Annotated in this window: 62 protein-coding genes, 6 tRNA genes and 3 rRNA genes (2 of these 71 cut by a window edge); 16 read left to right on the forward strand and 55 right to left on the reverse strand. The window is 39.4% G+C overall.

The genetic code is table 11. The annotated features are described in order from the left end of the window. The 27 genes from secY to ftsY form a co-directional block, all read right to left on the reverse strand. Positions 1 to 919: the 5' portion of a preprotein translocase subunit SecY gene (gene secY / locus INP93_RS01985; RefSeq protein WP_005695101.1), read on the reverse strand. The gene continues 407 nt to the left of window position 1, outside the view; 919 of the gene's 1326 nt are visible here — the first part of the coding sequence; it begins with the start codon at positions 917 to 919; its stop codon lies off the left edge, out of view. A 7-nt stretch (positions 920 to 926) separates the two neighbouring features. Further along, positions 927 to 1361, reverse strand: a complete 435-nt coding sequence (gene rplO, locus INP93_RS01990) for a 50S ribosomal protein L15 (RefSeq protein WP_005695100.1) — start codon at positions 1359 to 1361, stop codon at positions 927 to 929. 3 nt (positions 1362 to 1364) lie between these two features. Then, the gene (rpmD, locus tag INP93_RS01995; RefSeq protein ID WP_005543631.1) at positions 1365 to 1544 is read right to left on the reverse strand and encodes a 50S ribosomal protein L30; all 180 of its coding nucleotides are present in this window, start codon (positions 1542 to 1544) and stop codon (positions 1365 to 1367) included. 6 nt (positions 1545 to 1550) lie between these two features. After that, positions 1551 to 2051 carry a 30S ribosomal protein S5 gene (gene rpsE, locus INP93_RS02000; RefSeq protein ID WP_005695098.1) on the reverse strand — a complete coding sequence of 167 codons (501 nt, stop codon included), beginning with the start codon at positions 2049 to 2051 and terminating at the stop codon, positions 1551 to 1553. 14 nt (positions 2052 to 2065) lie between these two features. Next, positions 2066 to 2419, reverse strand: a complete 354-nt coding sequence (gene rplR / locus INP93_RS02005) for a 50S ribosomal protein L18 (protein WP_005695097.1) — start codon at positions 2417 to 2419, stop codon at positions 2066 to 2068. A gap of 13 nt (positions 2420 to 2432) precedes the next feature. After that, entirely contained in the window at positions 2433 to 2966 is a 534-nt protein-coding gene (gene rplF, locus INP93_RS02010; RefSeq protein ID WP_197545001.1) for a 50S ribosomal protein L6, read from the reverse strand. 15 nt (positions 2967 to 2981) lie between these two features. Then, positions 2982 to 3374: a 30S ribosomal protein S8 gene (gene rpsH, locus INP93_RS02015; RefSeq protein ID WP_005625877.1), complete on the reverse strand. Its 393-nt coding sequence runs from the start codon at positions 3372 to 3374 to the stop codon at positions 2982 to 2984. A gap of 36 nt (positions 3375 to 3410) precedes the next feature. Then, positions 3411 to 3716: a 30S ribosomal protein S14 gene (gene rpsN, locus INP93_RS02020; protein WP_197545002.1), complete on the reverse strand. Its 306-nt coding sequence runs from the start codon at positions 3714 to 3716 to the stop codon at positions 3411 to 3413. Positions 3717 to 3727: 11 nt separating this feature from the next. Next, positions 3728 to 4267 (reverse strand): 50S ribosomal protein L5, encoded by a 540-nt coding sequence (gene rplE / locus INP93_RS02025; RefSeq protein ID WP_005695093.1) that lies wholly within the window; start codon positions 4265 to 4267, stop codon positions 3728 to 3730. Between the two features lie 17 nt (positions 4268 to 4284). After that, positions 4285 to 4596, reverse strand: a complete 312-nt coding sequence (gene rplX, locus INP93_RS02030; RefSeq protein WP_005695092.1) for a 50S ribosomal protein L24 — start codon at positions 4594 to 4596, stop codon at positions 4285 to 4287. A gap of 13 nt (positions 4597 to 4609) precedes the next feature. Further along, the gene (gene rplN, locus INP93_RS02035) at positions 4610 to 4981 is read right to left on the reverse strand and encodes a 50S ribosomal protein L14 (RefSeq protein ID WP_005619403.1); all 372 of its coding nucleotides are present in this window, start codon (positions 4979 to 4981) and stop codon (positions 4610 to 4612) included. 457 nt (positions 4982 to 5438) lie between these two features. Next, a complete protein-coding gene (gene dag1 / locus INP93_RS02040; RefSeq protein WP_197545003.1) occupies positions 5439 to 6026 on the reverse strand; it encodes a Dag1 family anti-phage DNA glycosylase in 588 nt (195 codons plus the stop codon). Further along, positions 6026 to 6574, reverse strand: coding sequence for a hypothetical protein (locus tag INP93_RS02045; protein WP_197545004.1), 549 nt, complete (start codon positions 6572 to 6574; stop codon positions 6026 to 6028). The genes dag1 and INP93_RS02045 overlap by 1 nt, the downstream gene beginning before the upstream one ends. Positions 6575 to 6964: 390 nt before the next feature. Next, positions 6965 to 7222: a 30S ribosomal protein S17 gene (gene rpsQ / locus INP93_RS02050; RefSeq protein ID WP_005695091.1), complete on the reverse strand. Its 258-nt coding sequence runs from the start codon at positions 7220 to 7222 to the stop codon at positions 6965 to 6967. Further along, a complete protein-coding gene (gene rpmC, locus INP93_RS02055) occupies positions 7222 to 7413 on the reverse strand; it encodes a 50S ribosomal protein L29 (protein ID WP_005695090.1) in 192 nt (63 codons plus the stop codon). The genes rpsQ and rpmC overlap by 1 nt, the downstream gene beginning before the upstream one ends. Beyond that, positions 7413 to 7823, reverse strand: coding sequence for a 50S ribosomal protein L16 (gene rplP / locus INP93_RS02060; RefSeq protein ID WP_005695088.1), 411 nt, complete (start codon positions 7821 to 7823; stop codon positions 7413 to 7415). The genes rpmC and rplP overlap by 1 nt, the downstream gene beginning before the upstream one ends. Positions 7824 to 7836: 13 nt before the next feature. Beyond that, the gene (rpsC, locus tag INP93_RS02065) at positions 7837 to 8544 is read right to left on the reverse strand and encodes a 30S ribosomal protein S3 (RefSeq protein ID WP_005640982.1); all 708 of its coding nucleotides are present in this window, start codon (positions 8542 to 8544) and stop codon (positions 7837 to 7839) included. 17 nt (positions 8545 to 8561) lie between these two features. After that, a complete protein-coding gene (gene rplV / locus INP93_RS02070; RefSeq protein WP_005625897.1) occupies positions 8562 to 8894 on the reverse strand; it encodes a 50S ribosomal protein L22 in 333 nt (110 codons plus the stop codon). An 11-nt stretch (positions 8895 to 8905) separates the two neighbouring features. After that, positions 8906 to 9181 carry a 30S ribosomal protein S19 gene (gene rpsS, locus INP93_RS02075; protein WP_005539416.1) on the reverse strand — a complete coding sequence of 92 codons (276 nt, stop codon included), beginning with the start codon at positions 9179 to 9181 and terminating at the stop codon, positions 8906 to 8908. A gap of 24 nt (positions 9182 to 9205) precedes the next feature. Next, on the reverse strand, positions 9206 to 10027 hold the full coding sequence (gene rplB, locus INP93_RS02080) for a 50S ribosomal protein L2 (RefSeq protein ID WP_005640979.1): 822 nt from the start codon (positions 10025 to 10027) through the stop codon (positions 9206 to 9208). 17 nt (positions 10028 to 10044) lie between these two features. Continuing rightward, on the reverse strand, positions 10045 to 10344 hold the full coding sequence (gene rplW, locus INP93_RS02085; protein WP_005632756.1) for a 50S ribosomal protein L23: 300 nt from the start codon (positions 10342 to 10344) through the stop codon (positions 10045 to 10047). Then, positions 10341 to 10943 (reverse strand): 50S ribosomal protein L4, encoded by a 603-nt coding sequence (gene rplD / locus INP93_RS02090; RefSeq protein WP_005695085.1) that lies wholly within the window; start codon positions 10941 to 10943, stop codon positions 10341 to 10343. The genes rplW and rplD overlap by 4 nt, the downstream gene beginning before the upstream one ends. A 15-nt stretch (positions 10944 to 10958) precedes the next feature. After that, complete coding sequence (gene rplC / locus INP93_RS02095) at positions 10959 to 11585, reverse strand: 50S ribosomal protein L3 (protein ID WP_005632753.1); 627 nt, start codon at positions 11583 to 11585, stop codon at positions 10959 to 10961. Between the two features lie 16 nt (positions 11586 to 11601). Continuing rightward, the gene (gene rpsJ / locus INP93_RS02100) at positions 11602 to 11913 is read right to left on the reverse strand and encodes a 30S ribosomal protein S10 (RefSeq protein ID WP_001181005.1); all 312 of its coding nucleotides are present in this window, start codon (positions 11911 to 11913) and stop codon (positions 11602 to 11604) included. 319 nt (positions 11914 to 12232) lie between these two features. Continuing rightward, entirely contained in the window at positions 12233 to 13165 is a 933-nt protein-coding gene (ftsX, locus tag INP93_RS02105) for a permease-like cell division protein FtsX (protein WP_197545005.1), read from the reverse strand. Between the two features lie 9 nt (positions 13166 to 13174). Further along, the gene (ftsE, locus tag INP93_RS02110) at positions 13175 to 13831 is read right to left on the reverse strand and encodes a cell division ATP-binding protein FtsE (protein ID WP_049364690.1); all 657 of its coding nucleotides are present in this window, start codon (positions 13829 to 13831) and stop codon (positions 13175 to 13177) included. A 14-nt stretch (positions 13832 to 13845) separates the two neighbouring features. Then, on the reverse strand, positions 13846 to 15303 hold the full coding sequence (gene ftsY / locus INP93_RS02115) for a signal recognition particle-docking protein FtsY (RefSeq protein ID WP_197545006.1): 1458 nt from the start codon (positions 15301 to 15303) through the stop codon (positions 13846 to 13848). 98 nt (positions 15304 to 15401) lie between these two features. Between ftsY and rsmD the strand changes: the two genes are divergently transcribed. Then, on the forward strand, positions 15402 to 15986 hold the full coding sequence (gene rsmD / locus INP93_RS02120) for a 16S rRNA (guanine(966)-N(2))-methyltransferase RsmD (protein WP_197545007.1): 585 nt from the start codon (positions 15402 to 15404) through the stop codon (positions 15984 to 15986). Between the two features lie 9 nt (positions 15987 to 15995). Continuing rightward, positions 15996 to 16472: a tRNA (uridine(34)/cytosine(34)/5-carboxymethylaminomethyluridine(34)-2'-O)-methyltransferase TrmL gene (gene trmL / locus INP93_RS02125; RefSeq protein ID WP_005695079.1), complete on the forward strand. Its 477-nt coding sequence runs from the start codon at positions 15996 to 15998 to the stop codon at positions 16470 to 16472. Positions 16473 to 16896: 424 nt separating this feature from the next. Here trmL and INP93_RS02130 read toward each other — a convergent pair whose 3' ends face one another. Together INP93_RS02130 and INP93_RS02135 are read right to left on the reverse strand one after the other, a co-directional pair. Beyond that, positions 16897 to 17652, reverse strand: coding sequence for a DeoR/GlpR family transcriptional regulator (locus tag INP93_RS02130; RefSeq protein WP_049373094.1), 756 nt, complete (start codon positions 17650 to 17652; stop codon positions 16897 to 16899). Between the two features lie 21 nt (positions 17653 to 17673). Beyond that, positions 17674 to 18300, reverse strand: coding sequence for a rhomboid family intramembrane serine protease (locus INP93_RS02135; RefSeq protein ID WP_374042004.1), 627 nt, complete (start codon positions 18298 to 18300; stop codon positions 17674 to 17676). A 49-nt stretch (positions 18301 to 18349) separates the two neighbouring features. Between INP93_RS02135 and INP93_RS02140 the strand changes: the two genes are divergently transcribed. From INP93_RS02140 to galT, 5 genes are all read left to right on the forward strand, one after another. Beyond that, complete coding sequence (locus INP93_RS02140) at positions 18350 to 18667, forward strand: DUF5389 domain-containing protein (protein ID WP_197545008.1); 318 nt, start codon at positions 18350 to 18352, stop codon at positions 18665 to 18667. Between the two features lie 313 nt (positions 18668 to 18980). Further along, on the forward strand, positions 18981 to 19802 hold the full coding sequence (locus INP93_RS02145; protein ID WP_005695075.1) for an MBL fold metallo-hydrolase: 822 nt from the start codon (positions 18981 to 18983) through the stop codon (positions 19800 to 19802). Positions 19803 to 19818: 16 nt separating this feature from the next. Then, complete coding sequence (locus INP93_RS02150) at positions 19819 to 21021, forward strand: MFS transporter (RefSeq protein ID WP_070712534.1); 1203 nt, start codon at positions 19819 to 19821, stop codon at positions 21019 to 21021. 42 nt (positions 21022 to 21063) lie between these two features. Further along, the gene (locus INP93_RS02155) at positions 21064 to 21783 is read left to right on the forward strand and encodes an MgtC/SapB family protein (RefSeq protein ID WP_070712536.1); all 720 of its coding nucleotides are present in this window, start codon (positions 21064 to 21066) and stop codon (positions 21781 to 21783) included. 43 nt (positions 21784 to 21826) lie between these two features. Further along, a complete protein-coding gene (galT, locus tag INP93_RS02160; protein ID WP_232087613.1) occupies positions 21827 to 22876 on the forward strand; it encodes a galactose-1-phosphate uridylyltransferase in 1050 nt (349 codons plus the stop codon). 2 nt (positions 22877 to 22878) lie between these two features. On the opposite strand, the gene INP93_RS02165 is transcribed toward galT, so the two are convergent. Beyond that, positions 22879 to 24939, reverse strand: coding sequence for a LacI family DNA-binding transcriptional regulator (locus tag INP93_RS02165; protein WP_197545009.1), 2061 nt, complete (start codon positions 24937 to 24939; stop codon positions 22879 to 22881). A 373-nt stretch (positions 24940 to 25312) separates the two neighbouring features. Then, positions 25313 to 26038, reverse strand: a complete 726-nt coding sequence (gene pgdx / locus INP93_RS02170; RefSeq protein ID WP_049364685.1) for a hybrid peroxiredoxin PGdx — start codon at positions 26036 to 26038, stop codon at positions 25313 to 25315. A 131-nt stretch (positions 26039 to 26169) separates the two neighbouring features. Here pgdx and oxyR point away from each other — a divergent pair, with 131 nt between their 5' ends. Beyond that, on the forward strand, positions 26170 to 27075 hold the full coding sequence (gene oxyR, locus INP93_RS02175; RefSeq protein ID WP_197545010.1) for a DNA-binding transcriptional regulator OxyR: 906 nt from the start codon (positions 26170 to 26172) through the stop codon (positions 27073 to 27075). 25 nt (positions 27076 to 27100) lie between these two features. Beyond that, positions 27101 to 27724, forward strand: a complete 624-nt coding sequence (gene fabR / locus INP93_RS02180) for an HTH-type transcriptional repressor FabR (RefSeq protein ID WP_014064558.1) — start codon at positions 27101 to 27103, stop codon at positions 27722 to 27724. Positions 27725 to 27791: 67 nt separating this feature from the next. On the opposite strand, the gene INP93_RS02185 is transcribed toward fabR, so the two are convergent. After that, positions 27792 to 28610: a 5'-nucleotidase, lipoprotein e(P4) family gene (locus INP93_RS02185; protein WP_197545011.1), complete on the reverse strand. Its 819-nt coding sequence runs from the start codon at positions 28608 to 28610 to the stop codon at positions 27792 to 27794. Between the two features lie 250 nt (positions 28611 to 28860). Here INP93_RS02185 and ftsB point away from each other — a divergent pair, with 250 nt between their 5' ends. Genes ftsB through ispF form a run of 3 tightly spaced genes read left to right on the forward strand, consistent with a single transcriptional unit; the run spans position 28861 to position 30295 of the window. Next, positions 28861 to 29139 carry a cell division protein FtsB gene (gene ftsB / locus INP93_RS02190; RefSeq protein ID WP_014064556.1) on the forward strand — a complete coding sequence of 93 codons (279 nt, stop codon included), beginning with the start codon at positions 28861 to 28863 and terminating at the stop codon, positions 29137 to 29139. Next, positions 29139 to 29822, forward strand: coding sequence for a 2-C-methyl-D-erythritol 4-phosphate cytidylyltransferase (gene ispD / locus INP93_RS02195; protein WP_197545012.1), 684 nt, complete (start codon positions 29139 to 29141; stop codon positions 29820 to 29822). The genes ftsB and ispD overlap by 1 nt, the downstream gene beginning before the upstream one ends. Beyond that, the gene (gene ispF / locus INP93_RS02200) at positions 29819 to 30295 is read left to right on the forward strand and encodes a 2-C-methyl-D-erythritol 2,4-cyclodiphosphate synthase (RefSeq protein ID WP_070776266.1); all 477 of its coding nucleotides are present in this window, start codon (positions 29819 to 29821) and stop codon (positions 30293 to 30295) included. Before ispD ends, ispF begins: the two co-directional genes overlap by 4 nt. Before the next feature lie 58 nt (positions 30296 to 30353). Here ispF and mscL read toward each other — a convergent pair whose 3' ends face one another. The 12 genes from mscL to INP93_RS02260 form a co-directional block, all read right to left on the reverse strand. Continuing rightward, a complete protein-coding gene (mscL, locus tag INP93_RS02205; RefSeq protein WP_049364681.1) occupies positions 30354 to 30740 on the reverse strand; it encodes a large-conductance mechanosensitive channel protein MscL in 387 nt (128 codons plus the stop codon). Positions 30741 to 30818: 78 nt separating this feature from the next. Next, positions 30819 to 32195, reverse strand: a complete 1377-nt coding sequence (gene trkA / locus INP93_RS02210) for a Trk system potassium transporter TrkA (protein WP_197545013.1) — start codon at positions 32193 to 32195, stop codon at positions 30819 to 30821. Further along, positions 32192 to 33007, reverse strand: coding sequence for a glycosyltransferase family A protein (locus INP93_RS02215; RefSeq protein WP_193451542.1), 816 nt, complete (start codon positions 33005 to 33007; stop codon positions 32192 to 32194). The genes trkA and INP93_RS02215 overlap by 4 nt, the downstream gene beginning before the upstream one ends. Next, positions 33008 to 34345 (reverse strand): 16S rRNA (cytosine(967)-C(5))-methyltransferase RsmB, encoded by a 1338-nt coding sequence (rsmB, locus tag INP93_RS02220; protein WP_197545014.1) that lies wholly within the window; start codon positions 34343 to 34345, stop codon positions 33008 to 33010. Beyond that, positions 34345 to 35301, reverse strand: a complete 957-nt coding sequence (gene fmt, locus INP93_RS02225) for a methionyl-tRNA formyltransferase (protein ID WP_197545015.1) — start codon at positions 35299 to 35301, stop codon at positions 34345 to 34347. The genes rsmB and fmt overlap by 1 nt, the downstream gene beginning before the upstream one ends. Positions 35302 to 35360: 59 nt before the next feature. Beyond that, complete coding sequence (gene def, locus INP93_RS02230; protein ID WP_197545016.1) at positions 35361 to 35870, reverse strand: peptide deformylase; 510 nt, start codon at positions 35868 to 35870, stop codon at positions 35361 to 35363. A gap of 123 nt (positions 35871 to 35993) precedes the next feature. Then, a 5S ribosomal RNA gene (gene rrf, locus INP93_RS02235) occupies positions 35994 to 36109 on the reverse strand. A 143-nt stretch (positions 36110 to 36252) separates the two neighbouring features. Then, positions 36253 to 39150: ribosomal RNA gene (locus tag INP93_RS02240) — 23S ribosomal RNA — on the reverse strand. A gap of 231 nt (positions 39151 to 39381) precedes the next feature. After that, a tRNA-Ala gene (locus tag INP93_RS02245) sits at positions 39382 to 39457 on the reverse strand. A 53-nt stretch (positions 39458 to 39510) separates the two neighbouring features. Then, a tRNA-Ile gene (locus INP93_RS02250) sits at positions 39511 to 39587 on the reverse strand. An 82-nt stretch (positions 39588 to 39669) separates the two neighbouring features. Further along, positions 39670 to 41209 (reverse strand): 16S ribosomal RNA (locus INP93_RS02255). The 16S, 23S and 5S rRNA genes sit together here with 2 tRNA genes alongside, the layout of an rRNA operon. A gap of 314 nt (positions 41210 to 41523) precedes the next feature. Further along, positions 41524 to 42192 carry a TfoX/Sxy family DNA transformation protein gene (locus INP93_RS02260; protein WP_193452053.1) on the reverse strand — a complete coding sequence of 223 codons (669 nt, stop codon included), beginning with the start codon at positions 42190 to 42192 and terminating at the stop codon, positions 41524 to 41526. A gap of 229 nt (positions 42193 to 42421) precedes the next feature. On the opposite strand from INP93_RS02260, the gene INP93_RS02265 reads away from it, so the two are divergent. The 3 genes from INP93_RS02265 to recX all read left to right on the forward strand — a co-directional run bounded on the left by INP93_RS02265 (position 42422) and on the right by recX (position 44977). Continuing rightward, on the forward strand, positions 42422 to 43264 hold the full coding sequence (locus tag INP93_RS02265; RefSeq protein ID WP_197545017.1) for a patatin-like phospholipase family protein: 843 nt from the start codon (positions 42422 to 42424) through the stop codon (positions 43262 to 43264). Between the two features lie 135 nt (positions 43265 to 43399). Next, complete coding sequence (recA, locus tag INP93_RS02270; RefSeq protein ID WP_111388079.1) at positions 43400 to 44455, forward strand: recombinase RecA; 1056 nt, start codon at positions 43400 to 43402, stop codon at positions 44453 to 44455. Between the two features lie 69 nt (positions 44456 to 44524). Further along, positions 44525 to 44977: a recombination regulator RecX gene (recX, locus tag INP93_RS02275; protein WP_197545018.1), complete on the forward strand. Its 453-nt coding sequence runs from the start codon at positions 44525 to 44527 to the stop codon at positions 44975 to 44977. On the opposite strand, the gene crcB is transcribed toward recX, so the two are convergent. The 7 genes from crcB to INP93_RS02310 all read right to left on the reverse strand — a co-directional run bounded on the left by crcB (position 44952) and on the right by INP93_RS02310 (position 47997). Continuing rightward, positions 44952 to 45347: a fluoride efflux transporter CrcB gene (gene crcB / locus INP93_RS02280; RefSeq protein ID WP_049365038.1), complete on the reverse strand. Its 396-nt coding sequence runs from the start codon at positions 45345 to 45347 to the stop codon at positions 44952 to 44954. The two genes, recX and crcB, sit on opposite strands and share 26 nt — an antisense overlap. Next, positions 45348 to 46166: a Cof-type HAD-IIB family hydrolase gene (locus INP93_RS02285; RefSeq protein WP_197545019.1), complete on the reverse strand. Its 819-nt coding sequence runs from the start codon at positions 46164 to 46166 to the stop codon at positions 45348 to 45350. It abuts the gene before it with no gap. Between the two features lie 157 nt (positions 46167 to 46323). After that, positions 46324 to 47508 carry an elongation factor Tu gene (tuf, locus tag INP93_RS02290; protein ID WP_049383876.1) on the reverse strand — a complete coding sequence of 395 codons (1185 nt, stop codon included), beginning with the start codon at positions 47506 to 47508 and terminating at the stop codon, positions 46324 to 46326. Between the two features lie 103 nt (positions 47509 to 47611). Then, a tRNA-Thr gene (locus tag INP93_RS02295) sits at positions 47612 to 47687 on the reverse strand. 3 nt (positions 47688 to 47690) lie between these two features. Beyond that, positions 47691 to 47765, reverse strand: a tRNA-Gly gene (locus INP93_RS02300). Between the two features lie 41 nt (positions 47766 to 47806). Then, a tRNA-Tyr gene (locus INP93_RS02305) sits at positions 47807 to 47891 on the reverse strand. A gap of 30 nt (positions 47892 to 47921) precedes the next feature. Next, positions 47922 to 47997: transfer RNA gene (locus INP93_RS02310), tRNA-Thr, on the reverse strand. Between the two features lie 213 nt (positions 47998 to 48210). On the opposite strand from INP93_RS02310, the gene coaA reads away from it, so the two are divergent. Continuing rightward, positions 48211 to 49146, forward strand: a complete 936-nt coding sequence (gene coaA / locus INP93_RS02315) for a type I pantothenate kinase (protein WP_005695046.1) — start codon at positions 48211 to 48213, stop codon at positions 49144 to 49146. Between the two features lie 39 nt (positions 49147 to 49185). Here coaA and INP93_RS02320 read toward each other — a convergent pair whose 3' ends face one another. The 4 genes from INP93_RS02320 to gyrB all read right to left on the reverse strand — a co-directional run. Then, positions 49186 to 50844, reverse strand: a complete 1659-nt coding sequence (locus tag INP93_RS02320) for an ABC transporter ATP-binding protein (protein ID WP_197545020.1) — start codon at positions 50842 to 50844, stop codon at positions 49186 to 49188. After that, complete coding sequence (locus INP93_RS02325) at positions 50837 to 52582, reverse strand: ABC transporter ATP-binding protein/permease (RefSeq protein ID WP_197545021.1); 1746 nt, start codon at positions 52580 to 52582, stop codon at positions 50837 to 50839. Before INP93_RS02325 ends, INP93_RS02320 begins: the two co-directional genes overlap by 8 nt. 70 nt (positions 52583 to 52652) lie before the next feature. Continuing rightward, the gene (locus tag INP93_RS02330) at positions 52653 to 55070 is read right to left on the reverse strand and encodes a TonB-dependent hemoglobin/transferrin/lactoferrin family receptor (protein ID WP_197545022.1); all 2418 of its coding nucleotides are present in this window, start codon (positions 55068 to 55070) and stop codon (positions 52653 to 52655) included. 164 nt (positions 55071 to 55234) lie between these two features. Next, positions 55235 to 57370 carry the 3' portion of a DNA topoisomerase (ATP-hydrolyzing) subunit B gene (gene gyrB, locus INP93_RS02335; protein ID WP_197545023.1) on the reverse strand. 291 nt of this gene lie beyond the right edge of the window, so the window shows 2136 of its 2427 coding nt (coding positions 292–2427); the start codon falls outside the window, past its right edge; the stop codon is at positions 55235 to 55237.

Raw genomic sequence — 57370 nt, forward strand, 5'->3', positions numbered from 1 at the left:
ACATTGATAAGTCATTTAACCACTCAAACTTATCATTCTGACCAAACCATTGTGTCAATGTAGCTGGGAATAAAATAATGCTTGAAGCAAAAATTGCTGGCATTACGTTTGCCATATTAACTTTTAATGGTAAGTGAGTTGAATGACCACCTAAAATTTGACGTCCTTGTTGACGCTTAGCATATTCAACACGAATTCTACGTTGTCCACGTTCTACGAAGACAACAAAATAAGTTACTGCAAAAACAATAGCAGCGATTAGTAGAAGAACTAAAGGATGCATTTGTCCTTGACGAGCTTGCTCAACTGTTTCGATGATTGCATGCGGCAATCCTGCAACAATACCACCAAAAACAAGAATTGAGATACCGTTACCAATACCTCTTTCAGTAATTTGCTCACCTAACCACATTAAGAACATGGTTCCGGTTACAAGACTCACTACTGCAGTGAAGTAAAAAGTAAAACCGATATTTGGCACTAACTGTGGCAACATATTCGGTAAACCGGTAGAAATTGCGATAGCTTGGATAGTAGCAAAAACCACCGTTGCATAACGAGTATACTTGGTGATTTTTCTTTGTCCTGCTGCGCCTTCTTTTTTCAATTCTGCTAAGGCAGGTGAAACCGTAGCAAGCAACTGCATTACGATAGATGCCGAGATATATGGCATGATACCTAATGCTAAAATTGATGCTCGGCTCAATGCACCACCAGAGAACATGTTTAACATATCAATGATGGTGCCTTTTTGTTGTTCAACTAATTGAGCTAGCACGGCGGCATCAATACCAGGAAGCGGAATAAAAGAACCAATACGATAAACGATAAGTGCACCTAATACAAAAAGCAATCTGCTTTTTAGTTCACCAGTACCACTATTAGTACTTCTGCTTTGATAACCTGGTTGTTTAGCCATTTGCTAATTATTCCTCAACTGAACCGCCAGCAGCTTCGATTGCTGCTTTTGCACCTTTAGTTACACGTAAACCACGTACAGTAACTGCAGATTTCACTTCACCAGCTAAGATAACTTTAGCGAATTGAATATCTTTAGTTAAAATGTTTGCAGCTTTTAATGCTTCTAAAGTGACAACATTTCCTTCAACTTTTGTTAATTCGTTTAAACGAACTTCAGCAGTTACAGCTGATTTCATTGAAGTGAAACCAAATTTTGGTAAACGACGGTATAATGGCATTTGGCCACCCTCGAAACCACGACGAACACCGCCGCCAGTACGAGATTTTTGACCTTTATGACCACGACCACCAGTTTTTCCTAAACCTGAACCAATACCACGACCAAGGCGTTTTGCGCTGTGCTTAGCACCTTCAGCCGGAGATAGAGTATTTAAACGCATCTCTTACTCCTCCACTTTAACCATGTATGAAACTTGGTTAATCATACCACGTACTGCCGGAGTATCGATTAACTCAACAGTATGGTGCATATGGCGAAGACCAAGACCACGCAAGGTAGCTTTGTGCTTCGGTAAACGAGCAATTGAGCTACGAACTTGAGTTACTTTAATAGTTTTAGCCATTATCAATTACCCCAAAATTTCATCAACGGTTTTGCCACGTTTAGCAGCAACCATTTCTGGTGATTTCATATTTGCTAATGCATCAATAGTTGCACGAACAACGTTGATTGGGTTGGTTGAACCATACGCTTTAGAAAGAACGTTACGTACACCAGCAACTTCTAACACTGAACGCATTGCACCACCTGCGATGATACCTGTACCTTCGCTAGCTGGTTGCATAAATACGCGAGAACCAGTGTGAACACCTTTAACTGGGTGTTGTAATGTACCTTCATTTAAAGCGACATTAATCATATTGCGACGTGCTTTTTCCATCGCTTTTTGGATCGCTGCCGGAACTTCACGAGCTTTACCATAACCAAAACCTACGCGACCGTTACCATCGCCTACTACTGTTAAAGCAGTAAAGCTCATAATACGACCACCTTTTACAGTTTTTGATACACGGTTTACTGCGATTAGCTTCTCTTGCAGTTCACCAGCTTGTTTTTCGATGTTTGACATCTCAATTTACCTCATTAGAACTGTAGACCAGCTTCACGTGCAGCGTCCGCTAAAGTTTGGACACGACCATGATATTTAAAACCGGAACGGTCAAAAGCAACGTCTTTAACGCCTTTTGCTAATGCGCGCTCAGCAACAAGTTTACCTACTACTGCTGCGGCATCTTTATTACCGGTATATTTAACTTGCTCACGAATTGCTTTTTCAACAGTTGAAGCAGCGGCAAGCACTTCTGAACCGTTTGGTGCAATAACTTGTGCGTAGATATGACGCGGAGTACGGTGAATAACTAGACGAGTTACACCTTGCTCTCTCATCATATGACGTGCACGAGCTGCACGACGGATACGAGCTGATTTCTTATCCATAGTGTTACCTTAATTATTTCTTCTTAGCCTCTTTCATACGTACTACTTCATCAGAGTAACGTACACCTTTACCTTTATAAGGTTCAGGACGGCGATAAGCACGAATATCTGCTGCAACTTGACCAATTAACTGCTTGTCAGCACCTTTTAAAACGATTTCCGTTTGTGAAGGGCATTCAGCAGTAATACCTGCTGGTAAAGTGTGCTCCACAGGGTGAGAGAAACCTAAGCTTAATGCAACTACGTTGCCTTTAACTTGAGCCCTGTAACCAACACCCACTAGTTGTAATTTCTTAGTGAAGCCTTCAGTAACACCGATAACCATTGCATTAACTAATGCACGAGCTGTACCCGATTGAGCATTCGCTTCAACAAAACCTTCACGTGGAGTGAAAGTAAAGTGACCATTATCTTGTTTAACTTCAACTGAGTGATGAATTGTGCGAGATAACTCGCCATTTTTTCCTTTTACTGTTAATAGCTGACCGTCGAGTTTAACTTCAACGCCGGCAGGAATATTAACAGGTGCCTTTGCAACACGAGACATTTTCCTACCCCTCTATTAAGCTACGTAACAGATGATCTCACCGCCTAAGCCCGCTTGACGAGCTGCACGGTCAGTCATAACACCTTTAGATGTAGAAATTACAGCAACACCTAAACCACCCATAACTTTTGGTAATTCGTCTTTACGTTTGTAAATACGAAGACCAGGACGGCTTACACGTTGGATGCTTTCTACAACCGGTTTGCCTTGGAAATATTTTAAAGTAATTTCCAATTCAGGTTTTGCACCTTCTAAAACTTTAACGCTTTCGATATAACCTTCAGCAGCTAATACGTTGGCAATTGCCACTTTTAGCTTGGAAGAAGGCATATTGATTGCAACTTTGTTCGCAGCTTGACCGTTACGAATACGGGTCAACATATCTGCGATTGGATCTTGCATACTCATTGTACTTTTTCTCCGATTCCAAAATAAAGTGGTATATTACCAGCTCGCTTTTCTAAGGCCTGGGATCTCGCCGCGCATAGCAGCTTCACGAACCTTAATACGGCTTAAACCAAACTTACGTAAAACGCCGTGAGGACGTCCAGTTTGGCGGCAACGGTTACGTTGACGACTAGGGCTAGAATCACGTGGTAAAGTTTGTAATTTTAACACTGCATTCCAACGTTCTTCGTCAGAGGCATTGACATCAGAAATGATTTTCTTTAATTCTGCACGTTTAGCGAAGAATTTTTCAGCCAATTTAACGCGTTTTACATCGCGTGCTTTCATTGATTGTTTTGCCATTATAACCTGCCTTATTTACGGAATGGGAAATTAAAGGCAGCAAGTAGTGCTTGACCTTCTTCATCATTCTTAGCAGTAGTTGTGATAGTGATATCTAAACCACGTACACGATCTACTTTATCGTAATCGATTTCAGGGAAGATGATTTGTTCACGCACACCCATGCTGTAGTTACCACGACCATCAAATGATTTCGCGCTTAGACCGCGGAAGTCACGAATACGTGGAACAGCAATTGTAATTAAACGTTCAAAGAACTCCCACATACGCTCACCGCGTAGTGTTACTTTACAACCGATTGGATATCCCTGACGGATTTTAAAGCCAGCAACAGATTTACGAGCTTTAGTTACTAAAGGTTTTTGACCGCTAATTGCTGCTAAGTCCGCTACTGCGTTGTCTAGCAATTTCTTATCGGTCAATGCTTCACCCACACCCATATTCAGGGTAATCTTTTCGATTCGTGGGACTTGCATGACAGATTTGTAGCCGAATTTATTTTTTAACTCGTTTACTACTTGATCTCTGTAGTAATCATGCAGTTTCGCCATCGCATTACTCCAGTTTGTTAGATAATTTCATTGTTAGATTTGAAGAAACGTACTTTTTTGCCGTCTTCGAATCTAAAACCTACACGGTCAGCTTTGTTTGTTTTTGGATTGAAAATCGCAACATTAGAAGCATCGATAGCCGCTTCTTTTTTCACTAAACCACCAGCTTGTCCTAAAGCAGGAACTGGTTTTTCATGTTTAGTGATGATGTTGATACCTTCAACAAACACTTTACCGTTTGGTAACACTTTAGTTACCTTGCCACGCTTGCCTTTGTCTTTACCGGCAAGTACGATTACTTCATCGTTTTGACGAATTTTTGCAGCCATTTCTCACTTCTCCTTACAGTACTTCTGGTGCCAAAGAAATGATCTTCATGAATTTCTCAGAACGAAGTTCACGAGTCACCGGTCCAAAAATACGAGTACCGATTGGTTGCTCTGTGTTATTGTTTAAAATTACACAAGCGTTACCATCGAAGCGAATGACTGATCCGTCTGGGCGACGAACACCCTTCTTGGTGCGCACAACAACTGCTTTTAATACATCACCTTTTTTAACTTTACCGCGTGGAATTGCTTCTTTCACAGTAACTTTGATGATATCACCAATAGCAGCATAACGACGGTGCGATCCACCTAGAACCTTGATACACATTACGCTGCGAGCACCAGAGTTATCGGCAACATCCAGCATAGTCTGTTCTTGGATCATATTTTATGCTCCGTTAAGTTAATAATACACCCTTGCGGGACGAACCTATCCATGCCTTATAAAGATATATGGCGGATAGGTGGCGGAGTTTACCAAAAGAAGAATATAAAAGCAACGATAATTTTTCTTTATCCCTTTTTCTGCTATTCCCAAAATGAGGCAGACATTTACCGCGTTTTTGAATAAAAAAATATAGGTAAGATATTATAAAAAAACCTCTAACGATTTTGTTAGAGGGGGTTGATTTAGTGGTAGATTAATACTTTTTTACGCACCTTTCTGGAGAATCAGATCATATGATATATTTAATAAATTCAGTAAATCAATACTAAAAACTTTATCAAGTCCTATCAAAATCGCTGCTAGCCAAGCCCCCCCCTAATATAAGTACAGCAATCCCTTCCGCGTCCGAAATAAAACCGCCTTTCATAAAACATCCACCATCAATACATTAAAATCACTTCACTTTCTTAGGAAAAATTTCTTTTCCTAACAGCCACAAATACGTATCCAAGTCTTTTAAAGAGAAATTATCTAAACCAAAGGTTTTATTGAAATCAAGCAACACCTCATTAAACCGTTGATAGTTTTTAAGTTCTTTATGTTTAAACGTCGAAAAAGGATAGGCTTTATTTAACGCCACTAATATTTTATCGACGTAGCTGTCATAAATAGGAAAAAATTTTGGATTGTGATGGCTACAATATTTGGTAGCGAAAGAATAGAAATCTCTTTTCTTACCATCACTCATGGTCACTTCTTTAATTTCATCCACCAAAGAAATATCGCCTTGTTTTAAGCGGTTATCTAAATTTGGAATCGTCAAAATATGCTTAGCTACAGCATAAGTATTAAAAATATTAGTGCTATAAAAATCATTTAATGTTGATGATTTAAGCAAAACATCATTAATATCCGTGTTATGTGGAAGTAAATTAAATAACTTCTCTAATGCTTTTTCTTGTAATACATAATTTTCTAGCGTTTCACGCTTTGCCAGATAATGCTTAAGTTGTTTAGCACTAGGTTTTTCTAAATTAATCATTAGTCTAACTCTCTGGTTACTGTCGCCACGCTAGTAAAATCACAGTTCTTACAAGCGTAGGTTTCGTCTTCTATCACTTTCATCACTTTGATAAAACGGGTTTTACTTTTGCCTGATGAAGTGGTTTCTGTGACCTCTTTATTTGCAGGGTAACGTTCGACTACTTTGACATCCTTAAGATAAACAGAATCTCTCTTATCACATTTTGGACATCTATATCCCTCATCTGCAATCTCTTTCACGTTATAATTGAAAGCCCTAACCTTAGAGGTTCGATAATCGCACTGTGTACATCCTGTTACGCTTTCGAAATCTTTTTTCCAACTCTCCATTCTACGCCCGTCTTCATTGATAATGCCATTAAAGACATATGGCCCGATAGTATCTTCATCATCTAACCTTTTTATCGCGTTATCTGCGCCACATTTAGGACATCTTACGGCTGCGGCCTTTTTTTCCGCCTTTTCTTTTTTCTCAATAAAATATCCTATGATCGCCAGCAGAACTAAGACACCAGCACCGACGCCGATCCATTCAAGCCATCCCATAAATTAAAACCTCCAAAAATTAAATAAATAGATTGAATACAAGCTAACACTTTGTTTGATAATTTGTTTTAGTTGTTATGTCAATAACAACTAAAAGAAGTATACTTGTTTGCTAACTAACTATTTTTAAATGGAAAACTTGAAAATATTTCTATGAATATAGGACTGTTTTGCAACTACATTGCAATGCCTCGCTCTGGGCTATGCCCATCTCCCCCGTAAACAGAGAGAGAAAAAAGAAAGAATCGAGAGTAAAGAAGCTTTCCAAAATCCGCTTTCGACTGGAACGAATAGGAAGGAAGTGCGGTAATTTTTAAATAAGTTTTTCGTTATGCAAAAACAAAAAAGCCAACGGCATTCACCATTGGCTTTTATTTTTTAACTTGTTAATTAAGCAATAACTGCTTTCTCAACAACACGAACTAAAGTCCAAGATTTGGTTTTAGAGAGAGGACGACATTCGCGAATCTCTACTACATCACCTAATTTGGCTTCGTTGTTCTCATCGTGTACGTGTAATTTAGTTGTACGACGGATAAATTTACCGTATAACGGGTGTTTTACCTTACGTTCAATAGCAACAACGAAAGATTTTTCCATTTTGTCGCTAACAACTTTACCTTGTACGCTACGAATTTTATCAGTCATTACTCACCCGCCTTCTCAGTTAAAATGGTTTTAACGCGTGCGATATCACGACGCACTTGTTTAGCCTGATGGGTTTGTTGAAGCTGACCGGTGGCTGTTTGCATACGCAATTTGAATTGTTCACCTAAAAGGTTCACTAATTCATTATTCAGCTCTTCAACACTTTTTGTACGTAAATCTTGAGCTTTCATTACATCACCGTCTTAGTTACGAAGGTAGTCTTGATTGGCAATTTAGCAGCTGCTAATGCAAATGCTTGTCTTGCGATCTCTTCTGACACACCATCCATTTCATAAAGTACTTTACCCGGTTGGATTAAGGCTACCCAGTACTCAACGTTACCTTTACCTTTACCCATACGGACTTCTAATGGTTTTTCAGTAATTGGTTTATCTGGGAAAACACGGATCCAGATTTTACCTTGACGTTTAACTGCACGTGTCATTGCACGACGAGCCGCTTCAATTTGACGAGCGGTTAAACGACCACGACCAACTGCTTTTAACCCGAATGTACCGAAGCTAACTTCAGTACCACCCGCGATACCACGGTTACGGCCTTTGTGAACTTTACGGAATTTTGTACGTTTTGGTTGCAACATTTAGCGTTTCTCCTTACTTACGACCTTTGCCACGCGGAGCCTTTTTAGGCTTGTCGGCAGGTTGTTGTTCTGATTGCGCAACTGCAGCCATTCCACCCAAAATTTCACCTTTGAAGATCCATACTTTAACGCCGATTACGCCGTATGTAGTATGAGCTTCTGCAGTGTTATAATCGATGTCCGCACGAAGAGTATGTAGAGGTACACGACCTTCACGATACCATTCAGAACGTGCGATTTCTGCACCACCTAAACGACCGCTAACTTCAACTTTGATACCTTTAGCACCTAAACGCATTGCGCTTTGTACCGCACGTTTCATAGCACGACGGAACATTACACGACGTTCTAATTGAGAAGCGATGCTGTCTGCAACTAATTTTGCATCTAATTCCGGTTTTTTCACTTCAGCAATGTTGATTTGAGCCGGAACGCCAGCGATTTGAGATACTGCGTTACGTAATTTTTCAACATCTTCACCTTTTTTACCGATAACGATACCAGGGCGAGCTGTGTGAATTGTTACACGAATACTTTTCGCTGGACGCTCAATAGTAATACGTGAAACCGAAGCGTTTGCTAATTCTTTAGTTAAGAATTTGCGTACTTTGAAGTCACCGTCAAGATTGTCGGCGAAATCTTGTGTATTCGCGAACCAAGTAGAGTTCCAAGGTTTTACAATACCTAGGCGAATACCATTTGGATTTACTTTTTGACCCATTGCTATTCCTCTACTTATTAACGATCTGACACAACCACAGTGATGTGGCTAGTACGTTTTAAAATACGATCTGCACGACCTTTAGCACGTGGCATAACACGTTTCATGCTAGGACCTTCGTCAACGAAGATTTTAGCAACTTTAAGATCATCGATATCTGCACCATCATTATGCTCTGCGTTAGCAATAGCAGACTCTAATACTTTTTTCACTAAAGCCGCAGCTTTTTTGTTAGTAAAAGTTAAGATTTCTAATGCTTGCGCAACTTTTTTACCACGAATTAAATCGGCAACTAAGCGAGCTTTTTGGGCAGAAGTGCGAGCGTAACGATGTTTTGCGATAGTTTCCATCTATTTACCTCTTATTTCTTAGCTTTCTTATCTGCCGCGTGACCGCGGTATGTACGAGTCGGTGCAAATTCACCTAATTTATGGCCGATCATTTCATCAGATACATAAACAGGAACGTGCTGACGACCATTATGGACTGCGATGGTCAATCCGATCATTGAAGGAATGATCATTGAACGACGGGACCAAGTTTTGATTGGTTTTTTATCCCCGCTTTCCACCGCCTTCTCTACCTTCTTCAACAAGTGTAGGTCAAGGAAAGGACCTTTCTTGAGAGAACGTGGCATGGCTTATCCTCTTATTAATTTAAATTATTTGCCACGACGACGTACGATATATTTATCAGTACGTTTGTTGTGACGAGTTTTCTTACCTTTAGTTTGAACGCCCCAAGGAGTTACTGGGTGTTTACCAAAGTTACGACCTTCACCACCACCGTGTGGGTGATCTACTGGGTTCATTGCTGTACCACGAACTGTAGGGCGAATGCCTCTCCAGCGGTTAGCACCAGCTTTACCCAATACGCGAAGCATATGTTCTGAGTTACCAACTTCACCGATTGTAGCAACACATTCAGCTAATACTTTACGCATTTCGCCTGAACGTAAACGTAAAGTTACGTAGTTGCCTTCACGAGCGATGATTTGTACATAAGCACCAGCAGAACGAGCGATTTGACCGCCTTTACCTGGTTTTAATTCAACGTTATGTACTGTTGAACCAACTGGGATATTACGCATTGGTAATGAGTTACCCACTTTAATTGGTGAGTTAACGCCAGATTGGATTTGATCGCCAACTGACAAACCTTTAGGTGCTAAGATATAACGGCGTTCACCATCTTTATAAAGCACTAAAGCAATGTTAGCTGAACGGTTTGGATCATATTCTAAACGTTCAACAACCGCTGGGATATCTAACTTGTTACGTTTGAAATCGATTAAACGGTAATGTTGTTTATGACCACCACCGATGTGGCGAGTGGTAATACGACCATAATTGTTACGACCACCAGTTTTAGATTTAGTATCTAGAAGAGGCGCGTAAGGTTTACCCTTGTATAATTCAGGGTTCACGATTTTAACAACGTGACGACGACCAGCGGAGGTCGGCTTACATTTAACGATAGCCATTCTCTAATTTCCTCCGATTACTCTGCACTGTCCACGAAGTCCAAGTTTTGGCCTTCGGCTAAAGTTACATAAGCTTTTTTCCAGTCGCTGCGACGACCCATTTTGTTACCACGGCGTTTAGTTTTACCTTTAACAACCACAGTACGAACTGAGTCAACTTTTACTTCAAATAATTGAGCAACAGCAGCAGCAATTTCAGCTTTGTTCGCATCTAAAGCAACTTTAAGTACAACAGTGTTAGATTTTTCAGCATTGTTAGTTGCTTTTTCAGAGATGTGCGGTGCACGTAGCACGCTTAGCAAACGTTCTTGACTCATGCTAGGATCTCCTCAATTTGTTTCACAGCGTCAACAGTAACAATCACTTTATCGAAAGCGATTAAGCTAACTGGATCGATACCTTGAACATCACGTACATCAACTTTATATAAGTTACGTGCCGCTAAGAATAGATTTTCATCTAAACTTGCTGTGATAATTAACGCATCTTCAACTGCTAAATCTTTTAATTTTTGTACTAATACTTTAGTTTTTGGTGCATCTAATTCGAATTTTTCAACAACAACCAAACGGTCTTGACGAACTAATTCAGAAAGAATGCTTTTGATAGCACCACGGTACATTTTCTTGTTCACTTTTTGGCTGTGATCTTGTGGTTTAGCCGCGAAGGTTGTACCACCAGAACGCCAGATTGGTGATTTGATATCACCAGAACGAGCACGACCTGTACCTTTTTGACGCCAAGGTTTTTTACCTGAACCAGACACTTCAGCACGAGTTTTTTGCGCACGAGTACCTTGACGAGCACCTGCTGCATAAGCAACAACAACTTGGTGAATCAAAGCTTCGTTAAACTCACGTCCGAAGGTAGTTTCAGAAACAGTTAGTGCGTTTGCACCTACAACTTGTAATTCCATCTCTATCTCCTAGACTTATGCTTTAACTGCCGGCTTAACGATAACATCGCCATTGATAGCACCAGGTACAGAACCTTTTACTAATAGCAATTTACGCTCAGCATCTACACGAACAACTTCAAGTGATTGAACGGTTACACGCTCAGCACCTAAATGTCCTGCCATTTTTTTACCTTTAAACACACGACCTGGAGTTTGGTTTTGACCAATAGAACCAAGTACACGATGTGATAAAGAGTTACCATGTGTAGCATCTTGAGTACGGAAGTTCCAACGTTTAACACCACCTTGGAAACCTTTACCTTTAGAAGTACCAGTAACATCTACTTTTTTAACATCTGCAAAGATGTCAACATTGATTTCTTGACCTAAAGTGAATTCTTCACCTTCAGTACGAAATTCCCATAAACCGCGACCAGCTTCAACACCTGCTTTCACGAAATGGCCTGCTTCAGGTTTAGTTACACGATTCGCTTTTTTAGAACCAGTAGTAACTTGAACTGCAGTATAGCCATCGTTTTCAAGAGTTTTAACTTGAGTTACGCGGTTGGCTTCGATTTCGATAACGGTAACTGGTACAGAAACACCGTCTTCATTGAAGATACGGGTCATACCAACTTTACGACCGACTAAACCAATCATTGTAATAACCTCTTAATTAACCTAGGCTGATCTGCACGTCCACGCCGGCAGCCAAATCTAAACGCATTAATGCATCAACAGTTTTTTCTGTTGGCTCTACGATATCTACTAAACGTTTGTGTGTACGAATTTCGTATTGGTCACGCGCGTCTTTGTTCACGTGTGGAGAAATCAACACGGTGAAACGCTCTTTACGAGTTGGTAAAGGGATTGGACCACGAACTTGTGCACCAGTACGTTTAGCTGTTTCTACGATCTCCGCAGTAGATTGATCGATCAAACGGTGATCGAAAGCTTTTAAGCGGATACGGATTCTTTGGTTCTGCATTAGACCAGAGCTCCAATAAAATTTAGCTAATAAAAAACTAACACCAATCACAATTCTAACTTCAAAATAGAAAAGGAGGTGTAAGTTACCTGTTATATAGTCTCCAAATCGGAAACATTGTTAGTATTACATATCGTAACACTCGTTTAATAAATGATTACATTAAACGGCTTTCAATATCTGAAAGCCCGTGGATATTACACAAAAACACCTAATTATGCAAGCTTTTTGTTCAATTAATTTCCACAAATAAAAAAGTGCGGTCATTTTCTCGAGTATTTTCACCTGAAAAAATGACTGCACTTTATATAAATGAAATTTATAGTTTGTTATCTAACATTGCAATATGTCTTGTTGCGGCAATCCATGCGCCAACATAGCCCATAATTAAGCAGCTTACTAATAAGAAGATTAGCTCGCCTACGCCTAACCCATTGAGATCAAAGGTAACCGCAAAAATATCCGTTACATACTTCACCGCTGACGTAAAGTAACCCACAATAAGACTACTAAACAATGCGGCGATCACACCCCCTAACACGGCATAAATCATACCAGTGTAAAGATAAGGACGAAGAATAAATTGATCCGTTGCACCTAATAGCTTCATCACATCAATACTTGCTCGGCTACTATAAACATCAGAACGAATGCTATTTCCGATAACGAGGAATACAGCTATTGTCATTAACACCGTGCAGAAAATTGCCACGTGTGCAAACAACCACGAAAGTGCGGTCAATTTTTCCATCCAATCGTTATCGAGACGAACTTCTTGTACGCCTTTAATTTTATTTAAATTTGCGCGTAACTCAGCTCGTTTTTCTGATTCATTAAACGCTTTAGACGGTTTCACCATCACCACTGCCGGCAATGGGTTGTCATCTAAAATTTCTAACTCTTCACCAAAACCAGACCAACTTTTAAACTCTTTCAAACTGTCTTGGCGAGAAACATAATTTAACGATTCCACGCCTTCTTGCTGACGGATTTTTTCTACCACTAAGTTAGCATCTTCTTCACTTAAATTTTTGTGTAAATAGATTGTGAGTTCGCTTTCCGGATAAAATTGAGTCGTCGCTAAGTGTAAATTTTTCCATAACAAATAGCTCACCGTTGGAATCGTGAGAGATACGGCAATAACTAAAATTGTTAGCAATGTACCAAATTTACGTTTTACTAAATCGCTCAAAACAGAACGCAAAGTATAAGCAGTTTGCACGCCAAAAGAAGCATCAATACGTCTTGTCATTTTTTATCCTTAATAGCGTAAGTAGCCTTGTTCAAGTACAAGACATGGTTTTGGTTTTTGTTGAATTAAATTGATATCGTGTGTCGCAATTAACACCGTCATGCCTAAACGATTAAACTCTTCAAACAGATTAAAAATCCCTAAAGAAAGTTCATCATCAAGGTTACCTGTAGGCTCATCCGCTAATAAAAGTTGCGGTTTATGTACGATTGCACGCGCGATATCCACACGTTGTTGCTCACCACCTGAGATTTGTGGCGGCATATAATTCGCTTTACTACGTAAGCCCACACGATCTAATGCAACCAATGCGCGTGTATGTGCTTCTTTCGGGTTCATGCCAGCAATAATCAATGGCAACGCCACATTTTCTGCTACGCTACGATCCGTTAATAGACGGTAATCTTGGTGAACCATGCCAATTTGGCGGCGTAAAAATGGGATTTCATATTTAGACAAACGCGTAATATCATGACCATTAAACCAAATATTACCGGCATTCGCCTTTTCCATTCCCATGATTAATTTAAGCAAGGTACTTTTACCCGCGCCAGAATGCCCAACAAGATAAGTCATACTTCCAACAGGAAGATGAAAATTCAAGCCTTGTAAGGCCGGCTGAGTCGCACCGTGATAAGCTTTAGAGACATTTGAAAATCGAATCACTTTATTATTCCTTTTTATTCTTCATTTTCGTGAACAAATAATGCTTCAATAAATTCTTCTGCATTAAATTCGCGTAAATCTTCTATCTTTTCACCCACACCAATATAACGAATTGGTAAATTAAACTGATCTGCAATGGCGAAAATTACCCCACCTTTTGCTGTTCCATCTAATTTGGTTAATGTAATACCTGTTAACCCAACCGCCTCATTAAAGAGTTTAGCTTGGCTAATTGCATTCTGCCCTGTACCCGCATCTAAGGTAAGCATGATTTCGTGCGGCGCGGTTTCATCGTATTTTCTCATGACACGAACAATCTTCTTCAATTCATCCATGAGATTATTTTTATTTTGTAAACGACCAGCCGTATCCGCAATTAAAATATCAATATTACGTGCCGCGGCAGATTGCATCGCATCAAAAATTACAGACGCAGAATCTGAACCCGTACTTTGTGCCACAACCGGAATATTATTACGTTCTCCCCATACTTGAAGTTGTTCTACTGCAGCAGCACGGAAGGTATCCCCTGCCGCTAACATGACTGATTTTCCTTCATTTTGGAATTTGCGAGCCAATTTACCAATTGTGGTTGTTTTACCTACACCGTTTACGCCAACCATCAAAATAACATAAGGCTTTTTAGTCGTATCAATGACCAATGGTTTGGCAACCGGTTTTAGAATTTCTACCATTTCAACTTTAAGTTGTTGGTAAAGCAATTCCGCATCTTGTAACTGTTTACGACTTGCGTGCTCCGTTAAATTCTTAATGATTTTATTCGTTGTTGGCACACCAATATCGGCAATTAAAAGCTGCTCTTCCAACTCTTCAAATAAATCATCGTCAATCTTTTTACCTAAAAAGAACGCTCGGAAACCTGCACCAATATTTTGTTTAGTTTTGAGTAAGTCTTTGACTAAACGACTAAAAAAGCCACCTTCACTTGGTTTTTCTTGCGTTTCGGTATTAATATCTGAACGGAATTCATCTTTAACATCTTCAACAATTTCAGGCTCAATCTCAGCATCAACCACAGGAAGATCTTCAACGACATTATCTTGCTCAATAATGCTTTCTGTTGGCTCTTCCTCAGAAAGTGCGGTAGAAACTCCTTCTGTTTTTTCTGTCTCTTCAGCCGTTGCCTCAATCACCGGTGTATCTAAAACTGGCTCAATATTGACCGCACTTTCAGGTGAAATCACTTCTTCTACAACAGGTTCAATATGCTCAACAATGGTATTCTCAGCTTTATCCTCTTGCAGCTGTTCCGCTAACTCCTGTAATTCTTCCTGTTCAACTTGTTCTAATTGAACGTTCTCGCTATTGTGAACAATCTCTTCCGTAGGCGAAACATCGGCAGATTCAACAGATGACTCTTCAATAGTTGGCTCAATTTTTTGTTCTTCTTGCTTTTTATTGCGACCAAAAAGAGAGGCCCAAAACCCGCCTTTTTTCTTTTCTTCTGACATAAATTCTTCTCTTAAACACAAATCTTTAAAAAATACTGCCTATTCTAGCAAAAAATCGTCTAAACTAAGCACAATTTTCACTAAAAATCTGTTTCTTTATGAAAAAAATGCAAGTTCAAAATGCTAAAGGCGAAGTTCGAATCATCGCGGGTCTTTGGCGTGGACGAAAATTACCGGTTTTAAATGCGGAAGGTTTGCGCCCTACCGGTGATCGCGTGAAAGAAACCTTATTCAACTGGTTGATGCCTTACATTGTGGATAGTCATTGTCTTGATTGCTTTGCGGGTAGTGGCTCACTTGGCTTTGAGGCTCTTTCTCGTCAAGCGAAACAGGTGACGTTTTTAGAGTTGGATAAAACCGTGGCGAATCAATTAAAGAAAAATTTGCAAACGCTAAAAACGACAGCTGAACAAGCCCAAGTGATTAATCAAAATAGCTTGGAATTTTTAAAACAAGCACAAAATCAGCCGCACTTTGATGTGGTATTCTTGGATCCACCTTTTCATTTTGGTTTAGCTGAACAAGCAATAGCTCTCTTAGAGGAAAAGAATTGGCTGTTGCCTCATGCGTTGATTTATGTGGAAACAGAAAAAGACAAACCGCTAAGCGTGCCTGAAAATTGGCAATTACTAAAAGAAAAAACCACAGGTATGGTGAGTTACCGCCTGTATCAAAAAGATTAGGAAATCATTATGTTAGACATTGTGTTATATGAACCTGAAATTCCGCAAAATACGGGAAATATTATTCGTCTTTGTGCGAACACTGGCTTTCGACTTCATTTAATCGAGCCACTTGGCTTTACCTGGGATGATAAAAAATTACGTCGTTCCGGCTTGGATTATCATGAATTTGCTGAAATCAAAAAACATAAAACCTTTGAAGCCTTTTTAGAAAGCGAAAAACCGAAACGTCTTTTTGCACTCACCACTAAAGGCGGCCCTGCGCATAGCGAAGTGCAATTTGAATTAGGGGATTATTTAATGTTTGGCCCTGAAACACGTGGTATTCCAATGTCTATTTTGGATAAAATGCCAATGGAACAAAAAATCCGTATCCCAATGACCGCAAATAGCCGCAGTATGAACTTATCTAACTCGGTAGCTGTTGCAGTTTATGAGGCTTGGCGACAACTTGGTTACGAAGGCGCGGTGAATTTAAATCGATAAAAAACCAGTAAAATAGCTGCTTATTTTCTAAACAAAAATAAGCAGCTTTCTTTTTGCATTTAATTTGTGATCTCGATCACATATTTATAATTTTAAGATTTCCTTTTTACCAAAACAGCAGTATAAATAAATTACATTTAGAGAGGGATCTCGATGTACCCACTTGATCTATCAAGCTCTAGTCTTTCTTGACTCTTCAAGCAAACCTTCCCCGTTGTCCTAAATAAAGAATTGGCAGTCGAATGATTTGCCCTCCATTTGTATCCCTAAAATTTAACAACTATTGCAGCAAAATTAGTTTCATCTCACATCAATAAGGAGGTTGGGTGAATGAAGTTAATTTTGAATTGGTCGAAACAGCAGTGGCTAGGCATGGATGCTTACCAAAAAAGTGCGGTCAATTTTGGCCGCACTTCCTATTCTATCATTTGCAAATCACTAGCTTTGTGTTGCTATTTTCTAAATAATCCGCAATTTGTTTTGGCACATCATCAGTGAAAAGATAATCTACATCTTTAAGTTCCCCTAATCGCACAATCGCTTGTCGAGAGAATTTCGAATGGTCGGTCGCTAATAACGTTTGGCGAGAGCTTTCTATAATGGCTCGTTTAACTTGGACTTCATGGTAATCATAGTCCAACAATGAACCATCAAGGTCTATTGCACTAATGCCCAGAATTCCAAAGTCTAAACGGAATTGCGAAATAAAATTAACCGTTGCCTCACCAATGATTCCACCATCCTTACGTAAGGAGCCACCTGCCATCGTAATATCAAAAGTTTCATTTTGGCGTAATAAATGAGCTGCATTGATATTATTTGTCACAATGCGTAACCGTTCATGGTTTAACAAGGCACTAGCTACCGCTTCAGGCGTGGTACCAATATCAATAAATAAAGATGCACCGTTTGGAATACGTTTTGCCACTTCACGAGCAATGGCGCTTTTTTGAGAAGGGAAAAATTGTTTACGTTCAATGTAATCAGAGTTTTCTGCGGTAGAAGAAGGAGCGGCACCACCATGATGACGACGAATTAAATCTTGTTCTGCAAGGATATTCAGATCGCGTCGAATAGTCTGAGGGCTAACTTCCAGTTCGATAACCAGTTCTTCTGTACTGGCATACCCTTTTAGCTTCACAAGCTCAATTATTTTCTGATGGCGTAATGATTGTTTCATATAAATGCCTATAAATTTGAATTAGCTAAACGATTTAGCTTTAATTTTACTCTGCAAAAATCCCCAAACCAATCCTAAGATAAAGCCTGAAATGTGGGCAGCATTCCCTATATTAATACCAAAAAGCGGACTAATAAAGCCAAATACAAGCCCTACCAGTAACATTGTAAAAAAGCCTTCTGGCAAGTCAAAACTATGCGGGTGCAATTTGTCCACCACCAACACATAACCTAACACGGCATAAACCACACCAGATAGCCCGAAAAAGGCGGGACCAGTAAAATAATTCTGTACCGCGCCACTCACTGCTGCAGAGACTAAAACTAATAATAAAAAATGGAGAGAACCAAATCGGCGTTCAATCGCGCCACCGAATAACCAAAACCACGAAAGGTTAAATAAAATATGCGGTACCGATAAATGAACAATAGCATGAGTGAAATAGCGCCATACTTCCTGATCTTCCCAAGAATAAGCTGGATAATGGAATAAATCCATAATTGGCTCTTCAAATCCGATATTCTGCAAGAGATAAATCACCGTACAAAGTGCGGTCAAAATAAACGTAATTTTTTTCTTTCTTAATAGACGTTTCACCAATTTTCTCTCTTGAATACCATCTGTTTCGCTACCAAATAAAGGCTGCATTTGCTATATTCCTTTTTCATTTAATTTTGTTCATCATATAAGGTTCATTATGAAAAAACAAACTATGCCGACAGGATTTAGTGGCTTCGCTTGGGGACTTGCGGCATTTTGTTTACCCATTTTACTGTGGCCTATGGCCTCTCTGCTTTCTACTGCTTTTGTGAAAAACCCTACACTGAGCGATTTTCAGATCGATCTTTTCTCGATTATCTTTTGGGTTTACCCTTTTGTTTTGGTTTTGATTGCCCGTTTACTTTATAAGTTACATCAGCATAAACCAAAACTCGCCGTAAAATTATTGCTACTAAGTGCGATCATTTTTTATGTCGTTTTAATCTCAGTTTGCTACATTGGTTTTAACACTTAAGAACATAACAAGACAATAGACAACAAAAAAGGGAGCTTTCGCTCCCTTTTACATTATGTTCCTAATAATCAAAAATATAACTTAAAAACCCTGTAGATTTTAACTACACTTAACCGCCATAATCCCTTCCAGATATCATCAATAAATCATCTTTTAGTATAAATTAAACCAATCACATTTTATTACACTAACAGAAGATAAAAATATTTTGTGACAGCTATCACAAAACAAACATTCTTAGTTTGAAACGTTTCAATAAAAAGATCAATAATTAACCTGAAATATTAATACGTTTCAAAATAGGAGACCTGCAATGAAACTACACTTTCTTGGTACCGGTGCCTCAGAAGGCATTCCAAACCCTTATTGTAAATGTGAGTTATGCGAACAAGTTAGGAAAACAGGAGGACGTGATGTAAGAACTCGTTCTTCTGCAATTATTGATGATGAAATTCAAATCGATATTTCTCCTGAATTTTTTCATCAAGCCAATGTAAATCATATTGATGTAACAAAAATTAAAGATTTACTCATCACTCATACTCATCCTGATCATTTTAATGTAGGAGAACTACATAATCGTGTAAGAAATTTTGCATTCAATGTTGAACATCCTATGTACATATACGGTAGCGATAAAGCAATTAACGGCTGTTTAAATGGCATTGTTGATCTGACTCCAGATCGTTTTAATCTTTCTATTCTTATTCCATTTGTCACCATTACTACTAGCAGCGGTGCAAAAATTACTCCACTTATCGCTAATCATGAAAAATGGGAAATGTGCTATATCTATTTTATTGAGAAAAATGGCAAAACACTGCTATACGGACATGACTCTGGCTATTATGGAGATTTAACATGGAACTGGTTAGAAAATAAAAAAATCGATTTAATCGTATTGGAGTGTACATATGGCTATCGTCAAAATGACAAAACCAATAATCATATGAGTATTGAAACCGTAATCAATATGAAACAAAAATTCAAGGAGAACAATAATTTATCACAACAAACACAAATTCTAACATCTCATCATTCTCATAGTTGCGGGTTTGATTATCAAAGTTTGGTAGAAATTTTTAAACCTCACCAAATTGAAGTCGCCTATGATGGATTAATTAAAAATATTTAAATTAGGAGAACGGATCATGTTTAAAATTCCCCGTCTTTTCGTGATGATGTTTATGCAATATTTTGTGCAAGGTGCTTGGAATATGACTATCGGAGCTGTACTTGCTACCTACAATATGAAAGAAAGTATTGGAACAACTTATTCTTTACTGGGACTCGCAACAATTATTTCGCCATTATTTATTGGTATGATTGCCGATCGCTTCTTTGCTTCACAAAAAGTAATTTCAATTTTACACATCTTAAATGGCTTAGTTATGTTGCTACTACCTACTTATATTTTAGAAGGTAATGTCACAGCATTTTTATTCATTATTTTCATTGTTGGTTTGCTATACTATCCAACCACAGCACTCTCCAATAGCATTGCCTTTCACCATATTTCAGAACAAAAACTGTTCCCATATATCCGAGTATTCGGCAATATCGGTTTTATTGTAATTGGCCTCATCATGGGTTATTACAAGATTTTTGATAATGTGATTGTCTTTAAAGTAGCTGCAATTTCAGCAATTATTTGCGGACTATATTGCCTTACATTACCAAACACACCACCAACAGCTAAAGGTTCAAAATTAGATCTTCGTACTATTTTCTGCTTAGATGCTCTGTCTCTCTTTAAAGATCGCTATTTTACAATCTTTATGTTGGCAACATTTGTTCTCATGATTACCAAAACAGCTTATAGTGCCTATATTCCAGTCTATTTAAAAGTTTTGGATATGAACTCAGCTAATATGATGCAAATTGCTGTAGGTGCAGAAGTTCTATTTATGGTCTTACTAGTTAGCATGCTGAAAAAATTTGGTTTTAAAGTAGTAATCATGCTAGGTATTATCGGATGGGTTATCCGAATGTTTATTTTCTCTCATGCTGCTACTTCTGATGATTATTTCACATATATTCTTATTGGCTTATTATTACAAGGAGTTTGCTGGGACTTCTTCTTTACTGCAGGCGATGTATATGTGAATTCTAAAGCCCATGAAAGCATTAAAGCCCAAGCACAGGGGTTACGTTTTATAGTCTCTAATGGATTTGGTGTATTTATGGCATCCTCTGTTATCGGGGCAATTAATAATCATGTTGTCACCGAAAAAAGCATGCCACTTGCAGCCCCACAATGGTCTGAATTCTGGTTATACCCTGCCGTTGTCGCCTTAATTGTTGGAATTTTATTCTGGATCTTCTTTAAAGATACAGAAGAATTTAAAAAATAATAAAATGATAGGGTGCAACTTTGCACCCTTTTAGGAAAAGTTATGTGGCTTTCTTTAGACTTTTTACAACAAAATTTATCCGATATTTATCATCTATCTGCCTGGATAAAATTATTATTTGCTGCATTATTAGGAGGAATGATTGGATTTGAGCGAGAAAGTAAGCGAAAACCAGTGGGAATTAAAACTTGTATTATTATTGCAGTTACCACTTGCATTCTAACTACTGTATCCATTCATTCGGCCGAATATTACGCCTCTCTTTCTAACAATATCCGTACAGACCCAATGCGGCTTGCTGCTCAAGTGATTAGTGGTATTGGTTTCATTGGCTCAGGTGTTATATTACACAAAAGCGATGATGTTGTTTCAGGTATTACTACTGCGGCAATGATTTGGAGCTCCGCAGGCATTGGCATAACCATTGGTGCAGGATTCTATGGTGATGCCATTGCAGTAGCTTTAGTAATTTTACTCACATTAAAATACAGCCATTATTTAAAACTTATTGTACCTAAAAAGCAGACGAATAATCGAGCAACCATTATTTTAAAAGTATTAAACAATAATATAGAACGCGTAATTAATGACCTAGAAAATCACCAATGTGATATTGATAGCATTAACATTAAAGAGCAATCGCAAAATTGTACTATATTATCAATCTCAGCAAACCTTACTGATAGAAATTCTTATTTAGAAATTTATCAATATCTTAAAAATCTCCATGATATTCGTGATATTGAAATGAATTATGCTTAATTCAAAAGCTATTAGATTAATTATTTATAAAAGAGAATATATTATGAGTACATTTATTTTAACTGAACATCCACACCGTCGATTTAATCCTTTAAAAAATCAATGGGTTTTAGTCTCACCCCATCGTGCCAAACGACCATGGCAAGGGCAACAGGAAGAAGTCATTGATGATAATAAACCAAGCTATGATCCTGAATGCTATCTCTGTCCTGGTAATAAACGTATCACTGGCGAATTGAACCCAATATATACCAAACCTTTTGTGTTCAAAAATGACTTTTCTGCTTTACTTAGTGATACCCCCTCCCATGAAAAAAATGATGACCCTCTATTCAAAATTTCGACTACGCAAGGTGAAAGTAGAGTGATTTGCTTTTCACCTGATCACAGTAAAACACTGCCACAACTTACCATACCTGAAATCGAACTGATTATCCGAGTATGGCAAGAACAGGTTTATGAACTAAAACAACGTTATCAATGGGTTCAAATTTTTGAGAATAAAGGTGCAATAATGGGATGTTCAAATCCACACCCTCATGGTCAAATTTGGGCAAGTAATTTCTTACCAAATGAAATAATAATTGAAGATAAATACCAAGCAGAATACTATCAAAAATATGGAACACAATTATTACTTGATTATGTAAAACGTGAATTAGAAAAAAGTGAACGCATCGTAGCTGAAACTGAGGATTGGGTAGCCGTAGTCCCTTATTGGGCAACTTGGCCCTTTGAAACCTTATTACTTCCAAAATCGAAACAATTTAAATCGATTGAAGAATTAAACCAGACAGAACGTGAAGATTTAGCTCTTGTATTAAAAAAACTCACAACTCGTTACGATAATTTATTCAAAATAAGTTTTTCTTATTCTATGGGTTTCCACTTCGCCCCATTTAATAGTAAGGATAATTCTCATTGGCAGTTACACGCTCACTTCTATCCCCCACTTTTACGTTCAGCAACCATTCGTAAGTTTATGGTAGGCTACGAAATGCTGGCGGAAAATCAACGTGATCTAACGCCTGAACAAGCTGCTGAACGCTTGAATTCTGTAAGCGATACTAAACATTATAAAGAATATCTATAAAGTTAGATATTACGAAAAATATTCGCTATTTTTTCAACTGCAACATCTGTATTAAATTGATTATTAAGAAAAGCAAAAAGGATTAATCCGATTTGCTTTTCAATTTTCACCAAATCAATAGCATGACCTTTTGCATCCACATTTTCACGAACACCATTAAAATTTATTTTCTCAATTAGAGAAATCCAAGGAGACTGTCTAATCAATGCTTGATTCATTAATACATTTTTCCTTGCCGAAACACCACCAAGACGAACATAACGTTCATGTATTTCATCATTTAAAAACCATTCAAAAAACAACCGCACTTCTTCGTATTTTTCACATCCTTTCACTATTGCTAAACTTCCTCCACCAATAAGAGGCATATTTCCAGGCACTGGTGCACAACCAATTGAACTCGGCATATTGTGAGATAAATGAGAATAATGATTGGAATAAATCATTAACATTGCTGTTTCTTTTTTCTCAAAACATTCTACTGCCTTATCCCACCAACTGCCGTGTAACAATACCGCATTATCTTTTAACTCTGCTAAATTTTCTAAGACACGAAATGCAATTTCTCTACTAAATGCCGATACATCCTGTGCAAGAATTGGCTTGTTTGCTAACGAGTAATAACGAACTAAGAATTCAAGTGCTAGAATCTCAGGATTATCAATTAATGCTGTTCCATAACGAATAGGTGACTTAAGCATAAGATTATGGTCAAAAAAACGTGCAATACGATTAAACTCCTCGAATGTTCTTGGAGGCATTAAATCAGTCTTATATTGTTCATAAAAAAGCCGCTGCGTAATCATATCGTCAAAAATGGCTTTATGATAAAATAGAACCTGAATACTCGGATCAAATGGAATTGCATAGAGCTGGTCATTAACCAAACAAAATCGTTTAATCAAATTATTAGAATAGTGAGAAGCTAGTTCTTCTTGCTGAATAAAATTAAATGGTTGAAGATAACTGGCCAATAGCGGTAAACGCTCCATATCAAGACGCACAATATCATATTGTTTAGCTTGTTTTGGATTCGTCAAAACTTCGGAAATACTGACAAAAGGTACTGTATCAATCTGTACTTGAATACCTGTTTGCCGTTTAAAATGTGGGAGTATTTTCTTTAACGCCTCAATAGAAGGGCTCGATATTGCTAAAATACGCAATGAACTATGCAATATATCTGATTTTTTAAATAAAAACCCCTTATCTTGATAAAATAACTCAAGGCATTCACCTTCTATAATATGAATAATGTTCCTAACAATAAAATCATAACTAATATAATAGGAAATGAACCTCTCATCATGACTAAATTGATGATTAATCGTATAAATTTTTGGAGGGGATTGATTACAAAAGTAAAATGCATTATAAATCTCTTCAGCATGCAAAATATTTAGCGTAACAATTGAAGAAAGATGCTCATCCTCAATAAATTTCACAACTTCAAATGGATGTTTTAAAAAACAATAAACTAATTCAACAGCTTCTTTTATTTTATACTTTTGATTTGAAACAATACCAATTCGCTTATCTCCATTTCCTTTAGCTTCCTTAACAACATTAGTTAGAATAGATTCATAATCAAGCCCAAGATAATATTTGGCATTTCTTATCTCTCTATAAAGAAAGATAATTTTAACTAATTCAATATCAAAATATTGCTTATATTCATTTGCATCAGATAAACAAGATACAACAATCACAAATGTAGTATTCTCACCTGAAATTTTCTCGAGAAACAAACGCTCTTTACTTGGATTATTATCAGTTAAATAAAGATTTAATTGATAACCCTTCTGAGAAAAATACCCTTCTAAAGATTCATAAAGTAAATAATATTCAGGTGATGAGATAGAAGGAAATATAACTGCAATCTGATTACTTCCGCCAGACTTTAAAAAACTAGCTTGAATATTTTTCTGATAACCCAGTTTTTTTATTGCATCGTTTACCAAATTAATTTTTTCCAAACTGACGTTATGCTTTTTGTTTAGCACATTGGAAACAGTACCTAACGACACTCCAGCTTCTTTCGCTATATCTTTTATCGTCGCCATAATTCTCTACTCCTGATTGTTTAACTTGTATTGTAGGGGATCAAGTCATAAAAATCATCAACGCTTTCAGAATTTGGATATGAATGAAATCTAAGTAGTACAAGTAGTATTCTAGTCAAAGGCTAATCCTTTCTGCTAAACACCTAATAAATATGATTTTGGCATGCCGTTTGCTCAACTATATAGTTATACAACTGAATAAAAAATATCGCTCAATATAACTGCACTTTTAAAGATTCTATGATAATTTCCTTCTACTAATATCATATAAAACTTATATCCTTATGATAAAAAACAAAAAAGGGAGCTTTCGCTCCCTTTTACATTATGTTCCTAACAATCAAAAATATAAAAAATTCCTACCTGCAATCAATTATGCAAAATATTTTTCTAAATCGTCGCTACCACCGATGTGTTTACCACCAATGAATACTTGTGGCACAGTTGAGCGACCAGAAACTGCACGTACACTCACGATTGTTGCATCGTGACCTAATACGATTTCTTCAAAGCTTAAACCTTTATCGCGTAAAAGTTGTTTTGCTTTCGCACAATATGGGCAACCAGGTTTAGTGAAGATTGAAATTGATTCTTGCACTTGGTAATTTGGTGCAATGTATTTCAACATGGTATCTGCATCTGATACTTTAAATGGATCGCCTGGTTCATTTGGTTCAATAAACATTTTTTCAACTACGCCATTTTTCACAAGCATAGAATAACGCCAAGAACGTTTACCAAAACCTAAATCATCTTTTCCAACTAACATGCCCATACCCTCAGTGAAGGTACCGTTACCATCTGGAATGAATTTTACGTTATGTGCTTCTTCAGCTTCTTTCCACGCATTCATCACAAACGTATCATTTACTGATACAACTAAAATATCATCTACACCATGTTGTTTGAAAACAGGTGCAAGCTCGTTATAACGTGGTAAGTGAGAAGATGAACAAGTTGGCGTGAAAGCACCTGGTAATGAGAAAACAACAACTGTTTTGTTATCAAATAATTCAGATGTAGTCACATCAACCCATTGATCACCTTGACGAGTACGAAATGTAACTTGTGGGACTTTTTTTCCTTCCATATTAGACATAATGTGTCTCCTCTGTTAGTTAAATGAATTTGCCTTAAAAACTTGATAGGCATTATAGAAAGTTTTGTGATATAGTTACAATCAATTAATTCTATCCTTTTAATTGACATATTCTATAAAGTGAGAACCCTATGAATATTCGTGATTTAGAATACTTAGTTGCCCTTTCTGAATTCAAACATTTCCGTCGAGCGGCGGATTCTTGCAATGTTAGCCAACCCACTTTAAGTGGCCAAATCCGCAAACTCGAAGATGAGTTAGGCATTATTTTACTTGAACGTACGAGCCGTAAAGTGCTCTTCACGCAATCGGGCATGTTACTTGTGGAACAAGCTCGCACTGTATTACGTGAAGTAAAATTACTTAAAGAAATGGCTAGCAATCAAGGTAAAGAAATGACGGGGCCATTACACATTGGACTCATCCCAACTGTTGGTCCTTATCTACTACCTTACATTGTACCAACATTGAAAGAAACTTTCCCTGATCTTGAAGTATTTCTTTACGAAGCTCAAACCCATCAATTATTAGAACAATTAGAAACGGGCCGCCTAGATTGTGCGATTGTCGCTCGCGTACCCGAAACTGAAGCGTTTATCGAAGTGCCTATTTTTGATGAAAAAATGTTACTCGCTGTATCCGACCAACATCCTTGGGCTTCAGAAAGTAAAATTGCCATGAATACCTTAAAAGGGCAAGAAATGCTTATGTTGGATGATGGGCATTGCTTACGTAATCAAGCACTCGATTATTGTTTTACGGCCGGTGCTAAAGAAGACTCTCACTTCCAAGCCACTAGCCTTGAAACGTTGCGTAATATGGTGGCAGCTAATGCAGGCATCACCTTTATGCCAGAACTTGCTGTATTAAATGAAGGCACACGTGCAGGTGTAAAATATATTCCTTGCCATTCGCCAGAACCGTCTCGTACTATTGCGCTTGTTTACCGCCCAGGTTCACCGTTACGTAATCGTTACGAACGCGTTGCAAATGCAATCAGCGAACAAGTTAAATCGATTTTAGCGAATAAAAAATAATTTATCATAAGCTGAGGAAAACCAAATGGCTGGTGTTCGAGCAATTCAAAAAGAAAAAACCCGTCGGGCCTTAATTGATGCCGCATTCAATCAGTTGAGTGCAGAAAAAAGCTTTTCTAATTTAAGCTTACGTGAAGTTGCGCGCGAAGCGGGCATTGCACCAACTTCTTTCTATCGCCACTTTAGCGATATGGATGAGCTCGGATTAGAAATGGTAGATGAAGCAGGTTTAACCCTCCGTCAATTAATGCGCCAAGCGCGTAAACGCATTGATGCCGGCGGCAGTGTCATCCGTGTTTCTGTTGAAACCTTTTTTGAATTTATCACTCACAGCACCAACGTGTTCCGTTTGCTCTTACGTGAAAGTTCGGGCACATCTCAAGCTTTCCGTACCGCAGCTGCCCGCGAAATCAAACACTTTGTCGATGAATTGGCCGAATATATTGCGAAGAAAAATCACTACTCTCAATATGTCTCTTATGTTCAGGCAGAAGGCATGGTAACCATCGTTTTCACGGCAGGCTCCAATGCCTTAGATATGACTAAGGCTGAACAAGACTTGCTAAAAGAGCGTGTTATCTTACAACTTCGTATGCTTGCCAAAGGTGGCGACTTCGCTGCCCATAAAGAAAAAATGATGCGAAAATAGACCGCACTTTTCGACTAAAACAAAACACCCGCATCTCTGCGGGTGTTGCTTTATTTAAAACAGGAGATTATTTACCATCCCAAGCTTTAATCGCATCTAAACGTGCTTTCACTTTGCTGCTTGAATCACCTTTGAAGTAATCTTTTGCTAAACCACCTTCAAAACCGCCGTAGTTCGGGTTAGGTAAAACGATGAATGTTTTACCAAATTTCGCTTTGTTTTGTGCAACGAAATCACGACGTTCTGCATTTTGTTTACCGTAGATCGCATCACCGAAGTCATCGAGGTTATCACCTACATAAACGACGATTTCATAACCTTGTTTTTCAATTTCTTCAAAACGTGCTGCTTTTGGTGATTTATCTTTTTTCAAGTAAAACGCTGAGTCTTCAACACCATTAAAACCTAAACGTTTCATGTCATCGATCGTACCTGCTTTTTCATTGCTTTCTTTACGATTAGAAACGTAGAACATTTTACCGCCGTGGGTATTTACATAGTTATTGAATTCTACTGCGCCTGGTACAACACCTGATTGACGAGCTTCTACCCAACGAGTCCAGTCTTTGCCATCAAATGGTTTATTGTTTTGAACTTGCCAACCTGCATAAGGGCTGTTATCTAACATAGTTTCATCTAAGTCCACCACAACAGCTTTTTTCTTACCTTTTTTCACTTTAGCGTGATCAAATGCCACTTTTGCCGCATTGTATGCTTGGTAAGAAAGGGCTTGGTATTCACCTGATTGTTGAATCCAGTTAAGACCTAATACCGCTTGTTGTTGAAGCTGTGCATCTGCTTCTGCGCTCTTATCTTGAGTCGCACAACCGGTTAAAATAAATGCTGACATCGCTGCAATAGCGGTAAGTTTTAATGTTGTTTTCATTGATTTTTCCTTCTGTTAAAAAGTCATAATGACAGGCAAAAGTATAACAAGCCTATTTGGGCAGTGACTATGGGTTTATCAAACTTTATAACTAATTTGTGAGATAGATCACATTTTTCATTTTGAAGCTATCTAACAAACCCAATGAGATCATTTCAAAATCATCTTATTTTTTAACCGCACTTTTTCATCGCATTTCGCTGTATTTCACGGTAAACTATCCATAGTTTTCAGAAATAATAGGTAATTTATGCGTCTTTTCATTGGAATTTTAGTGGGTATTCTCGTGCTATTTCAGTACGATCTTTGGTTTGGTAAAAACGGCTATTTTGACTACAAAGATGTCGAAGCTCAAATCAAAGAGAATAAAGCTGAAAATGAAAAGCTCTCACAAAGAAATCAAATGATTTCCGCCGAAATTCAAGGATTAACAAAAGGCTTTGAATCTATTGAAGAGCGTGCACGCATGAGTCATGATATGGTCAAACCAAACGAAGTGTTCTATCACATCGTCAAAGAGCATAAATAATGAACCGCGAAATTATTGCCGTCATTCCTGCTGCGGGTGTTGGAAGCCGTATGCAAGCAAACAAACCGAAGCAATATCTGAAAATCCTAGACAAGACGATTCTGGAACATACGCTCTCAGTCATTCTATCCCATCCTGCAATCAATCACGTTATCCTTGCGGTGGGGAAAAATGATCCCTATCTTTCTGAAATTACCTCATTCCCTCATCAAAACATCACCCTCGTTGAAGGTGGTGAAACACGAGCTGAGTCAGTTCTAAATGGACTTAACGCGATCAAAAATGACCATGCTTGGGTGTTGGTGCATGATGCAGCCAGACCTTGTTTAACACATCAAGATTTAGATAAATTACTCCAAACCAATGATGAACAAGGCGCTATTTTGGCCATTCCTGCAGTAGATACGATTAAACGCGCGAATAAACAACAAAATATTATTAAAACAGAAGATCGCTCAGAACTTTGGCTTGCTCAGACGCCTCAATTTTTCCGTTGCGATCTATTAAGAAATGCACTTAAACAGGGGCTTTCTCAAGGCGCTAATATTACAGATGAAGCCTCTGCGATGGAACTTGCCGGATTTCAACCGCACTTAGTCGCAGGACGAAGTGATAATATTAAAGTCACGCGTCCAGAAGATTTAGCTTTAGCCGAATTTTATTTAACAAGGAAAATTCTATGATACGAATTGGACATGGGTTTGATGTTCATGCCTTTGGTGAAGACCGCCCTTTAATTATTGGTGGCGTTGAAGTGCCTTACCATACTGGGTTTATTGCCCATTCTGATGGTGATGTCGCCTTACATGCTTTAACGGATGCCTTATTAGGTGCAGCAGCATTAGGTGATATTGGTAAACTCTTCCCTGATACCGATATGCAATATAAAAATGCAGATAGCCGTGTTTTATTACGAGAAGCATTCCGCCAAGTACAAGCAAAAGGCTATAAGGTCGGTAATGTGGATGTAACCATTATTGCTCAAGCCCCTAAAATGCGTCCTCATATCGATGCAATGCGAGCGAAGATTGCAGAAGATTTACATTGTGATATTGAGCAAGTCAACGTGAAAGCAACCACAACAGAAAAACTTGGCTTTACAGGTCGAAGTGAAGGCATTGCTTGCGAGGCTGTCGCATTATTATTAAAAGCTTAAATTTTAGGTAAAAGAAAAGGTTGGTAAAATACCAACCTTTTTTATTTGAATTAAATTCTTATTGTTTTTTTAATAAATCGCGAATTTCAGTAAGTAATTCTTCTTGTGAAGGACCTTTTACTTCTTCTACTGGTTTTTTCACTTTGTTGATACCTTTGATCATCATGAAGATTGCAAATGCAATGATGATGAAATCAAAAACGTTTTGAATAAATACACCGTAGTTTAAGGTTACTGCTGGAGTTTCACCTACAGCTTGAGCTAACGTGATTTTCAAATCTTTGAAATCCACGCCACCTGTTAAAATACCTAATACAGGCATTACTACGTCACCGACAAGTGAACTTACGATTTTACCAAAAGCACCACCGATGATCACACCGACTGCCATATCTACTACGTTGCCGCGCATTGCGAATTCGCGGAATTCTTTAAGAAAGCTCATAAAATTTCCTTTTGTGTTGGTTTAAAAAATTAAAAGAGTGCGTATTATAGGTTTTCAGATTAAAAAGTAAACTGTTATTTAAATAAAAAATGCACTTGGTTGGAATAATTTTTCAATTTCTAACACAGATTTCTTGTCATTAATATAAACAATCACATTATCGCCTTCTTCAATAACAACCTGACGACGAGCAATGATTACTTCATTTTTACGTAAAATTGCCGCAATCATCGCTCCAACTGGAAGCTTAATATCGCCAATTTGTCTTCCAACCACATTGGATGTTGTCGCATCGCCATGCACAACAAGTTCAATGGCTTCCGCGGTACCATGACGCAAAGAGGCCACATTTTTGATATCCCCTTTACGCACATGTCCTAATAAAGCGGATATTGTTGCTTGTTGTGGTGAAACCGCAATATCAATGGTTCCACCTTGAATCAAATTGATATATGCCATGCGTTGAATAAGCACCATGGCTTTTTTAGCCCCTAGGCGTTTTGCTAGTAACGCCGACATAATATTGGCTTCATCATCCGCACTTAGAGATAAAAAGACATCAACGCTCTCAATATGCTCTTCAAAAAGTAAATTTTGGTCAGAAGCATCACCATGGAAAACCAGGGTTTTAGAGAGTCTTTCAGCTAAAACTTTCGCTTTTTCTCCATCGCGCTCAATGAGTTTTACTTGATACTTATCTTCTAACTGTTTTGCCACACCTGAGGCAATATTCCCGCTGCCAACGATCATGATACGTTTGTAGGTTTTCTCAAGGCGTTGCAACTCACTCATCACCGCTTTAATGTGTTCTGTCGCACAAATAAAGGTAATTTCATCGCCCGCCTCAATAATGGTCGAACCTTGCGGACGAATTAATCTATCATTACGTAAAATCGAAATGATTCGGCAATCAATGTGTGGCATATGCTCTTTAAAAGCGGATAACGCATAACCTACTAAAGGACCACCGTAATAAGCTTTTACAACCACAATGCTAATTCGATTATTGGCAAAATGCGCCACTTGTAAGGCACCTGGATAAGCAATTAAACGTGTAATCTCATCTGTAACTAAATTCTCTGGCGAAATCAGATGATCGATTGGTACGTTTTCATCATTAAATAATTTATCTTTCTCACGCAAATATTCCGCATTACGAATACGTGCAATACGTGTTGGGGTATTAAAAAGCGTGTATCCCAACTGGCAAGCAATCATATTGATTTCATCTGATGCTGTTACGGCAACCATTAAGTCTGCATCAGCGGCTCCTGCATCACGCAAAATCTTGGGTGAAGAAGGGGAACCTTTAACCACGCGTAAATCATGCTTATCTTGCAAATTCTGCAAATGTTGAGATTCATTATCGACTAGCGTGATATCGTTATCTTCACTCACTAAATTTGCCGCAAGTGTTGTGCCGACTTGCCCTGCACCTAAGATGATTATTTTCATTCTGTTCTCTCCACAACCAAAGGTCGGATGCCAATTTCAGCTGAATTTAGACCACACTTTAATGCCTCAATACGGCGACAAATCGTCGATGTGACTTGTTCAGCTTCTGCCATTTTTTCGGCTGTAATCGCGGGATCTTGTTTACCAAATAACAGCCCATCGAGTAAACGTTCTGCATGCATGCCTTCACGACAAAAATGCAACACGCCTACATCTTCAAATAATGTTGCCACTTTAGCTGTTTTAGTGGTTGCAATGCCTAAAGCGCCGTCTTCACCGCCAAGCTCTCTGAATAATTGATGTGTTGGAAATCCGCCGCAAGCTAAGAAAAAAGCTTTATTGAAAACGATATTTCCCCCGCAGGTCATGCGCATATATTGCCATGCCTGATCAAAATTGGGATGCTCTGCATAACGTTGGGCTAAATTTATCGGTTTTAACGCTAATCTCACCACGGAAGTATCTGGCTGAAAATGAAATGTTGCCGCAGCCACTTCCAATGCTCCAGGTTCATATGCATCATCCGCATCTAAAAACGCGACAAAATCGACCGCACTTTGAATAGAAAGCATCACTCCCCAATTTCGAGTCATCGCGACACCGCTATTTTTCGGCATTTGCTCGACAGAAATTCTGTCTGGATATTGCGCTGCAAGCTGTAAGGCTAATGCAAATGTATTATCTGTCGATGCATCATCAATCAGCCAAAGGTGTCCAAGATTATTTTGCTGCAACACAGACTCTACTGCACGAACAAGCGTTTGTTCAGTGTTATAGCAAGGAATGACGACATCAATTAAAGGCAAATTCATTTAAGCTGACCGTTTTCTCAATTTTGCATAATAGAACCCATCCCCGCCATTCTCTTGTGGTAAGAATTGGATTCCAATCGTATTTTCCGTTTGTTCAAACGGCAATGGCATTAATTCTGCATCGGGTGTTTCAGCTACAAAATACTGTATTTGCTGACTGTTCTCATCGGGAAGCACCGAGCACGTCGCGTAAAGCAAAATACCATTAGGTTTTAATTTTGCCCAAAGTGCTTTTAGAATTTGTCCTTGCAAGGCAACCAATTGAGCAATATCCGTTTCTTGACGCAGCCATTTAATATCCGGATGACGACGAATCACGCCCGTTGCTGAGCAAGGTGCATCTAATAAAATACGATCAAAGGATGCACCACTTAAACCTATTTCTGAGAGCCACTTTTCAGGCTCGGTCGCATCGCCACAAACAACTGTCGCCTGTTGATTCAAACGGACAAGATTTTCTTCGACACGTTTTAAGCGATGAGCCTCCACATCAAGCGCTATTACCTTCGCTTGTGGCGCCATCTCTAAAACATGTGTAGTCTTCCCACCGGGAGCCGCACAAGCATCTAAAATTAATTCACCATTTTGTGGCTCAAGCAATAAAGCAGACCATTGTGCATTAAGATCCTGAACAGTCACCGCACCTTGTTCAAAATTCGGTAGTTTCGAGACAGAAAGTGGTTGTGCTAAACGCAAAGCATGTGGATTATCACATTCAAATGAGACTATCTCTTGCTCTTCCAATAAAGTGCGGTAAGTTTTCGTGTTATTTTGCTGTTGATTGACCCTTAACCACATTGGTGGCTTTTGGTTATTCGCCTCAATAATTTCACGCCAATTCGGATAAGCTTTTTTGAGTTTATTCACAAACCATTCAGGATGAAGCGTTTGCCAATGCTTATCTACTACAGCAAGAATATCCTCTTGCTCCCGTAAGAAACGACGCAATACACCGTTAATCAAACCACGGAAACTATCTGATTTTAATGATTTTGTGGCGTTCACCACTTCATCTACCGCCGCATGAGCGGGCACGCGCATATAAAGTAATTGGTACAATCCCACCAATAGCAAGCAGTGCACGATGCGGGCTTTCCCCTTCAATGGCTTATCTAATAGTTTTTTTATAATATTTTCTAAACGAGGCAATACGCGACAAATACCAAAGGTGATTTCCTGTAATAAAGGTAAATCCTGTGGCTTTACCTGCGATTGCACTTCAGGAAGCAACGTTGACAAGGACTTACCTTGATCTAAAACCTGTAAAATCACTTGAGCAGCAATCGCGCGTACCGAAAGTGCGGTCGATTTTCCCGTTTTTTTGCGTTGAAATATCATTAGTTTAGAACCTTACCAACCTGGAACCAATCTGCTCGACCATTGAGGAAGTCTTGCACAGACATAGGTTTCTTGCCTACGGGTTGAAGTTGCAATAAATTTAAAACACCTTCTTTCGTGGCAATTTGGATACCTTTTTTATCGACACTTAAAATTGTTCCTGCCGGTTTATCCACATGTGGCAACACGGCGGCCGCATAAACTTTTAGAGTTTGCTCATTACCTTTTTCATCGGTTAATTGTAAGAAACTCATCGGCCAAGGATTAAATGCTCGAATATTACGTTCAAGCTGGGCTGCCGATAGCGACCAATCTAATTTAGCCTCTTCTTTGGAAAGTTTCTCTGCATAGTTACTTTGGCTATCATCTTGTTTTTCAGCAATGAATTTCCCTTCTTCCAAATGATCCAAAACATCAATCAATGCAGCTGGCGCAATTTCAGCTAATTTATGGTAAAGCGAAGCAGAAGTTTCTTGTGCATCAATATCGCAATACACTTTGTGTAACATATCGCCAGTATCTAAACCCACATCCATTTGCATAATCGTCACACCGGTTTGCTTATCACCAGCCCAGATAGCGCGCTGAATAGGTGCGGCGCCACGCCAACGAGGTAAGAGAGAGCCATGCACATTTAAACAACCTAAACGAGGCATATCCAACACCGCTTGAGGTAAAATCAAACCATAAGCTACCACAACCATTACATCAGCATTTAACGCTTTAAGCTCTACTTGCGCATCTTCTTTACGTAAGGATTTTGGTTGATAAACAGGAATTTGATGCTGTTCAGCTAATTGCTTTACAGGACTCGCCTGCAATTTTTTACCGCGACCAGCCGGTTTATCTGGCTGCGTATAAACAGCAATAATATTGTGATGAGAATTTAAAAGTGCAGCAAGATGCTGTGCTGCGAAGTCCGGCGTACCGGCAAAGATGATATTCAATGGTTTCATAATGTTCTACGTTATGGCGTTGATAGGAAAAGTGCGGTCATTTTATACCGCACTTTTGATTATTGTTTTGCAATTTGTTTTTTATATTTCACTAATTTTTCTTTGATACGTTGACGTTTCAACGGTGAAAGATAATCAACAAATAAAATACCGTTTAAATGATCGATTTCATGCTGAATACAGATCGCTAATAAACCATCTGCATCAAGCGTAAATTCTTTTCCATGACGATCTAACGCTTTTATCGTGACTTTTTCTTTACGGGGCACTAAGGCACGGAATCCAGGAATAGATAAACAACCTTCTTCAATACCTGTTTCACCTTCTGACGCTAAAATTTCTGGATTGATCAACACTAGCTGATTTTGTTTGTCACCTTCAATATCAATCGTAATAATACGCTGCAAGATATCTACCTGTGGAGCGGCAAGACCAATGCCTTCTTCTTGATACATCGTATCAAACATATCATCTACAATTTTGCGAATGTCATCATTGACTTCAGCAACTGGCTCACAAACAACCTTTAGGTGATCATCTGGATAAATTAATACATTAAGTGCGGTCATATTTTCTCTTGTTTTATTAAAATTACGGCGGTGATTGTATCATAGAATCAACGCTTTGCTAAAATATTGAAAACTCCATAAACAAAAACCCCAAGCCATTCAGCTCGGGGTTCTACATTCAGTACCTGGCGGTGTCCTACTCTCACATGGGGAAGCCCCACACTACCATCGGCGCATCGGCGTTTCACTTCTGAGTTCGGTATGGGGTCAGGTGGGACCACCGCTCTATCGCCGCCAGGATTATTCCTTTAATAACTTTTCTCTACTCTGCTCTCACTATCTCTAGTGCTCACAACCAAACAAGCTGATTTAACCTCAAAACTTTCTCTTTCTTCTCTGAGTTTCGTCTCGTCTTCCAACACCCAAAACCCTTGAGCGTTGTATAGTTAAGCCTCTCGGGCAATTAGTATCTGTTAGCTCAACGGCTCGCACCGCTTACACACCAGACCTATCTACGTCTTAGTCTTAAACAACCCTTACTGTCTTAAAAACAGGGAGAACTCATCTCTTGGCAAGTTTCGTGCTTAGATGCTTTCAGCACTTATCTCTTCCGCACTTAGCTACCCGGCAATGCGTCTGGCGACACAACCGGAACACCAGTGGTGCGTCCACTCCGGTCCTCTCGTACTAGGAGCAGCCCCAATCAATTCTCCAACGCCCACGGCAGATAGGGACCGAACTGTCTCACGACGTTCTAAACCCAGCTCGCGTACCACTTTAAATGGCGAACAGCCATACCCTTGGGACCTACTTCAGCCCCAGGATGTGATGAGCCGACATCGAGGTGCCAAACACCGCCGTCGATATGAACTCTTGGGCGGTATCAGCCTGTTATCCCCGGAGTACCTTTTATCCGTTGAGCGATGGCCCTTCCATTCAGAACCACCGGATCACTATGACCTACTTTCGTACCTGCTCGACTTGTCTGTCTCGCAGTTAAGCTTGCTTATACCATTGCACTAACCTGACGATGTCCGACCGTCATTAGCAAACCTTCGTGCTCCTCCGTTACTCTTTGGGAGGAGACCGCCCCAGTCAAACTACCCACCAGACACTGTCCGAGACCACGTTTCGTAATCTTCGTTAGAACATCAAACGTTAAAGGGTGGTATTTCAAGGACGACTCCATAATCACTGGCGTGACTACTTCTAAGTCTCCCACCTATCCTACACATCAAAATTCAATGTTCAGTGTCAAGCTATAGTAAAGGTTCACGGGGTCTTTCCGTCTAGCCGCGGGTACACCGCATCTTCACGGCGATTTCAATTTCACTGAGTCTCGGGTGGAGACAGCCTGGCCATCATTATGCCATTCGTGCAGGTCGGAACTTACCCGACAAGGAATTTCGCTACCTTAGGACCGTTATAGTTACGGCCGCCGTTTACTGGGGCTTCGATCAGGAGCTTCTCTTTCGATTACACCATCAATTAACCTTCCAGCACCGGGCAGGCATCACACCCTATACGTCCACTTTCGTGTTTGCAGAGTGCTGTGTTTTTAATAAACAGTTGCAGCCAGCTGGTATCTTCGACCGGTTCAACCTTCGCCCGCTAGGGACTACAATCTACGCCGGCGCACCTTCTCCCGAAGTTACGGTGCTATTTTGCCTAGTTCCTTCACCCGAGTTCTCTCAAGCGCCTGAGTATTCTCTACCTGACCACCTGTGTCGGTTTTCAGTACGGTTTAGATAAACCTGAAGCTTAGTGGCTTTTCCTGGAAGTGTGGTATCGGTTACTTCAGCTCCGTAGAGCCTCGTCATCATCTCTCGGTGTTAAAGAAGTCCGGATTTGCCTAAACTTCTCACCTACCAACTTAAACGCACATATCCAACAGTGCGATAACCTAACCTGCTCCGTCCCCACATCGCAGTTTATCCAAGTACGGGAATATTAACCCGTTTCCCATCGACTACGCTTTTCAGCCTCGCCTTAGGGGCCGACTCACCCTGCCCCGATTAACGTTGGACAGGAACCCTTGGTCTTCCGGCGAACGGGTTTTTCACCCGTTTTATCGTTACTTATGTCAGCATTCGCACTTCTGATACGTCCAGCAAACCTCTCGATTCACCTTCATCCGCTTACAGAACGCTCCCCTACCCAACAGTATTGCTACTGATGCCGCAGCTTCGGTGCTATATTTGAGCCCCGTTACATCTTCCGCGCAGGCCGACTCGACTAGTGAGCTATTACGCTTTCTTTAAATGATGGCTGCTTCTAAGCCAACATCCTAGCTGTCTAAGCCTTCCCACTTCGTTTCCCACTTAATATAGACTTTGGGACCTTAGCTGGCGGTCTGGGTTGTTTCCCTCTCCACGACGGACGTTAGCACCCGCCGTGTGTCTCCTGAGTATCACTCTTCGGTATTCGTAGTTTGCATCGGGTTGGTAATCCGGGATGGACCCCTAGCCGAAACAGTGCTCTACCCCCGAAGGTGTCCGCTCAAGGCTCTACCTAAATAGATTTCGGGGAGAACCAGCTATCTCCCGGTTTGATTGGCCTTTCACCCCCAGCCACAAGTCATCCGCTAATTTTTCAACATTAGTCGGTTCGGTCCTCCAGTTAGTGTTACCCAACCTTCAACCTGCCCATGGCTAGATCACCGGGTTTCGGGTCTATACCTTGCAACTAGACGCCCAGTTAAGACTCGGTTTCCCTTCGGCTCCCCTATTCGGTTAACCTCGCTACAAAATATAAGTCGCTGACCCATTATACAAAAGGTACGCAGTCACCCCAAAAGGGCTCCCACTGCTTGTACGTACAAGGTTTCAGGTTCTATTTCACTCCCCTCACCGGGGTTCTTTTCGCCTTTCCTTCACAGTACTGGTTCACTATCGGTCAATCAGGAGTATTTAGCCTTGGAGGATGGTCCCCCCATCTTCAAACAGGATATCACGTGTCCCGCCCTACTTGTCGTTAGCTTAGTACCATGACCTGGACTTCGAGTACGGGGCTATCACCCTGTATCGCCAAGCTTCCCAGCTTGTTCCTCTGTCTCTGTCATTATCACTAACAGGCTCCTTCGCGTTCGCTCGCCGCTACTAACGAAATCTCGGTTGATTTCTTTTCCTCGGGGTACTTAGATGTTTCAGTTCTCCCGGTTTGCCTCACTTACCTATGGATTCAGTAAGTGATAGTAGATTCTTCATCTACTGGGTTTCCCCATTCGGACATCTTGGATTAAACGCCTCTTATCGACTCATCCAAGCTTTTCGCAGATTAGCACGTCCTTCCTCGCCTCTGATTGCCAAGGCATCCACCTTGTACGCTTAGTCACTTAACTATACAACCTCAAAAATTCTTGATGTTGTGTTTTCAACTAAACACTTGATTGCTTTTGTTCAATCAAGATTTTCTTCTTACTCAGACTTTTTCTTATCCTTAAAGGACTTGAAAGTCTCTTCAGTTTTTCAGCTTGTTTCCTGGTTGTTAAAGAACAGAAATAACATTTTCAGTTATCATCGTTAAATAAACTCATTAAGTATAAAAACTCAATTTACTTAACGATGATAAGTGGTGGAGATAAGCGGGATCGAACCGCTGACCTCCTGCGTGCAAGGCAGGCGCTCTCCCAGCTGAGCTATATCCCCATGTCATCGTTTATTTATTACCTTATTCACCTCAATCACTCACTCAGTTTGAGTGGTGGGTCTGAGTGGACTTGAACCACCGACCTCACCCTTATCAGGGGTGCGCTCTAACCACCTGAGCTACAGACCCAAGGGAATAACGGCTTTCTGCTCGATATTGTCTACAATATATCAATCAATCTGTGTGGACACTTATTGTCTCTCGTTTTTGGTAAGGAGGTGATCCAACCGCAGGTTCCCCTACGGTTACCTTGTTACGACTTCACCCCAGTCATGAATCATACCGTGGTAAACGCCCTCCAAAAGGTTAAGCTATCTACTTCTGGTACAACCCACTCCCATGGTGTGACGGGCGGTGTGTACAAGGCCCGGGAACGTATTCACCGCAACATTCTGATTTGCGATTACTAGCGATTCCGACTTCATGGAGTCGAGTTGCAGACTCCAATCCGGACTTAGACGTACTTTGTGAGATTCGCTCCAGCTCGCACTCTCGCTTCCCTCTGTATACGCCATTGTAGCACGTGTGTAGCCCTACTCGTAAGGGCCATGATGACTTGACGTCATCCCCACCTTCCTCCGGTTTATCACCGGCAGTCTCCTTTGAGTTCCCGACCTAATCGCTGGCAACAAAGGATAAGGGTTGCGCTCGTTGCGGGACTTAACCCAACATTTCACAACACGAGCTGACGACAGCCATGCAGCACCTGTCTCAGAGTTCCCGAAGGCACCAATCCATCTCTGGAAAGTTCTCTGGATGTCAAGAGTAGGTAAGGTTCTTCGCGTTGCATCGAATTAAACCACATGCTCCACCGCTTGTGCGGGCCCCCGTCAATTCATTTGAGTTTTAACCTTGCGGCCGTACTCCCCAGGCGGTCGATTTATCACGTTAGCTACGGGCGCCAAGCTCAAAGCTCAACCCCCAAATCGACATCGTTTACAGCGTGGACTACCAGGGTATCTAATCCTGTTTGCTCCCCACGCTTTCGCACATGAGCGTCAGTACATTCCCAAGGGGCTGCCTTCGCCTTCGGTATTCCTCCACATCTCTACGCATTTCACCGCTACACGTGGAATTCTACCCCTCCCTAAAGTACTCTAGCGACCCAGTATGAAATGCAATTCCCAGGTTAAGCCCGGGGCTTTCACACCTCACTTAAGTCACCGCCTGCGTGCCCTTTACGCCCAGTTATTCCGATTAACGCTCGCACCCTCCGTATTACCGCGGCTGCTGGCACGGAGTTAGCCGGTGCTTCTTCTGTAGTTAACGTCAATCACCTAGTCTATTAAACTAAATGCCTTCCTCGCTACCGAAAGAACTTTACAACCCGAAGGCCTTCTTCATTCACGCGGCATGGCTGCGTCAGGGTTGCCCCCATTGCGCAATATTCCCCACTGCTGCCTCCCGTAGGAGTCTGGGCCGTGTCTCAGTCCCAGTGTGGCTGGTCATCCTCTCAGACCAGCTAGAGATCGTCGGCTTGGTGAGCCTTTACCTCACCAACTACCTAATCCCACTTGGGCTCATCCTATGGCATGTGGCCCGAAGGTCCCACACTTTCATCTCTCGATACTACGCGGTATTAGCTACAGTTTCCCGTAGTTATCCCCCTCCATAAGCTAGATTCCCAAGCATTACTCACCCGTCCGCCACTCGTCATCAAAGAAGCAAGCTTCTTTATGTTACCGTTCGACTTGCATGTGTTAAGCCTGCCGCCAGCGTTCAATCTGAGCCATGATCAAACTCTTCAATTCAAGTTCAATCGCTCAATACTGCTGACATAAAATGTCACTACTTAAAAAAGTATTATGAATTTCTAGTTAGCACCTATTAAGACTTCAAAATTAAAAAATATTTTTAAAACAAGTCAATCAACAAGTGCCCACACAGATTGTCTGATATATTGTTAAAGAGCAAAAAAGAACGACGCACTGGTTTTTCTTAAGAGTCACAACAGCGCGTCGTTGTGTGGATTGCATTATATGGATTTTTGAAATCCACGCAAGCAATTTTTTAAGAAATTTCTTCGATAGATGATTTTTTAAACGTTAACTCCTTTATATGAATGCTATTCAGCCTTTTTTAAGGTCCGCTTACAACGTCTAAACCCATTTGCAGAAAGTATTTCATTAAGTTTACTAAGACCTCTTTCCTTCTCTTTTTCAGTATAAAACTCACAATTACGATTCTCTAAAGCGCCTCGAAGCCGCCAATAGAAAGCTTCAGTTGCCCCAATATCCGCTTTCTTCAAACGAACAATCGCATTTTCAGCGCCTATTTGTCGTAAGGTATCAACATTATCAATACCCACTTTCTTCAGAGCTCTTTCATACTTAACCGATAAATTCGGTAAATCACGAATCCGTCCAATCTTAGAGAGTGCAGAATCTAATTTTTCCTTCCTGATTTGACTGATAGAAAGAATGATCAAGGTTCTCATTAAAACATTATCTTTCAAGATGCTTTCAGTTAAAGCATAATAATCAGATAATACGAAGCGTTTATTGAGTTCATTTGTTGCAAAAGGTTTACAGCCAAGTCCTTTTAATTTTATCGAAAGCTCATCCTTAGCACGTAAGTAAACCTTATTGTTTGCCCAAACCGCAAACATATCTTTCTCTTTATGATACAAGCCATATCCCGTAAATAAATTTTTACTTGTCACATCTCCGATAAGTTGATTTAACAAATCACATACTTTACTGATATGATCATTTGGGATTATGAGAGTTTTCATTTTAAAACTCCTCCTTATTTCAAGGTTAATCACATACGACTATACCAAGAAGTACTTCTCAAAAATGTTTATATCATAACCAATTAAGTGTGACGAATATAAAATTTCAATTTTGTGAGAAAGATCGCAAATGCAAAATTTATTTATTGATAAACAACAAGATAAATATAAATAAGTTTATAGTTTAATATTTATTCCACTAAAACTTTTTCAAATTCCAGGAGTAAAAATGACAGTAGGACTCGTTCTTGAAGGTGGCGGCATGAGAGGTATGTTTACTGTAGGCGTCCTTGATACCCTCATGGAGCAAAACATTCAAATAGATAAAATTATTGGCATTTCTGCAGGTGCATTATTTGGCATCAATTATGCATCCAACCAAAAAGAAAGAGCGTTGAGATATAACCTAAAATATCTTAAAGATAAACGTTACATGGGATTTCATAGTCTTTTTACAACGGGCAATATTATCAATAAAGATTTCGCTTTTTATGATCTCCCCTTTAATCTCGACCCTTTTGATCAAAATGAATTCGAGAAATCTCACATTGATTTCTATTTAGCAGCCACAAACATCGAGAGCGGTAAAGCTGAATATTTCAAAATCAAAAATGTTTTCGAAGAAATGGAATACTTCAGAGCAACCTCAGCGATGCCTTTCGTCTCACAATTTGTGGAAATTAATGGACAAAAATATCTAGACGGTGGAATTGCTGATAGTATTCCATTTGAAAAAGCACAAGAGCTCGGTTGTGATAAAATCATCGTTGTTTTAACTCAACCTATCGACTACCGTAAAACAAAATCCTCTTCTTTTTTATTCAAGCTTTTTTATCGCAAATATCCACACTTAGTTAAAACCTTAGAAAATCGCTACCACACTTATAATAAACAAGTAGAAGAAATCATTCGTTTAGAAAAACAAAATAAAATCTTTGTGATTCGTCCAAATGTATCACTCAATATAGGTCGATTAGAACGAGATGAAACCAAAATAAAAACTGTACATGAACTGGGTGAAAAAATTCTCGCAGCACAAATTCAAAATCTACAAAAATACTTAAAAAGTTGATTTTAAATAATCTATTTCTAAAATTTGGAATCTAGTTCACATTTTTTCATCGAGGAAAAAATTTCTCTTGATACTGTACATCAATACAGATATAATCTAACCAAATTTAGATAACTCTATTCAAGAAGGTTTTATATGGCAACTCAAGAAGAAAAGCAAAAAGCGCTCGCAGCAGCACTTGGTCAAATTGAAAAGCAATTCGGTAAAGGCTCAATTATGAAATTGGGCGATACTCAAGCCCTTGACGTTGAATCTGTTTCAACGGGTTCTTTAGGTCTTGATGTCGCTCTTGGTATTGGTGGTTTACCAATGGGGCGTATTGTTGAAATTTTTGGACCTGAATCTTCTGGTAAAACAACCTTAACCTTATCTGTTATCGCTCAAGCACAAAAAGTAGGTAAAACTTGCGCGTTTATCGATGCAGAGCATGCACTTGATCCTATTTATGCAGCAAAACTTGGCGTTGATGTGAAAGAACTTTTAGTCTCCCAGCCAGATAATGGTGAACAAGCACTTGAAATTTGTGATGCATTAGTACGTTCTGGAGCTGTAGATGTCGTCATTGTGGACTCCGTTGCTGCACTTACCCCGAAAGCTGAAATTGAAGGCGAAATGGGTGATTCACACATGGGTTTACAAGCGCGTTTAATGTCTCAAGCGCTACGTAAATTAACCGGTCAAATCAAAAATGCAAATTGTCTCGTTATCTTCATTAACCAAATTCGTATGAAAATTGGTGTCATGTTTGGTAACCCAGAAACCACAACTGGTGGTAACGCGCTAAAATTCTACTCTTCTGTTCGTTTAGATATCCGTCGTACTGGTTCAGTTAAAGATGGAGATGAAGTCATTGGTAACGAAACTCGTGTTAAAGTAGTTAAAAACAAATTAGCTGCGCCTTTCCGCCAAGTGGATTTCCAAATTCTTTATGGAGAAGGTATATCTAAAGCTGGCGAATTAATTGAACTCGGAGTTAAACACAAACTTGTTGAGAAATCTGGTGCATGGTATGCATACAACGGTGAAAAGATTGGTCAAGGGAAAGCTAACGCAATGAAATGGTTAAACGAAAACCCTGCAAAATCAGACGAACTTGAAGCGAAACTTCGTGCTGAATTAGTCGCTAACCCAGAGCAAGCATTAATGGCTGATATTGAACAATCTACCGATGACGCAGAAAGCGATTTCTAATCACTAAAAGTGCGGTCAAAATTGACCGCACTTTTCATTTCAACCATATTTCACCTAAAAGGAATTTCTATGTCTTCTCTTGCTTTGAGCTATGTCGTTAATTTACTTGCTCGACGTGAATATAGCGAATTTGAACTACGCAATAAAATGCAGGAAAAAGCATTTACAGAAGATGAGATCGATGAAACGATTGCTTACTGTCAGAAAAAAAACTGGCAAAATGACAAACGATTTACTGAAAATTATTTACATGCACGTTCGCAACGTGGATATGGTGCAAATCGTATTAAACAAGAATTACGTCAACTAAAAGGTGTATCTTCAGACGTCATAAATGAAGTCCTTGTAGAAAGTGAAATTAATTGGACTGAAATCGCAGAAAAGGTTCTACGTAAAAAGTTTCCTAATTATTCAGAACCACAACCAATTAAAAGCAAACAAAAAATTTGGCAGTATATGCTTTCTCATGGGTTTTATTCTGAAGAATTTAGTGATGTTATCGGAAATGGAATAGAAGACTGATGAGCCTAAAGAAATAAATACCTAACACTGTAAAGATTAAACAACCAACTAAATGACTCACTAAAACGAACAATCCATTGCCCCATTCTTCTTTAAAAAAGAGTTCAATCACTTCGCCTGAAAAAGAGGAAAATGTGGTGAGCGCACCAAGAAATCCAGTCACTAAGAATAATCGCCATTCAGGGCTAAATTGCGGAAAGGTCCAAAAGGCTGCTAATAAAATCCCCATCAAAAAGCAGCCAATAAAATTAGCCACAAGTGTACCAAATGCAAGCGAACTAAACAGGGAATTAAGCCATAAACCTAATCCCCAGCGTAAAGAGGCTCCAATTGCCGCACCGGCACTAATCAGAAAAATTGACTGAAACATCTATTTAATACCAAAAATTTCTGCTAAATGTTTGGCCACTGCTTCGTCTTTATTGAACCCGATCTCTTCCAGTTCAGGACAAGCTTCTTTTAAACGAGAATCAGCATTTGCCATCACATAACCTTTACCAACCCAAGAAAGCATTTCAACATCATTCTGGCCATCGCCAAAAGCAATACAATCTTTTAATCCATAATTTCTATTTTCTAATAGATGAGCTAATGCATCACCTTTCGATACATTTTTGTTCATGACCTCTAAGCAAGTTACCGCTGAATAAACAATTGTGGTTTTATCCCCGAAATGTGTTCTAAGATAATCTTCTAGTTCTATTAGATCTTTAGGATCATGAGCAATAAAAAATACTTTTTCAGTTCCTCTTCCATGATGCTTTGTAAAATCAACAACTTCGTACATAAAACCTGAATCCTTATGATATTTTGCTAATTCAGGTACATCTGTATTGATAAACCAACCATCATCTTGATAAGTATTGATACAAATCTTGGTACGATCAAAAGGGATTTTATACAACTCAAGTACGATTTCCTCTGGAAGACTATTGCTATAAATAAGATTACCTTTTAGATCACGCACTCGTGCGCCATTGGAAGTGATCATTACGGCATGCTCCGCTCCAATCTTACCTAAAATAGAAGCAACATCTGTATGATTACGTCCCGTTGCTAAAATAATATCTACACCTTTTTGTTCTAATTTATTCAATACATCAATAGTAAACTCACCAATTACATGATTGGTATTAAGTAGCGTGCCATCAAGATCAGAGACAACGGCTTTAAATGGTAGTTGTTGCATAAAAACACCCGTATAAAAAATGAGTCTGTATCATACCAAAATGACACAATTTTTGACCGCACTTTCTATTATAAAAACAACATTCATTGATAAAAAACAAAAAGGCGTATCTTTCGATACGCCTTCTTAATCTAACTTGTTACAGTTAATACATCAATTATTTGATGATTTTCGCAACAACGCCAGCACCTACTGTACGGCCACCTTCACGGATTGCAAAACGTAAACCTTGGTCCATCGCGATTGGGTGGATTAAGCTTACTGTCATTTTGATGTTATCACCAGGCATTACCATTTCCACGCCTTCTGGTAACTCGATTGTACCAGTTACGTCAGTTGTACGGAAATAGAATTGTGGACGGTAACCTTTGAAGAATGGAGTGTGACGACCACCTTCATCTTTTGATAATACGTAAACTTCTGATTCGAAGTCAGTGTGTGGAGTGATTGAACCTGGTTTCGCTAATACTTGACCACGTTCGATTTCTTCACGTTTTGTACCACGTAATAATGCACCGATGTTTTCACCTGCACGACCTTCGTCAAGTAATTTACGGAACATTTCAACACCAGTTACAGTTGTTTTTGTAGTTGGTTTGATACCAACGATTTCAACTTCATCACCAGTACGGATGATACCACGCTCAACACGACCTGTTACTACTGTACCACGACCTGAAATTGAGAACACGTCTTCGATTGGAAGAAGGAACGGTTGGTCAATTGCACGCTCTGGTTCAGGAATGTAAGTATCTAAGTGGTTTGCTAACTCAAGGATTTTTTCTTCCCATTCTGCAACGCCATTTAATGCTTGTAATGCAGAACCACGTACGATTGGAGTATCGTCACCTGGGAAATCATATTGAGAAAGAAGTTCACGAACTTCCATTTCTACTAATTCTAATAACTCTTCGTCATCTACCATGTCGCATTTGTTTAAGAATACGATGATGTAAGGTACACCTACTTGGCGACCTAATAAGATGTGCTCACGAGTTTGTGGCATTGGACCATCTGTCGCTGCTACTACTAAGATAGCACCGTCCATTTGCGCCGCACCGGTAATCATGTTTTTAACATAGTCCGCGTGTCCTGGGCAGTCAACGTGTGCGTAGTGACGAGTTGGAGTATCGTATTCAACGTGTGAAGTGTTGATGGTGATACCACGCGCTTTTTCTTCTGGCGCGTTATCGATTTGGTCGAATGCACGAGCTGCACCACCGTAGTGTTTTGCTAATACGGTTGTGATTGCTGCTGTTAAAGTTGTTTTACCGTGGTCAACGTGGCCGATTGTACCCACGTTTACGTGCGGTTTTGTACGTTCAAATTTTTCTTTAGACATTTAAAGAGTCCCTCTAAATAGACACGGTTATCGATGGGTAAATTAAACCACATTAACCAATAAAATCATTACTATTTAATAAGGAGAGAGGAATTTGGAAGGCTGGTGCTGATAGGCGGATTTGAACCGCCGACCTCACCCTTACCAAGGGTGCGCTCTACCAACTGAGCTATATCAGCGTTTGGAGCGGGCAGCGGGAATCGAACCCGCATCATTAGCTTGGAAGGCTAAGGTAATAGCCATTATACGATGCCCGCAGTCCTAAATTCATCTGTCCCATCAGAATTCATTTAGAAAATGGTGGAGGGAGAAGGATTCGAACCTTCGAAGGCTGAGCCAACAGATTTACAGTCTGCCCCCTTTGGCCGCTCGGGAACCCCTCCACGCTAAATGAATACTTGTTTACTAAAGGATGGTGCCGACTACCGGAATCGAACTGGTGACCTACTGATTACAAGTCAGTTGCTCTACCTACTGAGCTAAGTCGGCGTGTTGTAAGCAAGTGAGGCGTATTATATGGAAAATTTTATGCCTGACAAGTTTTTTTTATGAAAAATACGTTTTTTTTAACTATTCGGCTAATTTACAAGCAAAAAGCCTCATTCTTGCTTTAAAACTCACCACTTTTAATAAAAAACGATGATCACAACTCATTTATAGGGTATATTTTGTCCAATTTTTTCACTCTAGATATAAAGCACCGTGGAAATTACCGAACAACTAACGCCCTTTCTGAACTTTAGTCGTCAACAATGGGCTGAATTAAGAAAATCTGTTCCGCTAAAATTAACGGAGCAAGATCTCAAACCACTTTTAGGTTTTAATGAAGAGCTTTCTCTTGATGAAGTGAGCACCATTTACCTGCCACTTGCACGTCTTATTAACTACTATATTGACGAAAACCTTCGCCGCCAAACCGTTTTGAATCGTTTTCTTGGCGGACAAAGCCCTAAAGTCCCTTACATCATTAGTATCGCGGGTAGTGTTGCTGTCGGGAAAAGTACATCAGCACGTATTTTGCAATCTTTGCTAACCCACTGGCCTACCGAACGAAAAGTTGATCTGATAACTACTGATGGTTTCCTGTATCCATTAGAGAAACTGAAAAAAGATGATTTGCTACAGAAAAAAGGCTTCCCTATTTCTTATGATACAGCCAAATTAATTCGTTTTTTAGCCGATATCAAATCAGGCAAGCCATCGGTAAAGTCGCCTATTTATTCTCATCTAACTTACGATATCGTTCCTGATAAATTTGATATTGTCGATCAACCGGATATTTTAATTTTAGAAGGACTAAACGTTCTCCAAACGGGTTCAAATAAAGCAAATCAAACCTTCGTGTCTGATTTTGTGGATTTCTCTATTTATGTTGATGCAGACGAGAACTTGCTCAAAGAATGGTACATCAAGCGATTTTTAAAATTCCGTCAAAGTGCTTTCACCAATCCAGATTCCTATTTTAAACATTATGCCAATCTCTCTGAGCAAGAAGCCATTGAAACGGCCAGCAACATTTGGGATAACATTAACGGATTGAATTTAAAACAAAACATTCTGCCGACTCGTGAACGAGCCAATCTCATTCTTAGAAAAGGTGAAAATCACGAAGTTGAGTTAGTGAAATTAAGAAAATAAAAAAGAGCGGTCAATTTGACTGCTCTTTTTCTCACTGCCTTACGACATTCTACCATTCTCAATGCCAATCACCTGATCGCAAATAGCCATGGTAGATTGGCGATGACTCACGAGAATAATCAATTTTTCTGCTTTCACGTTCAACAACGATTTCAAAATCATCGCCTCGTTTAAGCTATCCAAATTACTAGTCGGCTCATCGAGTAAAATAATCGGTGCGTTGTGTAGGAATGCACGAGCAATACCAATACGCTGTTTTTCACCATCAGACAGGTTGCCGCCTAATTCGGTCATCTTAGTTTGATAACCTTCGGGCAAACTCAAAATGAAATCATGAATTGACGCTTTCTTCGCGGCTTCCATAATCTCGTCTAACGTTGCATCACGGCGAGCAAGGCGAATATTTTCCTCGATGGTTTCGTTGAAAATATAGGTTTGCTGGGTAATGTACGCCATATTGTCTCGCAAACTACGGGTGTTGATATTCGGTAAGATTTCGCCATTAATTTTAATGCTACCCGATTTAGGATCGTAAAAACGCATCAGCAGTTTTAACAAGGTACTTTTACCGCTGCCACTTCTGCCATGAATCCCTAAGATTTCACCCTTTTTCACAGACAAGCTAACATCCGATAAAATTTGTTCTTCACCATAAGCAAAACTTACGTTCTCAACATCAATGCGAGAAACATCCTTCAAATCGACCGCACTTTCTACGTCTTTTAATTCTGGTTCTTCTGCTAGCAAGCTCAATACTCGCTCACCTGAAGCCAAGGTTTGTAACAAGTTGCTTGAAAGGTTACTTAACGCAATAACCGGGCCATAGCTAGACATCAATAAAATCACGCCAATTAAAAAGGCAGAAAAATCAATTTTATCTAGGCTAAACAAAATTAAGCCGGTGAATAACATAATGATGTTAAACGCCGATACCGTCACTTCAGTGTAAACTCGCACTTTCGCTTCTTGGTCTTTAATGCGTTCAAAAGCCGTATCGATTTTTTGGCTGCGCTGTTGAATTTCATCTAAACGTTGTTTTGCGTAGCCGAAAAGTTGAATTTCTTTCATACCACGCACACTGTCGAGGAAGAAGTCATTCATTTCCCCCACTAGCTCACGATAGCGTCTGCCATCTTCACGCGCCAATTTGGTGGTAATAATGGGTAGAATCACGCCCACTGTTAAATAAGCGACTAATGCCACAACCACAAACCAACCTGAAAGATGTGCAAAGACCAGCAATAAAATCGCAGAAGTAAAGAACGCAATCATAATCGGTGCAATAGTGTGCGCATAGAACACTTCGAGCAATTCGATATCATTTGTCACCAAGGACACTAATTGCCCCGCTTGTTTATCTTGCAACTTCACAAAAGCCAAACGGCGCAAAGAGGAAAACACTTTATCACGCAATAATGCCAATAATTTAAAAGCAATATAGTGCCCTGACATTTGCTCTAAATAACGCAATGCACCACGAACGACCGCCAATACGATAAGTGCGGTCAAAATTCCAGAAAAACTTAAATGGGTGTCGAAGTTGAGAAGATTCACTAACCCCATCGCCCCAAGCACCATAATAAAAATGGCAGCAAGGAAACCGAGCGTTCCCATGGTGATAGTAAACGCCATGATATGCGCCAGTGGGGTCACTAATTTCAACAAATGCCCCATTACAACAAAACCATTTTTACGCATTTGCCACCTCTCTAATTTGTTCTAAATCTTTTTGTTGTTGGAACATTTCAGCATACGCGCCTTGTTTTGCCATTAGCTCTTTATGCGTGCCTTGCTCAATCAATTTGCCTTGTTCAAGCACGTTAATGCAGTCGGCATTCACGGCATTGGCCAAGCGATGAGAAATCATCACAATGGTTTTTTGTTGTTTAAATTGCTGAATGAACTGCAAAATAATTTCTTCGCTTTCTACATCAATGTTACTGGTTGCTTCATCAAAAATATAAAGTTCGGCATTGTGTAATAAAGCACGCGCTAAAGCTAAACGTTGAATTTGACCGCCAGATAAATTCGCGCCGCGGCTTAATAGCGGCATATCTAATCCACCATTATCTCGTACGAATTGCGCCAGATTGACTTGTTCTAAACACGCATAAATTTGTTCATCTGTAGCATCGATTTTCGCCATCTTCATGTTTTCACGCAGCGTACCTTTAAACACATAACTGCTATGGCTAACCAATGAGACTTTTTCATAAAACGAATGACGATCAATCTCTTGAATTTCTTGACCGTTGAATAGAATTTTGCCTTGTTGCGCCTTATTAAAGCCCATTAGCAATGAAACCAAGGTTGATTTACCACAACCACTTTTACCCACAAATACCGTAAGCTGATTTGGTAAGATGCTTAAATCTAAGCCAACAATCGCAGGCTTCTCTTCGCTGTAAGCAAAATGCAGATCTTGAATATCCACCTGAATGGCATTTTTCGCTGCAAAATCGACCGCTTGTGCTTGAGTTTCCACTGGCGTATCTAACAATGTAAAGATCTTATCTGATGCCGCTTTACCATTCATCGCCACATGGAAGAAAGAACCCAATAAACGAAGCGGAATAAAGAATTCAGAAGAAAGCAGAATAAATAAAATGACGCCTAATACGGTTAATTGATCGGCTTGGAATTGCAACAAGGCCGTTAAAATCCCGATCGCTGCACCACCGTAAGCAAGTAAATCCATCAGTGACACTGAGTTAAGCTGCATGGTAAGCACTTTCATGGTGATTTTGCGGAAATGTTCCGCTTCTTCATCCATTGCTTTCGCTTTATAAGCATCATCTTGATAGATTTTCAGTGTGATTAAACCTTGTAGGTTATCCAAGAAACTGCTGCCTAACCCCACATAAATGGACCAATATTTTGCTAAGAGTTTCTTCGCAATTTTATTCACTGCAATAATCGACATCGGGATAAGTGGCACACAAATCAACAAAATCACGGCTGTTTTAAAACTGAAAAAGATCAGAAAAGCGAAGAGTGTGAGCGGAGCAAGCAAGCTATAAAAAAGCTGAGGCAAATAACGCCCAAAGTAGATTTCAAGTTGTTCTACGCCTTCTGAAGCCACTTGAATGATGTTTGACGTAGATTGTTGATTCACTTGGTTAAGTGGCATCGAAGCCAATTTGCGATAGATGAGGCTACGCAGCTCATGTTTGACTTTCGTACTGGCAAAATAAGAGGCCTGCACCGATTTTTTACCTGCAAAGGCACGCAACGCCAAAGCAGCAATTAAAACGATACCCAAAATGACCGCACTTATCGGGCCCAATTCATTAAAATAAGCCGCCTGTAAAATATAAGAAAACACGACGGCACTAATAATCCCACCAATTAACGCCACCCAATTCCATAACACTGTGATGCCAATCCATTTTTTACTGTCGGCCACCGTGTTAATTAGGCGTTTATCTATCATCATAATGATTGCTCCTAAAATAAAAAGAAGTACGCACATTACTATGCGTACTTTGCTATAAAAAATTTAATAATTAAAAACGAATTTCAATAGAAGCTGCAAAGTTGCGACCTGGTTGATAATAACGTTGAAGTCCTGGATAACCACCATATTTTCCATTAGGATCAACACCTACGGAATTAACTACTCCACCAGTATCATTCAAACCACGTAAAGAATCCCACGTATGGAATTTACGATTAAATATATTGTAAACACCCGCACGTAAAGTAATATCTTCTGTTGGTTTATAGAAACCAAACATATCAAATACAAAAGCTTTGTTATTTAAGTGTTTCCAAGTTTTTAACTCTGTATAGGTATTCGGGGTTGTTGGACATCTTGTTGTACCATAATAATAAGGCACTTCAGGAACAGGGCATTTTGCAACAACATCACCATATTGAGCATCTTTAGCTTTTTTTGCGCCAAGATAAGTCAATCGAGAGAAAATTCCCCACTTACCTTCAGGCTGTTCATAGTCCAAGCCAATAATTGCCTTAATCGGTTGAAGAGACATTAAACTTGCCCCATTAGACATGCCTCCTTTGCTATAGCCTAAAGAACTAAATAATTTCCAGCCATTTGGCATTGGCGTAACTTCATTTAAGTTAAGTTTGCCAGTGAATTCAATACCATAGATTTTAGCAGCATCACTATTTTGCATTTGTTGAACGGGGTTCCATTTATGCAAAGTGTCGCCAGTAAATGGATCTTCTTCAGTGTAATGCTCTGCAGTTTCTTGTTCAAATAAGAAATCCTTATAACGGGTATAATGTAAATTAAGAGAAAGCTCACCTAAATTTCCTTTTCCAACCAAGTTAAGATTCTGAGTTAAACTTTTTTCTGCTTTAAGATTTGGATTTGATATCCACTTACCAGAATTGCTATTTCTATAATCAAAATACATTTCTGAAGCATTTGGCATACGGAAACCAGAACCAATGTTATAACTTAATTTCCAATTATCATTGATTATTTTTTCAACGCCTGTTGTCCAGCTAATATTATGGAATTTCGCATCATTGTTTTTAACACATTCATCGCATTTTAAACTACCTAAATCCTGCTGTGCATGTTTTGCCCAATCGTAACGAACACCTAAATGTCCTTTCCATTCTGGTGTAAACTCCATATTGTCATGCAAAGATACATAATGATGATGAGTTTTAATTGGATTCATCATAGTTGAATCAGCTGCCTGAACCCATCTTTTAGGATCCCCGTAATACGGGAAAGGAACATAATCTAAATCTTTATGAAGCACATCAAACTTACGCTCTGAGAAAGATGTTCTTAATGAGAATGTATGATTTGCAAATAAATCAAATGGTTGACTATCTACTCGAAAATTGATCTGTTTAAATCTAGTATTAAAGAAACGAAGATCTGTATCACTTGGCTCTGCTGGTTTTGCAGGACTCCAAGGTTTGGCATCTTGTGCTCGAGAACCTTCATAATTATAGGCTGCCGTTTGTGTTTTTTGGTAATCTACATCTGTCTTCACTAAAGCTATTACTTTTGAATCTGGTAAATATTCATAAAACACATTGACTGTATCTCGTTTAGCGCGATCGTCCGCTTCTCTCCATCTGTCATATGATGTTGCAGAATCCTCAATAATATAATTTTTATTGCGTGAACCACTATAAGAAATTCCAACTCGATGGTTATCATTAAAACGATATGCAAATTTAGCTAAATAATTATGATTATTATGTGTTGAATCATCAGGTGTCTGTTTTCCATAACCGCGAGAACGAGTATAAAGTGAGTCTTCAGAAATGGTATAACCACCAGCACTTTTCATTTCATGTCCATGGCGGTTGGAATAAAGCAATAAGGCTTCTGCTTTTTCGCCTGCATATGCCACACCTAAAGTATTAGTCCACTCAGTATTACGAGATGCATAACCAGTACGATATAACGCGCCAAATTTTCGACCGTTTCTTACAATATCAAAAGGTTCAAGGGTGCGATAATTAACCCCCCCACCAATGTTACCACTCCCCTGGTTAAAAGAATCCGCACCTTTAGCAATATCAATGGTTCGAGCTAATTCAGGATCAATACTTTGCCGAGAAGTATTCAAGTTGCCATAACGTTTGTAAAGTGAGTTTTCTTCAGAATCAGGTAATGCTACGCCATCAATACTAATACCTACTCGATTATCCTCTACACCACGAATAGCGAAACCTTTTTGATGACGACCTTGATCAACAACCCCAACATCAGGACTATAACGCACAAGATCTTTGTTATTTTGAATGAGTTCTTGTTGAATAATCTTTGCCGTTTTCTTTTCAGAATGATTGGCTTTTGTTGAATCATCCAATTCTGTAGAAACATTAATCGTCTCTAATTGTTCTTCTGCAAAAGAAGATGGAGAAATGGATGTCGTAGCAATAGGCAAAATTCCATAGGTCACTGCTAAAAATGTATTCTTTTTCATATTGTTATCCTTAAATAGCAAAATTGGCAGAATTATAGAAAAGAATAAAATAAAAAAATAGATAGAATTGAGAATTATTTTTATTTTTGTGATCTAACTCAAAAAAATACCGCACTTGGATTCCCTAAGTGCGGTCATTTGTAGTGATATTTTTGAGTGTTAGACTAAACGTCTAGATTTGCTCTCAACGCATTCATTTCGATGAATTCACGACGCGGCTCAACTTCATCCCCCATTAATGTGGTGAAGAGTTGGTCTGCGGCGACAGCATCTTTAATCGATACTTTTAACATACGACGAGCATTTGGATCCATAGTGGTTTCCCAAAGTTGTTCAGCGTTCATTTCACCTAACCCTTTATAACGTTGGATTTCTAGGCCTCGGCGAGATTCTTTCATCAACCATTCAACAGCTTGTTCAAATGACTGAACAGGTTGCGTTTTTTCACCACGAGTGACGTAAGCGCCCTCTTCTAGTAAACCATTCACTTGCTGACCGAAGGCGGTAATCTTCGCAAACTCATTGCCCGTTACAAAATCAAAGTTGATGAAGTAATCGGTATCAATACCGTGTTTACGAACGGTAATGACGGCCTCATATACTTGGCGTTCGCTGTTAAATTGCGTTCTTGCTGAATATAAATGTGCTTCTGTTTCTTTTTCAGTTAAGTATGCCACAAAAGCATTCGCCCAATTTTCGACCGCACTTTCACTACGCATTAACTCAACGGTTAATTGTGGTTGGTAAACCAAACCTTGTAATAATGGCTCTGGATAGTAACGACTTAAGCGCGTAATTAATTTCTGAACATTGTTATATTCACTCACTAATTTCTCGAACACTAAATCATTCATTGCTGGTGCATTAGCACTGATGTGCAACGCTGCGCCATCAAGTGCAAGCATTAATTCATATTGCACCATTTCGTCGTTATCTTTGATGTAACGCTCTTGTTTACCTTTTTTCACTTTATAAAGTGGCGGCTGAGCAATATACACGTAACCACGCTCAATTAATTCTGGCATTTGACGATAGAAGAAGGTCAACAATAACGTACGAATGTGTGAACCGTCCACGTCCGCATCGGTCATGATAATGATGTGGTGGTAACGTAATTTATCTGGATTATATTCATCGCGGCCAATACCACAGCCAAGCGCTGTAATTAATGTGCCCACTTCTTGAGAAGAAAGCATTTTGTCAAAACGCGCTTTTTCAACGTTAAGAATTTTACCTTTTAATGGCAGAATCGCTTGGGTTTTACGATCACGACCTGATTTTGCCGAACCACCCGCAGAATCCCCCTCCACGAGGTAAAGTTCTGAAAGTGCTGGATCTTTTTCTTGGCAGTCCGCTAATTTACCCGGAAGGCCTGCAATATCCAATGCGCCTTTACGACGAGTCATTTCGCGGGCTTTACGTGCTGCTTCGCGCGCGCGCGCGGCTGTAATAATTTGATTTACAATGATTTTTGCATCGGCTGGATTTTCTAATAAATATTCCTGCATGCGCTCATTCATAGCAGATTCAACCGCACTTTTCACTTCAGAAGACACTAATTTGTCTTTTGTTTGTGAAGAGAATTTAGGATCGGGCACTTTCACCGAAATAATCGCAACCAAACCTTCACGAGCGTCGTCACCTGATGTGCTCACTTTCTCTTTTTTCAGCAACCCTTCGCTTTCCATATAGTTATTTAAGCTACGCGTTAATGCACCACGGAAACCGGCTAAGTGAGTACCACCATCACGTTGTGGAATGTTGTTGGTAAAGCAATAAACGTTTTCGTTTACACCATCATTCCATTGCAATGCGACTTCCACACCAATTCCGTCTTTTTCCGCTGAAAAGTAGAACGGTTTTGGGTGAATTGGATTTTTGTTTTTATTTAAATACTCAACGAATGCTTGAATACCACCTTCATAATGGAAGTGATCTTCTGTGCCATCTCGTTTGTCGATTAAACGAATCGATACGCCAGAGTTTAAGAATGAAAGCTCACGTAAGCGTTTTGCTAAAATTTTGTAATCGAAAGTTGTAATCGCAAAGATTTCTGGACTTGGCCAGAAACGCACCGTTGTACCCGTCGCTTGCGTTTCACCGATAATAGTTAAAGGCCCTTGAGGCTCACCTAAGTGATAGAATTGCTCGTACACATGACCTTGGCGACGAATGGTTAATTGCAATTTATCAGAAAGTGCATTTACTACCGAAACACCCACGCCGTGTAAACCACCTGATACTTTATAAGAGTTATCATCGAATTTACCACCCGCGTGAAGCACGGTCATAATAACTTC

The sequence above is a fragment of the Haemophilus parainfluenzae genome, assembly GCF_014931415.1.
Taxonomy (GTDB): Bacteria; Pseudomonadota; Gammaproteobacteria; order Enterobacterales; family Pasteurellaceae; genus Haemophilus_D; species Haemophilus_D parainfluenzae_AF.

Coding starts and splice junctions, on each gene's coding strand:
- rplO (WP_005695100.1), bottom strand. CDS start 1,361: ATGCGTTTAAATACTCTATCTCCGGCTGAAGGTGCTAAGCACAGCGCA.
- rpmD (WP_005543631.1), bottom strand. CDS start 1,544: ATGGCTAAAACTATTAAAGTAACTCAAGTTCGTAGCTCAATTGCTCGT.
- rpsE (WP_005695098.1), bottom strand. CDS start 2,051: ATGTCAAACATCGAAAAACAAGCTGGTGAACTGCAAGAGAAGCTAATC.
- rplR (WP_005695097.1), bottom strand. CDS start 2,419: ATGGATAAGAAATCAGCTCGTATCCGTCGTGCAGCTCGTGCACGTCAT.
- rplF (WP_197545001.1), bottom strand. CDS start 2,966: ATGTCTCGTGTTGCAAAGGCACCTGTTAATATTCCTGCCGGCGTTGAA.
- rpsH (WP_005625877.1), bottom strand. CDS start 3,374: ATGAGTATGCAAGATCCAATCGCAGATATGTTGACCCGTATTCGTAAC.
- rpsN (WP_197545002.1), bottom strand. CDS start 3,716: ATGGCAAAACAATCAATGAAAGCACGCGATGTAAAACGCGTTAAATTG.
- rplE (WP_005695093.1), bottom strand. CDS start 4,267: ATGGCGAAACTGCATGATTACTACAGAGATCAAGTAGTAAACGAGTTA.
- rplX (WP_005695092.1), bottom strand. CDS start 4,596: ATGGCTGCAAAAATTCGTCAAAACGATGAAGTAATCGTACTTGCCGGT.
- rplN (WP_005619403.1), bottom strand. CDS start 4,981: ATGATCCAAGAACAGACTATGCTGGATGTTGCCGATAACTCTGGTGCT.
- dag1 (WP_197545003.1), bottom strand. CDS start 6,026: ATGATTAATTTAGAAAAACCTAGTGCTAAACAACTTAAGCATTATCTG.
- INP93_RS02045 (WP_197545004.1), bottom strand. CDS start 6,574: ATGGGATGGCTTGAATGGATCGGCGTCGGTGCTGGTGTCTTAGTTCTG.
- rpsQ (WP_005695091.1), bottom strand. CDS start 7,222: ATGACTGATAAAATTCGTAGCGTACAAGGTAAAGTTGTTAGCGACAAA.
- rpmC (WP_005695090.1), bottom strand. CDS start 7,413: ATGAAAGCTCAAGATTTACGTACAAAAAGTGTTGAAGAGCTGAATAAT.
- rplP (WP_005695088.1), bottom strand. CDS start 7,823: ATGTTGCAACCAAAACGTACAAAATTCCGTAAAGTTCACAAAGGCCGT.
- rpsC (WP_005640982.1), bottom strand. CDS start 8,544: ATGGGTCAAAAAGTAAATCCAAATGGTATTCGCCTAGGTATTGTAAAA.
- rplV (WP_005625897.1), bottom strand. CDS start 8,894: ATGGAAACTATCGCAAAACATCGTTACGCTCGCACTTCTGCCCAAAAA.
- rpsS (WP_005539416.1), bottom strand. CDS start 9,181: ATGCCACGTTCTCTCAAGAAAGGTCCTTTCCTTGACCTACACTTGTTG.
- rplB (WP_005640979.1), bottom strand. CDS start 10,027: ATGGCTATCGTTAAATGTAAGCCGACCTCCGCTGGTCGTCGTCACGTT.
- rplW (WP_005632756.1), bottom strand. CDS start 10,344: ATGAGTCAAGAACGTTTGCTAAGCGTGCTACGTGCACCGCACATCTCT.
- rplD (WP_005695085.1), bottom strand. CDS start 10,943: ATGGAATTACAAGTTGTAGGTGCAAACGCACTAACTGTTTCTGAAACT.
- rplC (WP_005632753.1), bottom strand. CDS start 11,585: ATGATTGGTTTAGTCGGTCGTAAAGTTGGTATGACCCGTATCTTCAAT.
- rpsJ (WP_001181005.1), bottom strand. CDS start 11,913: ATGCAGAACCAAAGAATCCGTATCCGCTTAAAAGCTTTCGATCACCGT.
- ftsX (WP_197545005.1), bottom strand. CDS start 13,165: ATGACAAGACGTATTGATGCTTCTTTTGGCGTGCAAACTGCTTATACT.
- ftsY (WP_197545006.1), bottom strand. CDS start 15,303: ATGTCAGAAGAAAAGAAAAAAGGCGGGTTTTGGGCCTCTCTTTTTGGT.
- rsmD (WP_197545007.1), top strand. CDS start 15,402: ATGAAAAAAATGCAAGTTCAAAATGCTAAAGGCGAAGTTCGAATCATC.
- trmL (WP_005695079.1), top strand. CDS start 15,996: ATGTTAGACATTGTGTTATATGAACCTGAAATTCCGCAAAATACGGGA.
- INP93_RS02130 (WP_049373094.1), bottom strand. CDS start 17,652: ATGAAACAATCATTACGCCATCAGAAAATAATTGAGCTTGTGAAGCTA.
- INP93_RS02135 (WP_374042004.1), bottom strand. CDS start 18,300: ATGCAGCCTTTATTTGGTAGCGAAACAGATGGTATTCAAGAGAGAAAA.
- INP93_RS02140 (WP_197545008.1), top strand. CDS start 18,350: ATGAAAAAACAAACTATGCCGACAGGATTTAGTGGCTTCGCTTGGGGA.
- INP93_RS02145 (WP_005695075.1), top strand. CDS start 18,981: ATGAAACTACACTTTCTTGGTACCGGTGCCTCAGAAGGCATTCCAAAC.
- INP93_RS02150 (WP_070712534.1), top strand. CDS start 19,819: ATGTTTAAAATTCCCCGTCTTTTCGTGATGATGTTTATGCAATATTTT.
- INP93_RS02155 (WP_070712536.1), top strand. CDS start 21,064: ATGTGGCTTTCTTTAGACTTTTTACAACAAAATTTATCCGATATTTAT.
- galT (WP_232087613.1), top strand. CDS start 21,827: ATGAGTACATTTATTTTAACTGAACATCCACACCGTCGATTTAATCCT.
- INP93_RS02165 (WP_197545009.1), bottom strand. CDS start 24,939: ATGGCGACGATAAAAGATATAGCGAAAGAAGCTGGAGTGTCGTTAGGT.
- pgdx (WP_049364685.1), bottom strand. CDS start 26,038: ATGTCTAATATGGAAGGAAAAAAAGTCCCACAAGTTACATTTCGTACT.
- oxyR (WP_197545010.1), top strand. CDS start 26,170: ATGAATATTCGTGATTTAGAATACTTAGTTGCCCTTTCTGAATTCAAA.
- fabR (WP_014064558.1), top strand. CDS start 27,101: ATGGCTGGTGTTCGAGCAATTCAAAAAGAAAAAACCCGTCGGGCCTTA.
- INP93_RS02185 (WP_197545011.1), bottom strand. CDS start 28,610: ATGAAAACAACATTAAAACTTACCGCTATTGCAGCGATGTCAGCATTT.
- ftsB (WP_014064556.1), top strand. CDS start 28,861: ATGCGTCTTTTCATTGGAATTTTAGTGGGTATTCTCGTGCTATTTCAG.
- ispD (WP_197545012.1), top strand. CDS start 29,139: ATGAACCGCGAAATTATTGCCGTCATTCCTGCTGCGGGTGTTGGAAGC.
- ispF (WP_070776266.1), top strand. CDS start 29,819: ATGATACGAATTGGACATGGGTTTGATGTTCATGCCTTTGGTGAAGAC.
- mscL (WP_049364681.1), bottom strand. CDS start 30,740: ATGAGCTTTCTTAAAGAATTCCGCGAATTCGCAATGCGCGGCAACGTA.
- trkA (WP_197545013.1), bottom strand. CDS start 32,195: ATGAAAATAATCATCTTAGGTGCAGGGCAAGTCGGCACAACACTTGCG.
- INP93_RS02215 (WP_193451542.1), bottom strand. CDS start 33,007: ATGAATTTGCCTTTAATTGATGTCGTCATTCCTTGCTATAACACTGAA.
- rsmB (WP_197545014.1), bottom strand. CDS start 34,345: ATGATATTTCAACGCAAAAAAACGGGAAAATCGACCGCACTTTCGGTA.
- fmt (WP_197545015.1), bottom strand. CDS start 35,301: ATGAAACCATTGAATATCATCTTTGCCGGTACGCCGGACTTCGCAGCA.
- def (WP_197545016.1), bottom strand. CDS start 35,870: ATGACCGCACTTAATGTATTAATTTATCCAGATGATCACCTAAAGGTT.
- INP93_RS02260 (WP_193452053.1), bottom strand. CDS start 42,192: ATGAAAACTCTCATAATCCCAAATGATCATATCAGTAAAGTATGTGAT.
- INP93_RS02265 (WP_197545017.1), top strand. CDS start 42,422: ATGACAGTAGGACTCGTTCTTGAAGGTGGCGGCATGAGAGGTATGTTT.
- recA (WP_111388079.1), top strand. CDS start 43,400: ATGGCAACTCAAGAAGAAAAGCAAAAAGCGCTCGCAGCAGCACTTGGT.
- recX (WP_197545018.1), top strand. CDS start 44,525: ATGTCTTCTCTTGCTTTGAGCTATGTCGTTAATTTACTTGCTCGACGT.
- crcB (WP_049365038.1), bottom strand. CDS start 45,347: ATGTTTCAGTCAATTTTTCTGATTAGTGCCGGTGCGGCAATTGGAGCC.
- INP93_RS02285 (WP_197545019.1), bottom strand. CDS start 46,166: ATGCAACAACTACCATTTAAAGCCGTTGTCTCTGATCTTGATGGCACG.
- tuf (WP_049383876.1), bottom strand. CDS start 47,508: ATGTCTAAAGAAAAATTTGAACGTACAAAACCGCACGTAAACGTGGGT.
- INP93_RS02320 (WP_197545020.1), bottom strand. CDS start 50,844: ATGCGTAAAAATGGTTTTGTTGTAATGGGGCATTTGTTGAAATTAGTG.
- INP93_RS02325 (WP_197545021.1), bottom strand. CDS start 52,582: ATGATGATAGATAAACGCCTAATTAACACGGTGGCCGACAGTAAAAAA.
- INP93_RS02330 (WP_197545022.1), bottom strand. CDS start 55,070: ATGAAAAAGAATACATTTTTAGCAGTGACCTATGGAATTTTGCCTATT.